The sequence below is a fragment of the Streptomyces sp. NPDC042002 genome (assembly GCF_055588305.1).
The window spans coordinates 405,845-462,971 of record NZ_JBVJCT010000004.1 but is presented as its reverse complement, the minus strand read 5'-3'; the positions used below and the strand labels follow the sequence as shown (position 1 = coordinate 462,971).

Genomic DNA, 57,127 nt, shown 5'->3' with positions numbered 1-57,127 from the left:
CCGCGCCGGCAGGGCACGTTCCGATCCCGCAACACGCTTCGGACAACCGCCCCTTGTGGCGCGTTGCGGGGTCAGGACGCGTCGGTGAACCGCTCACCCTTCTCCGCCTTCTCGACGAGCAGCGCCGGCGGGAGGAAACGGTCCCCGTAGCGCTCGGCGAGTTCCCGCGCGCGGGCCGCGAACGCGGCCGGTCCGGTTCCGGTCGCGCCCTCGTAGCCGTTGATGTACTGGAGGACACCGCCGGTCCAGCCCGGGAAGCCGATCCCGAGGACGGAGCCGATGTTGGCGTCGGCGACCGACGTCAGGACGCCTTCCTCCAGGAGCCGGACGGTGTCCAGCGCCTCGGAGAAGAGCATGCGCTCCTTCATGTCCTCGAACGGGATCTCATGCCCCGTCTTGGTGAAGTGCTCGCGCAGTCCCGGCCACAGCCTCCCGCGCTTGCCGTCCTCGCCGTACTCGTAGAAGCCCGCGCCGCCGCTGCGTCCGGGGCGCCCGAACTCGTCCACCATGCGGTCGATGACGGCCTCGGCGGGGTGGGTCTCCCAGGTGCCGCCCGCCTCCTCGACGGCCTGCTTGGACTCCTTGCGGATCTTGCGCGGCAGGGTGAGGGTCAGCTCGTCCATCAGGGAGAGCACCTTGGCCGGGTAGCCGGCCTGGGCGGCGGCCTGCTCGACGGAGGCCGGCTCGATGCCCTCGCCGACCATCGCGACGCCCTCGTTGATGAAGTGCCCGATGACCCGGGAGGTGAAGAAGCCACGCGAGTCGTTGACGACGATCGGGGTCTTCTTGATCTGCCGTACGAGGTCGAAGGCGCGGGCCAGTGTCCCGTCACCGGTGCGCTCGCCCTTGATGATCTCGACGAGCGGCATCTTGTCGACGGGCGAGAAGAAGTGCAGCCCGATGAAGTCCTCCTGCCGCTCCACGCCCTCCGCGAGCGCGGTGATGGGCAGCGTCGAGGTGTTGGAGCAGAGCAGGGCGTCGGGCTCGACGATGCTCTGGATCTCCTGGAACACCTTGTGCTTGAGCGAGGTGTCCTCGAAGACGGCCTCGATGACGGCGTCGCAGCCCGCGAGGTCGTTCGGGTCGGCGGTGGCCGTGATGCGGGCGAGCAGCTCGTCGGCCTTCGCCTGGGTCGTACGTCCCCGGGAGACGGCCTTGGCGCAGAGCTTCTCGGAGTACGCCTTGCCCTTGGCCGCCGCGTCCGCCGTGACGTCCTTGAGGACGACGTCGATGCCCGCGCGGGCGCACGAGTAGGCGATGCCCGCGCCCATCATCCCGGCGCCGAGGACGGCGACCCTGCGGACCGGGCGCGGCTCGATGCCCTGGGGGCGGTTGGCGCCGGAGTTGACGGCCTGGAGGTCGAAGAAGAACGCCTGGATCATGTTCTTCGACGTCTGGCCCGCGGCCAGCTCGACGAAGTAGCGGGCCTCGATGACCTGGGCCGTCTCGAAGTCGACCTGGGAGCCCTCGACGGCGGCCGCGAGGATGTTGCGCGGGGCCGGGTAGGGCGCCCCGTTGGTCTGCTTGCGCAGGCTGGCCGGGAAGGCGGGCAGGTTGGCCGCGAACTTCGGGTTCGACGGGGTGCCGCCGGGGATGCGGTAGCCGGGCTTGTCCCAGGGCTGCTGCGACTCGGGGTTGGCGTCGATGAAGGCGCGGGCCTTGGCGAGCAGTTCCTCGGGGGTGGCGGCCACCTCGTGGACGAGGCCGTTGTCCCGGGCGCGCGTCGCGTTGTACTGCGTGCCCTGGAGGAGGACCTTCAGCAGGGCGTCGGCGATGCCCAGCAGGCGCACGGTACGGACGACTCCGCCGCCTCCGGGGAGCAGGCCGAGGGTGACCTCGGGGCAGCCGATCTTGGTGCCGGAGGTGTCGAGGGCGACCCGGTGGTGGCAGGCGAGGGCGAGCTCGAAGCCGCCGCCCAGGGCCGCGCCGTTGATCGCGGCGACGACCGGCTTGCCCAGGGTCTCGATGCGGCGCAGGTCGCGCTTGATGGCGAGGCCGCCGTCGAAGAGGTCCTGGGCGGTCTCGGGGGTGACCCGGATGAGGTCGCGCAGGTCGCCGCCCGCGAAGAAGGTCTTCTTGGCGGAGGTGAAGACGACGCCCCGGATCGAGTCCTTCTCGGCTTCCAGGCGGTCGGTGATCGCTGCGAGCGAGGCGCGGAACGCCTGGTTCATGGTGTTCGCGGACTGGTTGGGGTCGTCGAGGACGAGGGTGACGACGCCGGTCTCGTCCTGTTCCCAGCGGATGGTGGTGGGCTCAGTGCTCATCAGGGGATGCTCCGTAGATCCTTGATCCGTTGGGAAGGTCAGACGCGCTCGACGATCGTGGCGATGCCCATGCCGCCGCCCACGCACAGGGTGGCGAGGCCGTACCGCTTGTCCTGGCGCTCCAGCTCGTCGACGAGGGTGCCGAGGATCATCGCGCCGGTGGCGCCGAGGGGGTGGCCGAGCGCGATGGCGCCGCCGTTGACGTTGACCTTGTCCAGTGACAGGCCCATGTCCTTCACGAAGCGCAGGACGACGGCCGCGAAGGCCTCGTTGATCTCGACGAGGTCGATGTCGTCGATGGTCAGGCCGGCCTTGGCGAGCGCCTTGCGCGTCGCGGGCGCGGGCCCGGTGAGCATGATGGTGGGCTCGGAGCCGGAGACGGCCGCGGAGACGATCCGCGCGCGCGGGGTGAGGCCGTAGCGCTCACCGACCTCGCGGGAGCCGATGGCGACGAGCGAGGCGCCGTCGACGATGCCGGAGGAGTTGCCCGCGTGGTGGACGTGGTCGATCTGCTCGACCCAGTGGTACTTCTGCAGCGCCACGGCGTCGAAGCCGCCCAGTTCGCCGATGTCGGCGAACGACGGCTTCAGCCTGGCGAGCGAGTCGGCGGTCGTGCCCGGGCGCAGGAACTCGTCGTGGTCGAGGATCGTGAGACCGCTGCGGTCCCTGACGGGGACGACGGACTTCTCGAAGCGGCCGTCCTTCACGGCCGCGGCGGCACGCTCCTGGGAGAGGGCCGCGTACTCGTCGACGTCGCGGCGCGAGAAGCCCTCGATGGTGGCGATGAGGTCGGCGCCGATGCCCTGCGGCACGAAGTTGGTCGCCAGGTTGGTCATCGGGTCGGCGAACCACGCGCCACCGTCCGAGGCCATCGGCACCCGCGACATCGACTCGACGCCGCCCGCAAGCACCAGGTCCTCCCAGCCCGAACGGATCTTCATCGCGGCCAGGTTGACGGCTTCCAGGCCCGAGGCGCAGAAGCGGTTCTCCTGGACACCGGCCACCGTGTCGGGCAGTCCGGCGGCGATCGCGGAGATGCGGGCGATGTCGGAGCCCTGGTCGCCGACCGGGCCCACGACACCGAGGACGATGTCGTCGATGGCGGCCGGGTCGAGGCCCGGGAAGCGCCGCTGCACCTCGTGGATGAGCCCGACGACCAGGTCGATGGGCTTGGTTCCGTGCAGGGCGCCGTTCTGCTTGCCGCGACCACGCGGGGTGCGGATCGCGTCGTACACGTACGCTTCGGTGCTCACTGGTAAGCCTTTCGGGGAGGGTTAGCCGAGCAGGGAACGGCCGATGATCTCCTTCATGATCTCGGTCGTCCCGCCGTAGATGGTCTGGATGCGTCCGTCGGTGAAGGCCCGTGCGACCCGGTACTCCGTCATATAGCCGTAGCCGCCGTGCAGTTGGAGGCACCGGTCGGCGACCCGCTTCTGTAGTTCGGTGGCCCACCACTTGGCCATGGAGGCGTGCACCGCGTCGAGTTCGCCGTTCGAGTGGTCGACGACGCAGCGGTCGAGGAAGGCGCGGGTGACGGCGCACTCGGTGGCCATCTCGGCTATCTCGAAGCGGATGTGCTGGAGTCGGGCGAGCGGCCGTCCGAAGGCCTCGCGCTCCTTCACGTACTCAGTGGTGATCTCCAGCAGGTGTTCGGCGGCGGCGATCCCGGCGACGGCGATGCCCATGCGCTCCTGCGCCAGGTTCGTCATCAGGTGGATGAACGCGCCGTTCGGCTCGCCGAGCAGGTTCTCCTTGGGCACGCGTACGTCGTTGAAGAACAACTCGGCCGTGTCCTGGGCCTTCTGGCCGATCTTGTCGAGGTTGCGGCCGCGCTCGAAGCCCTCCGTGCCGCGCTCGACGACGAGCAACGACAGCCCGTGCGCGCCTCCTTCGGGGGTCGTCTTCGCGACGACGATCACCAGGTCGGCCAGGATGCCGTTGGAGATGAAGGTCTTGGAGCCGTTGAGCAGGAAGTGGTCGCCCCTGTCCTCTGCGTGCGTGGCGATGCCCTGGAGGTCGGATCCGGCGCCGGGTTCGGTCATCGCGATGGCCGTGATGAGCGAGCCGTCGCAGAAACCGGGCAGCCAGCGCCGCTTCTGCTCCTCGGTGGCGAGGCCCGTCAGATACGGCCCGATGATGTCGTTGTGCAGTCCGAGGGCGAGACCCGCCGCTCCCGCGCGCGTGAACTCCTCGGCGAGTACGGCGCTGTAGCGGAAGTCGGTGGTGCCGCCGCCCCCGTACTCCTCGGGCACGGCGAGTCCGAGGAGGCCCTGCTTGCCGGCCGCCCGCCAGGCGTCGCGCGAGACGATGCCGTCCTTCTCCCACTGCTCGTAGTGGGGCAGCACCTCCTTGGCGAGGAAGGTGCGCACGGTCTCGCGGAACGCGTCGTGCTCGGCGGTGAAGATCTGCCGCTTCATGCGGGAAACGCCTTCCTGGAGGTCATGCGGGGGAACCCTCGTGGAGCGCGGTCCCGGGGCTCGCGAGGGCGCGTACGGGTGCCGGGTCCTCGCCGGGGGCGGGCGGTCGGGTGAGCTCCATCAGCCGCCGTCCTTCGTCAGCCGGGGCACACCCCAGTCGCGGGCCACGTCCGCGGTGTCGGCGCCCGGCCGGGCGGGACCGCCGCGGACCGAGGTGGGGGTGGCCGAGAAGCGCGGCGCGGGGGCCGGCTGGGTGATGCCGCCGTGGTCCACGAAGGTGCCGCGGGCGGCGAGGTGCGGGTGCTCGGGCGCCTCGCGCAGCGACAGGACCGGCGCCACGCACGCGTCCGAGCCCTCGAAGACGGCGGTCCACTCGTCTCTCGTACGGGCCCTGAAGCGGGCGGCGACGCCCTCGCGCAGTTCCTCCCAGCGGGCCGGGTCCCTGCGGGCGGGGCCGAGTTCGGGGATGCCGAGCAGTTCGACGAACTCGTCGTAGAACCGCTGCTCAAGGGGGCCCACCGCCATGTGCCGGCCGTCGGCGGTCTCGTAGGTCCCGTAGTAGGGGCAGCCGCCGTCGAGGAGGTTGGCGCGGCGCCGGTCCTGCCAGCCGCCCGCGGCCATCATGCCGTGGATCATCGTGGAGAGGTGCGCGGTGCCGTCGACGATGGCCGCGTCCACGACCTGTCCGGCGCCGGTCGCGCGCGCGTGGTGGAGCGCGGCGAGGACGCCGACGACGAGATAGAGGGAGCCGCCCGCGTAGTCGCCGAGGAGGTTCGCGGGGACCGCCGGCGGCTCGTCCGGATCGCCGATCATGCCGAGGGTGCCGGTGAGCGCGATGTAGGCGATGTCGTGTCCGGCGCGGTGGGCGAGCGGGCCTTCCTGGCCCCACCCGGTCATCCGGCCGTAGACGAGCCCCGGGTTGCGGGCACGGCAGGCCTCGGGGCCGACACCGAGGCGCTCGGCGACGCCGGGGCGGTAGCCCTCGATCAGGATGTCGGCCCGTTCGGCCAGGTCGAGGACGCGGGCCGCGCCGTCCTCGGACTTGAGGTCGATGATCACGGACCGCTTGTTGCGGTTGGTGGTGTCGTAGGCCGCGCCGACCCCGATCCCGGGGCCACCGGGCCGGTCCACCCGGACGACGTCCGCTCCGAGGTCGGCGAGCAGCATGGCGGCGAACGGGCCGGGGCCGATGCCCGCCAGCTCGACCACGCGCACCCCGGCGAGGGGGCCGTGTCCCGGTGTTCCTGCCACTGTCATCAAGTCCCCAGCACTGTGACACCACTGATGTGACATCAGTGATGTTAAGAACGTGTTCCACTCCGGGCAAGACCTGGCGAGCAAGCGCTTAGTTAAATTCCCGGACGAGAATCAGCACCGCCCCGCTCAGGGATCAGCACCGCCACTCTCCTGGATCAGCGCCTGCCCGGTTCGGCATCAGGACCGGTCCAGCTCCGCGATCAGCTTCTTGGGCGCTATGACGCGATAGCTCTCCTCGACCCAGTCGCACAGCAGCTCCGCCGCGGGAGCCCCTTGCTCCTCCAGGGGTATGCGCACCCAGCCGGCCTTGCCCAGGCCGTATCCGGCGGGCGCGGCGCCGGGTGAGGTGAGCGCGTGGGCGTGGGCCGCCTCGTCCTTGAGCTTCACCGTGATGCCCAGGGGATAGCTGCCGTCGTCGAGGCCGAGGAAGACGAAGACCTTCTTGTTGACCTTCGCGACGGTCTCGCCCCAGGGGAACTCCTCCGTGGCGCCGGGCAGGCCGAGCGCGAACCCACGCACCTTCTGCCACTTTTTCAGCGCGTTTTTCGCCACGGCCACGGCTGCCTCCGGCCTGTTCGTGCGACCTCGTCGTCCGACTGTTCGTACCTCACGCTAGCCTCAGCCACCGACAACGGCGCTTCGCGCACGACGTGGCGGGCGGGCACCGCACGATCGAGCGCAGCCCACAGTGCGGAGGGTGTCATGAGCAGGCTGATCGAGTCGGACCGCGCGTACGACATCGTGCTCTTCGGAGCCACGGGGTTCGTCGGGGAACTCACCGCGGAGTACCTGGCCGCCCATGCGCCCGAAGGACTGCGCTGGGCGATCGCCGGGCGCAGTACCGAGAAGCTGGAGCGGCTGCGGGAGCGGCTCGGCGGCGCACCCGGTGTGCTGCGGGCGGACGTGACGGACCCGGACTCGGTCCGCGAACTCGCCCGCCACGCGCGCGTGCTCGCCACGACGGTGGGCCCGTACATCACCTACGGGGAGGACCTGGTGGCCGCCTGCGCGGATGCCGGGACCGACTACCTGGACCTGACCGGCGAGCCCGAGTTCGTGGACCTGATGTACGTCCGGCACGACGCACGCGCGCGGGAGACGGGCGCGCGGCTCGTGCACGCCTGCGGCTTCGACTCGATCCCGCACGACCTGGGCGCCTACTTCACCGTGCGGCAGCTCCCGGAGGACGTGCCACTGCGGGTGGACGGATTCGTGCGCTCCCAGGCGATGTTCTCGGGCGGCACCTTCGCCTCCGCGCTCAACCAGTTCGCCCGTGGCCGGCACATGCTGGCCGCGGCGCGGGAGCGCAGGCACCACGAGCCGCGCCTGATGGGGCGGCGGGTCACGGCCCCGCTGGGGGCGCCGCGGTTCGCCGCGGAGGTCGGGGCGTGGGCCCTCCCGCTGCCCACGATCGACGCCCAGGTCGTGCAGCGCTCGGCGCGGGCCCTGGCGCGGTACGGGCCGGACTTCCGCTACCGCCACTACGCGGCCGTCGAGCGGTTGCCCATCGCCCTCGGCGGAGTCGCCGGGGTGAGCGCGGTCTTCGCAGCCGCCCAGCTGCCGCCCGCGCGCCGCTGGTTGTCCGGCCGGATCAGGCCGGGCGAGGGGCCGAGCGCCGCACGCCGTGCGAAGAGCTGGTTCTCGGTGCGCTTCGTGGGTGAGGGCGGCGGCCGGCGTGTGTTCACCGAGGTCTCGGGTGGCGACCCCGGCTACGACGAGACCGCGAAGATGCTCGCGGAGTCCGCGCTGTCCCTGGCCCTGGACGAGCTGCCGAAGACGTCCGGTCAGGTCACACCGGCGGTGGCGATGGGCGACGCGCTGCTGGAACGGCTCAGCGCGGCGGGGATCACCTTCCGGGTGGCGGCGGTGCGTTAGCTCCGGCGGGGGCTCCTGTGGGTACGACGCGGGCGTGAGGGGTGGGTGACCCTCACGACGCCCAGACGAGCACCGTGTAGATCATCCCGCCCATCCACGCGAGTCCGGCCGGCACGGCGAGGACCAGTGCGGCCGTCATCGCGCGCTGGGCGGGCGGGACGGGGTCGGCGGCGGACTTCGGGGCACGGTGCGTCGTCATACGGTTCAGCTTGCCGATCATGGCGGCTTCATACATCCGTACGAGTACTCAGAACACGTACTCAGACCGTCCCGGCCGACGCGGGAAAGACATCGGGCGGACCCGCGGGCGAGGGACGTCGGGCGGGCCAACAGTCCGCAGACGTCAGGCAGTTGTCTCCTGGAGGGCCCGTCTGCACAGGGCGTCCGCGCGCCGGGTGGATTCCGGCAGACGGTACTTCGGGGTGAGCGCCAGGGTGTGCGCGCAGGCGTTGTCGAGGTCCACGCGGTGGCCGACGGACACGAACACGGGCTTGATCCCGTGCCGGGTGCGCAGTGCGCGGCCCACCTCGTCGGCGCCCGCGAGCAGCGGTGCGGTGCTGCCGCGCCGGACGCCCGGCTCCTCGTAGGAGAAGGTGAACGGGTTCTTGGCGACCCCGATCGTGGGGAGCCCGGTGAGGACGCCGAGGTGACTGGCGAGGCCGAACCGGCGCGGGTGGGCGAGCCCGTACCCGTCGCAGACGACCAGGCCGGGCGGGCAGGGCAGGGCGTCCAGTGCGGCCAGGACGGTCGGGATCTCGCGGAAGGCGAGCAGGCCGGGAACGTACGGGAAGGAGACCCGGCCGACGGCGGTGGCCTCCGCCACGACGTCGAGCGTCGCCGCGTCGAGGACGACGGCCGCCGCGACCACGACGTCCCGCTCGTCGTCGTAGGCGACGTCGACGCCCGTCACCCGGCCGGTGCCGGGCGGCGGACCGGACTCGTCGAGCACCACCCGCTCGCGCAACTCGTCCTGTACGGCGCGGGCTTGCTCCTCGGTGGCGGGCCAGCCCGCGGGGATCCTCACCATCGTCATGATGGGAACGAGCCTAAGCGAGTGACGGACATCCCTGGTGACGGGGCCGGCGACACAGTCGGCAGGGGCCGGCTCCAGCGGGGCCCGAGCCGGCCGGGCAGCTCAGCTGTCCCGATCACCCACCGGCGACGTGCTGGGCGAGGATGCGCTGGACGGCATCCGGGTCGTCCGGAGTGATCGTGGGACGCACATGGCGTCCCACGTCTATCACGAGCGCCATGTCCTTCCGGGGGCGCCGCGGATCGAGGTTCCACCAGTGGACCAGGTCACCCGACCCCCAGATGCGCCATTTCCGCACCGAGTTCGCGCCGGTCAGGGAAAGCGTGGTGACCCCCCTGATCGAGGTGTAGGGGATCCGCTTCGCCCCCCAGGGGAAGTAGCGGCGGATGGTGAGGCCCTGCTCGTCGCAGCGGATCGCGCCGTCGTCATAGGGAGTCGCGCTCTCGTGGCTCAACTGCATCTCCTGGTGGTCGCCGCGGGCCGATGCCCGCTTCTGTCCGTGCGTCAGTGGATCCGCGCCCTGGTCGCGGACGGATGTGAACGGGTATGGACGGATGTGGACGGATGCTTCACGGGACTTCGGGCGGGAGGATGAAGATTCCGGCGACCTTCTCCTCGGCGTCGAACGCGACCCGGGCCTTCATGTCACCGGCCTCGTAGTTCAGGGGGATGTCGACGACGGTGTGGTCGCCGACGCGCCGGACGAACGGCTCGCCCTGCGCGAATCCCTCGAACGCGCCGACGAGTCCGGCGACCGTGGCCAGGCCGTCGGCCCTGACCTTGCCGGTGAACGCCTCCAGCACCTGCGCGTTGAACGACGGACGGGCGTCGTCCATGCGGTCCTCGAGGACGGCCGTGACGATCGCGAGGGCGCGTTCCGCGGCGTCGGTCATGCGCACTGTCTTGTCCATGGGTTCTCCGGTGCGAGGGTCGATGGGTTTGCCGAACCGCTGGAAGGCGGCCTGACGGGTGACTCCGAGCAGGTCCCCGATCTCCTGCCAGGTGTGACCGGCGTCGCGGGACTGCTGGACGCACAGCTTGAGCACCTGCTCCCCGAGCGCATCGATGTTCTGGGCGCGACTGACCAGGTCGAGGTAGGCCGGCGGGGCCAACGGGCTGCCCATGGAGGCCGCCAGGGCCGACGCCTGCTCGGCGAGCAGGGCACACACGGCCGTGAGGGACGGCGAGGAATCGGTCACCTGTAAAGGTTGCCTTTACAGTGCCAGGCATGTCAAGGATTCCTTTACAGTCTCGCCGTTGGAGCTCGGGCCGCGCCTCGGACGGGGATGCCGGACCCTCACCGAAGGGCACGGCATCCGGCCGACGGGCCAGCGGTACGCTCGCGATCATGTTCGTACTGGAGCTCACCTACACCGCACCGCTCGAAGCCGTCGACGCCGTCCTGGAGGCCCATGTCGGCTGGCTCGACGAGCAGTACGCGGCCGGATCCTTCATCGCCTCTGGGCGCAAGAACCCTCGCGACGGAGGCGTGATCCTGGCCGTCGCGGACGACCGGGCGCGGATCGAGGAGATCGCCGCGGGGGACCCGTTCGTCACGGCGGGCGTGTGCGCGTATCGCGTCACCGAGTTCGTCGCGACGAAGACGGCACCCGGCCTCGACCGGTACCGCGAACCGCTCGGCTGAGCGTCACACCGACCCGCGGCCGAAGACCCGATCCGCGTCTCCCCTGCGCCGAACACCGTCACCCTCCGGGAAAGCGCCGCTGTGGGTGACACCGACCGGGCATCTGAACGCCGAAGGCCGCGATACGGCACGCCTCAGCCCTCCAGCCGCGCGACCCGTCCCTTCTCGCCGGAGGCCCAGCAGCCCAGGTCCGGAGCGCAGTCCACCGTGTCGTACGAGCCGGTGTCGAGGGTGCGCCAGGTGCGGCCGCCGTCGGTCGTCAGGTCGGTGCCGGTGGGGCCGACAGCGAGGGCGGCGGCGCGGCCGCGCGGAAGCCAGGTGACGCCGGAGCGGTAGGCGGGCGGGGGCCGGTCCGCGGTCGTCCAGGTGCGGCCGCCGTCGGGGGTGACCGCCGCGGCCTGCGGTGAGGCCTGGTCGGCACGGTAGTCGCCGCCCACCGCGAGGCCGTGGACGCGGTCGCGGAAGGCGAGGGCGAAGACACCGCGCGCCGGATCCCCTGCGGGTATCGGCGTGTCGGCCGCGGCCCAGGTCAGCCCGCGGTCCGCGGAGTGCAGCACACGCGCGCGTGCGCCCCCTCCCGTGGCCAGCCACACATCGCGGGGCCCCGAACCGGCCAGGCACTGGCCGCTCGCGGCGAAGCCCGCCTCGCCGTCCTGGGCGGCGGGCATCCCGTCGCTGGGCAGCACCTTCCAGGAGCGGCCGGCGTCGCTGGTCGACAGGATGCGGAACTTTCCGTCCACCGGGTCGCTCATCGCCAGGCCGTGCCGCCGGTCGAGGAAGGTGAGGCAGTCGTAGAAGGCCTTGGGGTCGGTGTTGCGGAAGGACTCGGTCCAGGTGGCGCCGCCGTCCTCGGTCCGGTAGACGCGGGACGCCTCGCCCTCGCCGATGGCCAGGACCACCGCACGGCGCGCGTCGAACGCCTCGATGTCGCGGAACTCCAGGTCAGCGGCCCCGGGCGGCGACACGTTCCGCCAGAGCTCGCCGCCGTCGGTGGTGCGCAGCACGGTGCCCTTCGAGCCGGCCACCCACGCGGTGTCCCGGCTGACGGCCGACAGCCCGCGGAAGCGGACGTCCGTACCGCTGTCCTTGAGCGCCCAGTGCGGGGTCCGCGCCTCGTCGTGCGCCGCATCGCGCGCCTGCGCGGGTGCCGCCACCGCGAGTGCCGCGGCGAGCGCGGCCGCCCCCAGTCCCACGCCGATCGTCCGGCTCGTACGTCTCGTCTTCCCCAAGCCCCTCATGGCGGGCGAAGCTAGTCCACTCCCCCGATGGCGTCTATATGGCCTCCCGCGGGAACCTCGGGGGCCGCCCGGGTGTCCTCCTCGGTGTCGGATGAGTGCGGAACGGAAAGAGATCACCACGGTCGGGGAAAGTGGATCTCCCCGGTGCATGACATCGGTGACAGAGGTCACTCGGCTCAGAGGTGCACGCGCCGGGTCATTCTTCCGTCTCTTCAATTGACCGGCTTCATCCGCCCGGAGTCAGTTCAGCCGTCACAAGGGAGCAAGGCGTTGTCCACCGTCATCGAGCAGCCCGTAGAGGCCCGCCTCGTCGCCGCCGCGCCGCGGATGCCGAGCATTCCGGCCACGCTCCACTACGACCGGACCGACCCGTTCGCCGTCCGCATGACCTTCCCCGCCCCCGCCACGCTCGAAGGCGTGGAGGTCTGCTGGACCTTCGCCCGCGAGCTGCTCGTGTCGGGCCTCGACGACTCCGTGGGGTACGGCGACGTGCGGGTGCGGCCGTACGGATACGACCGCACCGTGCTGGAGTTCCACGCCCCCGAGGGCACCGCCGTGGTGCACATCCGCTCGGGCGAGGTGCGGAACTTCCTGCGACAGACCACCGAGTTGGTGCCGGTCGGCCTGGAGCACCTCCAGGTGGACCTGGACCACGATCTGGCGGAGCTCCTGCGGGGCACCTGCTGAAGCGGCGCGGGTACGTTCCACACCGCGGGTACGTTCCACACCTTCCACGCCTTCAGCACCTTCAGCCGACGCGGCCCATCAGGGCGTTGAGTCCCGCGTAGTCGAGCCCGCCGGTCAGGGTCCCGCAGGTCCCCAGGGTCTCGTAGGTCCCCGTGCCCAGCAGCTCCCGCGCGGCACGCCGGACCAGGGAGTGCGCGGCCACCGCGATGCTCGAACCCGCGCTGATCCGGGCCACTCCGAGAGCGGCCAGCTCGCCGACGGACGGCGCTCCCGGGCCCACCAGGATGTTCAAGGGGCCCTCGATACCCTCGACGAGCGCTTTCACGATCACCGGATCGACGGTTCCGGGGACGAAGACGCCGTCGGCTCCCGCGGCGAGGAAGGCGGCAGCCCTCTCCAGGGTCTCGTCCACCCCGCCGGCGCCGCGCAGAAACGTGTCGATGCGGGCATTGACGAACAGCGGCACGTCCGCCGCGTCGGCGGCCGCACGGGCGGCCGCGACGCGCTCCGCCTGCTCGTCCACCGCGCGCAGCGGCCCGGCGCCCTCCGCGTAGAGGGCGTCCTCGATGTTCACGCCCACGGCGCCCGCCGCGAGCACCGCGCGGACGGTGTCCCCCACGCCCTGGGCGTCGGGCGCGTATCCGCTCTCGATGTCCGCGCTGACCGGCACCCCGACCAGGGCGGCGATCCGCGCGACGGCCGCGAGCGCGCCCTCCCTGTCCAGCCGGTCCCCGTCCGCCGTGCCCATGGCCCAGGCCAGCCCGGCGCTGGTCGTCGCCACCGCCGCCGCACCGGCCTCTTCGACGATCCGGGCACTCGCCGCGTCCCAGGCGTTCGGCAGGACGAGGGGTCGGCCGGGCACATGCAGGGCACGGAAGGCGAGGGCGGTCTCGCGAAGCTGCTCGGTGTCGGTCATGAGGAAAACCCAAACACGGGCGGCGCGGCGGGGCTGGCAGAAAACCGACATGTACGTACGCGGCGCACGACCGTCCGGGAACAGACGTTCCCGGACGCGCGCGGCCGTTCGGGAGCCCGCACACCCGCAGACTCACCGACCCCGTCCTGGAACCCGCTCCCCCGGGGACGCGCGACCGTCCGGGGCCGCGTTCCCGGGGGCTGTCCACCGACCGGCGGCCACACACCCGAAGACCCACGCCCGACATGGAACCCACCCTCCCGAATGCGACCACTGCCGGGAGGCCTCACATCCGAAGGCCGACCGCCGACCGGCACATCCCGAGACCCAGGGCCCCCGGCAGCCCGCCTGCCCGAAGACCTCCGCCCCCGGAAACGCGCGTTCCCGGGGGCGTGTCTCGGCCCGTGTCCGTTCAGGTCGCCGTCGTCGCGGCCGTGGCCGATGCCGTCGTGGCGGCCACGATCACCGCCGTACGGACCTCCTGGATGACCTTCCGCAGGGCCGGAGCCGCCGCGCCGCCGCGTTCGGTGAGTTCTTCGATGCGGGCCTTGTGGAGCTTGCGGTCCTTGGACGACGCGAGGGTGCGCAGCTCCGCCGCGGTGGCGAGGGCCACGAGGGCCGCGTCGCGGTCACAGACGTCGGCGACGGGCACCGGTCCCTCCAGCACCTGTCGCGCCTCCGCGCGCAGGGCCTCCACGGCGGGCACCCGGTCCAGCTCGTACTCCACGGAGGGGAAGATCCCGAAGACCCGCTTCTTCTCCGCCCTCAGATATCCCTCGGCGGCGAGCTGGGCGCGTACGGCGTCCAGGGTGACCCTCGCCCACGACGTGACCCAAGGCTTCCACCTGCGGGGCCGGGACTCCGCCACGAGTTCCAGGAGCCCGTCGAGGACGAGGTCCCCCGTCCGGGAGTCGGCGTCCACGGGAGTGACGATGCCGTCGTCGTCGACGAGCAGCCCGCGCTGGGCCAGCTCGGTGAGGGCTCCGGCGCGCACCAGGTGGTGGAGGTGGGTGGACCCGGTGATCTTCCGTTTCTTGGTGTCCCAGGCCAGGAGGTAGAGCCGGGCGGGCAACGAGAGCGGACCGTTCGGCACAAGGTCTCCTTGGTTCGTCTTGGTTCGTCGGGGGCGCGTTAATCCTTTGACAGCCCACGGGGCCGCCCCTACGGTGCATAGCGGTTCTGTTGCCGTCGAATGGAGAAGGACGTTGCTCGTCTGAGGTCTGAGACACCGCGTCACACACAGCCGGATCCGTGATCTGTCCGGCCCGCGTGTGCGCAGCGTGCGACCTCGGTGTTCGAGCCGTCCTTGGGTGCGGGGCCTTCTTCTCGCTCTCCTCCGATGTGGATCGTCGTCGCCTCGCGGTGTCCCGTACGCGTACCCCCGACCGCATCCAGCAACCGCGAGGCACTCATGTCAGCGTCCCCCACCTCCATCACCTGCACCTCCCTGTCCTTCGCCTGGCCGGACGGCACCGAGGTGTTCGACGACCTCCAGATCGCCTTCGGACCCGGCATCACCGGGCTCGTCGGCGCCAACGGGTCAGGGAAATCAACCCTGTTGAAGCTGATCGCCCACGAACTCACCCCTGCCGACGGCACCGTCCGGGTGGCGGGCGAGGTCGGCCATCTGCCGCAGAACGTCACGCTCGACACCGCGCTGCGGGTCGACGAGGCACTCGGTATCTCCGCCGTCCGCGCCGCCCTGCACGCGATCGAGGCGGGCGACGCGGCGGCGGAGCACTTCGATGTCGTCGGCGACGACTGGGACGTCGAGGAGCGGGCCCGCGCGACCCTCGGCGAACTCGGCCTGGGGCACATCGAGTTGGACCGCACGATCGGCGAGGTGTCCGGCGGCGAGTCGGTGCTCCTGCGGCTGGCCGCGCTCCTGCTGCGCCGGCCCGATGTCCTCCTCCTCGACGAACCCACCAACAACCTCGACCTGTACGCGCGACAGCGGCTGTACGCGGCCGTCGAGGCCTGGTCCGGAGTCATGGTCGTGGTCAGCCACGACCGCGAACTGCTGGACCTGGTCGACCAGATCGCCGATCTGCGGTCCGGCGAGGTCACCTGGTACGGCGGGAACTTCTCCGCGTACGAGGAGGCGCTCGCCGGCGAACAGGAGGCGGCGGAGCGCATGGTGCGCGTCGCCGAGTCCGATCTGAAGAAGCAGAAACGCGAACTGGTCGACGCTCAGGTCAAGTTGGCCCGGCGCAAGCGGTACGGGCAGAAGATGTTCGAGCAGAAACGCGAGCCCAAGATCGTCATGGGTGCGCGCAAGCGGGCCGCCCAGGAGTCCGCGGGCAAGCACCGGATCATGCACGAGGAGAAGCTCAGCGAGGCGAAGGAGCGTCTCGACGAGGCGGTGGAGGCCGTACGGGACGACGACGAGATCCGGATCGACCTGCCGTACACGGCCGTACCGCCGGGGCGCACGGTCCTCACACTCGACCGGCTGGAACTGAGGTACGGAGCGCGGGTGGACGGCGTGTTCGATCTGCGCGGACCCGAACGGATCGCGCTGGTCGGGCGCAACGGAGCGGGCAAGACCACGCTCCTCCGCACGATCGCCGGGGAGTTGGACGCCGTGTCCGGTGAGGCCCGCGCCCACGTTCCCCTGCGCTTCCTCCCGCAACGGCTCGACGTTCTCGACGACGCGCTCACCGTCGCCGAGAACGTGGCCCGGTACGCGCCCGCCGCCACCAACAACCGGATCCGGGCACGCCTCGCCCGCTTCCTGTTCAAGGGCGCGAAGGCCGACCAGCGGGCGGCGACGCTGTCCGGCGGCGAACGCTTCCGCGCGGCGCTCGCGGCCCTGATGCTGGCCGACCCCGCGCCTCAGCTCCTGATGCTCGACGAGCCGACGAACAACCTCGACATGGCGAGCGTCCGTCAGCTCACCACGGCCCTGGAGTCGTACGAAGGGGCACTGATCGTCGCCAGCCACGACATGCCGTTCCTGGAGTCGATCGGCATCACGCGACGGCTGCTGCTGGAAGGAGGAGAACTCAAAGAAATCGCCCCGGAAACTGTCGGGTATTCCTCATAGTGCGGAACGCGGGGGCGGCCTAGCGTCGGGGGTGGGTGGTGCCCGGCGTCAGGCCGGGGGCTTTTGCGCGCGCGAACCGCGCTGCATGATGTTGCGCCGACACCCCCTGCCGATTCGGAGACCCACCCGTGCCCAGTCAGAAAGCGCTCGTACGACGGCCCAGCCCCCGCCTCGCCGAGGGGCTGGTCACGCATGTGGAGCGCACGACGGTGGACGTCGACCTCGCGGTCGAGCAGTGGGAGGCGTACGCCGAGGCGCTGCGCACCCACGGCTGGGAGACCGTGGAGGTCGACCCGGCCGAGGACTGCCCGGACTCGGTGTTCGTCGAGGACGCCGTCGTCGTCTTCCGCAATGTCGCCCTGATCGCCCGCCCGGGCGCCGAGTCCCGCCGCGCCGAGACTCCGGGGGTCGAGGAGGCCGTGGCCCGGCTCGGCTGCTCGGTGAACTGGATCTGGGATCCCGGCACCCTCGACGGGGGCGACATCCTGAAGGTGGGCGACACCATCTACGTGGGCCGTGGCGGCCGGACGAACGCGGCCGGCGTCCAACAGCTGCGGGCGGTCTTCGAACCGCTCGGGGCGCGGGTCGTCGCCGTTCCCGTCAGCAAGGTGCTGCACCTGAAGTCGGCGGTCACCGCGCTGCCCGACGGGACGGTGATCGGGCACGAGCCGCTCGTGGACACGCCCTCGCTCTTCCCGCGCTTCCTGGCCGTACCGGAGGAGTCCGGGGCGCACGTGGTACTCCTCGGCGGCGGCAAGCTGCTGATGTCGGCGAGCGCCCCGAAGACCGCGGAACTGCTCGCGGACCTCGGCCACGAACCGGTTCCGGTGGACATCAGCGAGTTCGAGAAGCTCGAAGGCTGTGTGACATGTCTCTCGGTGAGACTTCGGGAGTTGTACGTCTGAACGAGCGATCGCTCCATCCGTCCGGCTCAGGGACCTCGACGTCCCAGACGCCTCCGGCAGGCGCCCGGAAGCGTCGGCTCTCCCGTGGAACGCCGCTGATCAGCGGCCCTTACAGGGTTCTTAACCTACGGTGTCGTAACCTACGGATACGTAGCCTACGATGCCGTAGGTTAGCTTTACCGCTCGTTGTCCCGTCCCTCCCTGGAGCACCCGTGACGATCACTTCTCCTGACCTCGGTAGCCCGGCAGCCGCCTGGACCGACGCTCGTCTGCTGTACGCGCTGGAGGAAGTGGTCGAGACAGAGCTGAACCGTCATCTGAAGGTGGCCAAGGACTGGATGCCGCACGAGTACGTGCCCTTCAGCGACGGCCGCAACTTCCCCGGGATCTTCGAGGACGGCGAGGCCTGGGACAAGGAGCAGTCCAAGGTCACCGAGATCGGCCGCATCGCGCTGGTCGTCAACCTCCTTACCGAAGACAACCTCCCGAGCTACCACCACGAGATCGCCTCCCTCTTCGGCCGGGACGGCGCCTGGGGCACCTGGGTGCACCGCTGGACGGCGGAGGAGGGGCGGCACGGCATCGTGATGCGCGACTACCTGCTCGCCTCGCGCGCGGTGGACCCGGACAAGCTCGAAGCGTTCCGGATGCTCCACATGAGCGAGGGTTTCGAGTCGGACAACCGCCACTCGATGCTGCACTCGGTCGCGTACGTCGCCTTCCAGGAACTGGCGACCCGCATCTCGCACCGCAACACCGGTCACCAGTCGGGCGACCCGGTCTGCGACCGCATGCTGGCGCGCATCGCGACCGACGAGAACCTTCACATGGTCTTCTACCGCAACCTCCTGAAGGCCGCGTTCGAGCTCGCCCCCGACCTGACCATGCAGGCCGTCCGCGATGTCGTCGTCAACTTCCGGATGCCCGGTCACGGCATGCCCGGCTTCGAGCGCATGGCCGCGCAGATGGCCATCGGCGAGGTCTACAACATGCGCATCCACCACGACGACGTGCTCCAGCCGGTGCTGCGCCACCTCAGGGTCCTGGAGATGGACGGCCTCGGCCCCGAGGGCCTCAAGGCCCAGGAGGAGCTCGGCTTCTTCATGGGCGGCCTCGACGCGGAGGCCTCGAAGTTCGACGAGAAGCTCGCCACCCGCAAGGCCCGCATGGCGGCCCGCGCGACCGCGTAGCCCCGCCCGCGAGCGCGGCTCCGACGCCTGCTTCCGGGTCGCCGGCCACCTGGATGTGGACGGACTTCGGGTGCACCCGGACCCACTGGTGGCCCGCGTGACCACGCGGCTCCGCTGGTGACGCGCGGGACTCCGCGCCTGACGCCCGTGAACACGCGCCCCTCACTTCGGCCCCCGGCTCACACCGCCCCGCCTCGCGCGGGGACGTGATCCGGGGGCTCACGCGTGTCCGAGCGCGCGGAGCAGTCCCCTCGGCGTCCGTAGGCGGTGAGTTCGGGCGCATCGGAGCGGGCGAGTCTGCGCAGGCCGTCGGGTCCCGGGCCTTGCCGCGGGCCGCGGCGAACTCGGCCGGCGCGAACAGCGTCCGGAGCACGCGGCCCGGGTCGGCGTCGCGAACCGCGGCAGACGAAAGCGCAGTTGGTGGGGGCGTCCGGGGTCGGCGATACGGTCCGCGATCCACTCGGCGTCGCGTCCGACGGACGCCATGACGACACCGGTCCCCCGCTCGTGGGGTCCGCCCGCGTCGAGTTCCTCCAGCACCGCCCGCAGCTCGCGGATCTCCCGCGCGTACGGGGCGAGTTCGCGCACGCGCCGCGGGTACGGCAGCGGATCGAGGGCGTTGAGCGGGCTTTCGACGATCTGCCGCGGAGTCCGGTCCATGGCGGGACGGTGCCGGTCGGCGCTGGAGCGGCGAACCCGATTTCCCGGTGCGGGCGGTGGCCGCCCGCCGCGTCATGCGGCCACCGGTGACGAGCTCGCGTCAATCCATGGTGCGTCGCAGGCCCAGGCGCTCCTTCTCGGAGAGTCCGCCCCACACGCCGAAGCGTTCGTCGTTGCTCAGCGCGTAGTCGAGGCACGCGGAACGCATCGCGCACATCCCGCAGATGCGTTTCGCCTCGCGCACGGAGCTGCCCGGCTCGGGAAAGAAGAAGTCCGCCCCCGTCTGCGCGCACAACGCCTGCTCCTGCCAGGCGAGGTCGGACGGAGTGATGGTTTCCGAGTACATGGTCAGAGCGTGCCTCGCGGCGAAAAACGTTCGATCAACGCAGGATCAACGCCGTGTTCCAAGGCTCCTGGCGGCCTCGATGATGGCCCCGCGCGAGGGTCCGGGGCACGGCGGCGCGCGGGGAATCTTGAGAACCATGCGAATCGCGGCGGCCACCGAGAGTAACGAGGGCTCGCTCCGGGGCGGCTTGCGCGTCCCGACGGCGATTGTCAGTGGGCGGTGGAAGACTCGGCACCAAAGGCAACGGGACCCCTCAAAGGAGGGCAATCATGCTCACCACCCACTTCGTCAACGGTGCCCCGAACTGGCTGGATGTCGGCACGGCCGACATCGAGGGCGCCACTTCCTTCTACGGAGGCCTCTTCGGCTGGCAGTTCCAGTCGGCAGGCCCGGACGCCGGTGGCTACGGCTTCTTCCAGGTCGACGGGAAGACCGTGGCCGGCGGCATGCAGATCACCGCCGAGCAGGGCCCGCCCTCCTGGAACGTCTACTTCCAGACAGCGGACGCCGAAGCCACGGCCAAGGCGGTCGAGCAGGCCAAGGGCACGGTGCTCATGCCGCCCATGGACGTGATGGGCGAGGGCCACATGGCCATGCTCGCCGACGAGGCGGGCGTGGCCTTCGGCATCTGGCAGCCGGGCCGGACCAAGGGGCTGGGCCTGGCCGGGGACCCGGGCTCACTGTGCTGGGTCGAGCTCTACACCCCGGACATCGCGGCAGCCGCCGCGTTCTACGACTCGGTCTTCGGGTGGAACACTTCGGCGGTTCCGTTCCCCGGCGGCACCTACACCTGTATCAACCCCGAGGGGACCGAGGAGGAGAGCATGTTCGGCGGTGTGATGCCGCTCGCCGACGACCCGGTCGAGGCGAAGTCCGGCGCGTACTGGCTGCCGTACGTCGAGGTCGCCGACACCGACGCCGTGGTCGCCAAGGCCCAGGAGCTCGGCGGCACGGTCCGTATGCCCGCGACGGACATGGAGGGCGTCGGCCGCATGGCCAAGCTCGCCGATCCGTACGGGGCCCGCTTCGCGGTGATCAAGAGCGCACCGCAGCAGAGCTGACGTCCCCGAGCGGCGGGACCCCGGCGCATGAGGTCCCACCGCTCGCCGTCACCCGCACACGTCACCCTCACACCTCACCGTCAGGCGTCACCCTCGCGCCTCGCGCCGCGGTGTCGCCCGCCCGCCATGCCCTGACGCGTCACCCTCAGGTGCAGGCCCTCGCACGTCGACGTCAGCCGGGCCACACCGGCATGCCACCGAGTCCGCGGGGCGAGGGCCCGGTTCCGCCCCGCACGGGCGTCCGCCGGGCAACGGGAGTCGTCCAGCAAGTCGCGGCCCACCGCACGGTCCGCTGCCCGATCTCCGGCTCAACTCGTCCTGTTTCTGGGCACCTTGGACCCGTACCGGGAGTGAGGAGACCTCCGCGGAGGTCCGCCGCAGGCCTACGCGGAAACCCGTCGCACCACGGTCGTCGGCAGGACCACGCCGGAGGGCTCGGACACCGGGCCTTCCGCTGCCGCCCCGCCCTCCAGACCGCGGATCAGCAGCCGGGCCATCAACCGGCCCATTTCCTCTATGTCCTGACGTACCGTCGTCAGCGGCGGATCCGTCTGTTCGGCGATCGGCAGCATGTCGTCGAACCCGATCACGGCGACGTCGTCGGGCACCCGTCGCCCGTGCTCACGCAGCACGCGCAGCACGCCGAGGGCCGACAGGTCGTTCGCCACGAACACCGCGTCCACGTCGGGGCGGCGCTCCAGCAGCTCCCGCATCGCGCGTTCGCCGCCCGCGGGCGTGAAGTCGCCCTGCGCGACGAGCGCCGGATCGGCGTCGGCCATGACATCCCGGAAGCCGTCCAGCCGGTCGACCGCCGACGTCTGGTCGAGGGCGCCGGTGATGTGGGCGATGCGCGTCCGCCCGAGACCCAGGAGGTACCGAACGGCCTGCCGGGCACCGCCCCGGTTGTCGCAGTCGACGTAGACCGCCTCGCGGTCTCCTTCGCCCCAGCCGGGCCGCCCGCCGAACACGGTCGGCACGCCCGCCCCGTGGATCAGGCCGGGCAGCGGGTCGTCGAGGTGCAGCGAGAAGACGAGCGCGCCGTCGACATGGCCTCCGGCGAGATAGCGGGCGACGCGGGCGTGGTCGTCGCGGCCCTCCGTCAGCAACAGCACGAGCTGCGAGTCGTTCGCCGTCAGTTCCTTGCTGATGCCGCGGAGTTGGAGTGCGAAGAACGGGTCCGCGAAGACTCTGGTCTCCGGCTCGGCGATCACGACGGCGATCGCGTCGTGGCGCCGGGTGACGAGGCTGCGGGCGGCCTGGTTCGGCACGTACCCGAGTTCTTCGACGGCCCGGCGCACCCGCTCGACGAGCGGTTCACGGACGCCGTCCCCACCGTTCACGACCCGCGACACCGTGGCCCGGGAGACCCCGGCCCGCGCGGCCACGGCCTCCAGCGTGGGGCGCGACACTGTCTCGGTCACCTCAGGGCACCTCCTCGGCGGATGCGGATCAGGATAGCCGCGCGACCGCTCGCTCCGTGAGAGCGCTCCCCGATGACCGAAAACAGCTCGACCCGATCACGTCGAAGGTCCACGAGCGGGAAGAACCGGCCCTGAGCCATCGGGCGTCGGGCATCCGGTGGCCGGAGGCCCGACCGAAGGTGATACGGCCCGTGTCCGAGGCGAACCACGGGATCCGGACGCGCGGGGAATCGGGGAATCAGCGTGTCCGGTGGACGATCCGGCCGCCGGTGGTCAGCGGCTCGGCGGCTGGGCGTCCTCGTGGGCGTCCTCGTGCTTGGCGCGGCTCGGCTGTACCCGTTTGGGCTCGCCCGGCATCTTCGGGTACTCGGGCGGGTACGGGAGGTCGCCGAGGCCGTGGTCGTGCTCGTCGCGGCTGGCGAGTTCGAGCAGGGCCTCCAGGGAGAAGGCGTGGTCGTCCATGTCGGCGTGCACGTCGCCGAGTTCGGCGAAGCGTCCCGGCATGGTCGCCAGGTCGAAGTCCCGGGGTCTGGCGTCCTCCACCTCGTCCCAGCGCAGCGGCGCGGAGACGGGGGCGTGCGGGCGGGGACGTACGGAGTAGGCGGAGGCGATGGTGCGGTCCCGCGCGGTCTGGTTGTAGTCCACGAAGATCTTCTCGCCTCTCTCCTCCTTCCACCACGTGGTGGTGACCCGATCGGGCATACGGCGTTCGAGCTCGCGCCCGACGGCGATGGCGGCCCGGCGCACCTGGGTGAAGGTCCAGCGCGGCTGGATCGGCACGAAGACGTGCAGCCCGCGGCCCCCGGAGGTCTTGGGCCAGCCCCGCAGGTCGCCGTACTCGTGGAGGACCTCGCGCAGTTCGTGGGCGGCGCGCACGGCGTCGGCGTAGTCCGTGCCGGGCTGCGGGTCGAGGTCGATGCGCAGTTCGTCGGGCCGGTCCACGTCGTCGCGGCGGACCGGCCACGGGTGGAACGTGAGCGTGCCGAACTGCGCGGCCCACAGCACGGCGGCCGGCTCGGTGGGGCACATCTCGTCCGCGCTGCGGCCGCTGGGGAAGGTGATGTGGGCGGTCGGGATCCAGTCGGGCATGTTCTTGGGCGCCCGCTTCTGGAAGAAGGACTCGCCGGTCACTCCGTCGGGATAGCGCTCCAGGGTGGTGGGGCGGTTGCGGAGAGCGCGCAGGATGCCGTCACCGACGGCGAGGTAGTACTGGGCGAGGTCCAGCTTCGTGAAGCCGCGCTCCGGGAAGAAGATCTTGTCCGGGCTGGACAGCCGTACGCTCCTGCCGGCCGCTTCGAGTTCCACCGCATCGCCCATGCGAGCCACGGTAGGCGCAGCACGCAGACCGCGCACACCGGGCGGATGCCCGCGCCGCCGCGCAGAATCGAAGCATGGACCTGCCGGTGATGCCACCCGTGAAACCGATGCTCGCCAAGTCCGTGGCGAAGATCCCGCCGGACATGCACTACGAGGCGAAGTGGGACGGTTTTCGGACCATCGTGTTCCGCGACGGTGATGAGATGGAGATCGGAAGTCGCACCGGCAAGCCGCTGACCAGGTATTTCCCCGAGCTCGTCGAGGCGTTGCGGGAGCGGTTGCCGGAGCGCTGCGTGATGGACGGGGAGATCGTGATCGCCAGGGACGGGCGGCTCGACTTCGACGCGCTCACGGAGCGGATCCACCCGGCGGACTCGCGGGTGCGGATGCTGGCCGAGAAGACGCCCGCCTCGTTCGTGGCCTTCGACCTGCTGGCGCTGGCCGACGAGTCGCTGCTCGACGTTCCGCTGGGCGACCGGCGCGCGCTGCTGGTGACGGCGCTGTCCGGGGTGACCGCGCCGGTGCATGTGGCGCCGGCGACCACGGACCGCGAGGTGGCGCAGCGGTGGTTCGAGCAGTACGAGGGGGCGGGGCTCGACGGGGTCATGGCGAAGCCGCTCACGCTGCCGTATCTGCGGGACGAGCGGGCCATGTACAAGATCAAGCACGAGCGGACGGCGGATGTCGTCGTCGCCGGTTACCGCTTCCACAAGAGCGGCCCGGTCGTCGGGTCGCTGCTGCTCGGCCTTAACGACGACAAGGGCACGCTCCAGCACGTGGGAGTGAGCGCCGCGTTCACGATGAAGCGGCGCGCGGAACTGGTGGAGGAGCTGGAGCCCCTGCGGCTGGAGGACGCGGCCGGGCATCCGTGGGCGGCCTGGGCGCAGGAGTCGGCGCACGAGACGGCGCGGTTGCCGGGCGCGCCCAGCAGATGGTCGGCGAAGAAGGACCTGTCCTGGATCCCGATCAGGCCCGAACGGGTGGCCGAGGTGGCGTACGACCACATGGAGAACGGGGCACGGTTCCGCCACACGGCCCGCTTCCGCCGTTGGCGCCCCGACCGCACCGCCGAGAGCTGCACGTACGGACAACTGGACGAGCCGGTCGGCTACGACCTCGCGGAGATCCTGGGCCCACAGGACTGACACGCCGGGCACGGAACGGCCCCCTCCGCGGTTCCGTTTCGCCCAGCCCGGATCATCCCGCCGAGCCGGTCAACTCAGTCGACGCGCACAACCAGAAACGATCGGGTATGGGCACCGATGAACTGATGAGCGCACAATCGATGGCACGGGACAGGTGGCACGGTGGGCAGGCGAGAGATGGTGCGGATACGGCACGGCGCATGGACGGCGGCGCTGCTGGCCGTCACGGTGACGGGCTCCCTGATGACGGGCTGCACCTCGGGGGGCGGACCGACCGACAACGGCCAGGGCCGGACCCCGAGCCAGAGCCCGAGCGACACCGGGAACGGCCTCTCGAACGTCGGCTCGGTGCTCGCGGTGAAGATCGACAATGTACCCGAGGCCCGCCCCCAGACGGGGCTCGACGCGGCGGACGTGGTGTACGCGGAGCAGGTCGAGGGCGGTCTGAGCCGGCTGATGGCGATCTTCGCGAGCACGCTGCCCAAAGCCGTCGGACCCGTACGCAGCGCCCGCGAGTCGGATCTGGAGGTGCTGAGACAGTTCCACGAGCCGACACTCGCCTTCTCCGGGGCCCAGCGCAGGCTGCTGCCGCTGATCGACGACGCTCCGTTGAATCCCGAGCCGCCGGGGAAGATGTCCGACGCCTGGTACCGGGGCGCGGGCAAGGCCGCGCCGCACAATCTGTATCTGCGCCCGCAGCGGCTCATGGGCTCCGCGCCCGGCGACACCGCGCTGACCACCGGATTCCGTTTCGGTACGGCGCCCGCCGGCGGCACCCCCGAGACCTCCCGCACGGTCCGCTTCCCGTCGGCCCGCTTCACCTTCACCTGGTCCGCCGAGCGCAACCGCTGGCTGGTGGCCATGGACGGCACGCCGACCGTGACGACCGACGGCACTTCGGTGGCACCGGCGACGGTGGTCATCCAGTACGTGAAGGTGCGCAAGTCCAAGTACCACGACGTCCTCGGCAACAACTCGCCGTACACGGAGTCGGTGGGCTCGGGCACGGCGCAAGTGCTGCGCGACGGCCGCTCCTTCGACGCGAACTGGACGCGGCCCGAAGCGTCCGACGGCACGCGGTTCACGACCCCGGACGGCGCGCCGATGAACTTCGCCCAGGGCCAGGTGTGGGTGGTCTTCGCCAAGGCGTGAGCCGGCAGCCGGCAAGCGGGGTCCGGCTCCCAAGGGCCCCGCGTCCGCGCCACGGCCAAGGCGGGCCCCCACCGTCCGGCCCCGCGTCCGCCTCGCGGCCCGGGTGGGCTCACCACCGTCCCGCCCGCGTCGGCCCCCCGGCCCGAGCCGTGCCCCCGCACCCGGGGCCACGGCCGCCTCGCCCCGCCGGGCAGCCCTCAGCGCTGCGCGCCGAGGGGTTCGCCAGGGTTGCGGAGACCCTCGGCGGCGTCCGAGACCCGCTGGATGAGGTCGAGGAAGACGGTCTGCTCGTCGGCGGAGAGGGGGGCCAGGAAGACCTGGTTCATGCGCGCGGTGCGGACGGTCAGTTTGCGGTGGACACGCAGCCCGTCGTCCGTGAGGCGGAGCAAAAAGCGCCGTCCGTCCTGCGGATCGCGCACCTTGTCCAGCAGGGCGCGGCGCCCGAGCCGGCTGATGACCTCGGCGATCGTGGACCGGTCGAGCCCGACCCGCTCCCCCACCGTGCGCTGGTCGAGGCCGGGCTCGGCGACGAGCGCGTTCAGGACCGCGAACTGGGGCGAGGTGATCTCCTCGGAGACCATCGTGTTCCACAGCAGGTAGTGCGCCTGCTGCAGTCGCCGGGCCAGGTGCCCGGGGTGGGTGGAGAGGTCCACCGCGGCCATGTGCGCTCCTCGGGTCCGGTACGCGCTGATGACCGCGCGACACCAGAGTCGTATGCGTCGATGCGCTGAATCCATTGGCGCACTGAATCCGTTTGTGCACCGAATTCGTTTGTGCACTGAACGATACCCCTCTCCCCGGCGACTGTCCCGACCTCCGACGACCCTGGCGGTCTCTCGATTCATCCCCCCATCTGGGGTCTTGACGGACCGAACTCCGGGTGGCAGCGTGTCGAGAACCTCGAAGAATTAATCAGTGCCCTGATTAATTCGGGAGCTGGACACTCGGGAGAGATGAGGCTTCGCGGATGGACAAGGTGGTCGCCACGGCACTGGAGGCGGTGGCCGATGTACCGGACGGCGCGACACTCGCGGTCGGCGGATTCGGCCTCAGCGGTGTACCGAACGTGCTGATCGAGGCCCTCCACACGCGTGGCGTCCAGGGGCTCGGGGTGGTCTCCAACAACTGTGGGGCCATGGACTCCGGGCTCGCGACCCTGCTCGCCGCCGGGCGCATCGCCCGGGTCACCGGCTCGTACATCGGCGCGAACAAGGAGTTCGCCCGGCAGTACCTGGCCGGCGAGCTGGAGGTCGAGATGATCCCGCAGGGCACGCTGGCCGAGCGGCTGCGCGCGGGCGGCGCCGGGATTCCCGCGTTCTACACGCCCGCTGGGGTCGGCACGCAGGTCGCCGAGGGCGGGCTGCCGTGGCGGTACGACGGCCGGGGCGGCGTCACACTCGCCTCCCCGCCGAAGGAGGTGCGCGAGTTCGACGGCACCCCGTACGTCCTGGAGCACGGCATCCGTACGGACTTCGCGCTGGTACGGGCCGCGAAGGGCGACCGGCACGGCAATCTCGTCTTCAACAAGTCCTCCCGGAACTTCAACCCGCTGGCCGCGATGGCCGGCCGGGTGACGATCGCCGAGGTCGAGGAGCTCGTGGAGCCGGGCGGCATCGATCCGGACGCGGTGCATCTGCCGGGCATCTTCGTGCGGCGCGTCGTGGCCCTGACCCGCGAGCAGGCGAACGCCAAGATGATCGAGAAGCGGACGGTCTCGGTGTCCGCGGCGGACGGAACGGTGAGCGAGTAATGGCCTGGAGCAGGGAGGAGATGGCCGCCCGCGCCGCGCGTGAACTCGCGGACGGCCAGTACGTGAACCTCGGCATCGGCCTGCCGACGCTGATCCCCAACCACCTCCCCGCGGGCGTCGAGGTGATCCTGGAGTCGGAGAACGGCATTCTGGGCACCGGCCCCTACCCGGCCGAGGACGAGGTCGACCCCGACCTCATCAACGCCGGCAAGGAGACCGTCACGGTCCTGCCGGGTGCCTCGTACTTCGACTCCGCGCTGTCCTTCGGGATGATCCGCGGCGGGCACATCGACGTCGCCGTGCTCGGCGCGATGCAGGTCTCGGCAGGCGGCGACCTCGCCAACTGGGCCGTCCCCGGCAAGATGATCACCGGAATCGGCGGCGCGATGGACCTCGTCCACGGGGCCCGTACGGTCATCGTCGTGATGACCCACACCGCCAAGGACGGCTCGCCCAAGATCCTTGGGGAGTGCGAACTGCCGCTCACCGGGAAGGCGTGCGTGAACCGGATCATCACCGACCTCGGCGTCCTCGACGTCACCGCCGAGGGCCTGCTCCTGGTGGAGACCGCGCCGGGTGTCACGGCCGAGGAGATCGCGGCGAAGACCGCCGCCGAGGTCCGTGTCGCGGAGGGGGTCAAGTCGTGAGGGACGTCCACATCGTCGATGCCGTCCGGACGCCGGTCGGCGCGTACAACCCCCTCGGCACATCCGGTGCCCGGCTCGCCGGAACCGTCGCCCACCAACTCGCCCGTAAAGGCAGCGGAGTTGGCGTCGCCACCCTCTGTATCGGCGTGGGCCAGGGCCTCGCCCTCGTCCTCGAACGCTAGGAAGTCGGCCATGGCTCTCACTCAGTCGGACATCGACGTCGAGATCAAGGATCTCCAGGACACGTACGACAAGGCGGTCGCCGGCGGCGCGCCCGTGCGGCACCACGCCGCGCGCGACTACGCCCCGTACCGCAGTTCCCGGCTCCGCCACCCGAAACAGCCGCTGGTCGCCGTGAGCGGCGGCGACCCGGACACGGTCGAGCTGTCGGGCCCGGTCTTCGGGGTCACCGACATCACCGAGATCGACAACGACCTCACCCGGCACCACCGGGGCGAACCGATCGGCGAGCGGACGACCGTCTCCGGCCGGCTGCTCGACCGCGACGGCCGTCCGGTGCGCGGCCAGCTCATCGAGATCTGGCAGGCCAACGCCGCGGGACGGTACGCCCATCTGCGCGAGCAGCACCCGGCACCGCTCGACCCCAACTTCACCGGTGTGGGACGCGCCCTGACGGACGATCAGGGCCGGTACACCTTCACCACGATCAAGCCGGGACCGTACCCGTGGGGCAATCACACCAACGCGTGGCGGCCCGCGCACATCCACTTCTCGGTCTTCGGCACGGCGTTCACCCAGCGGCTGGTGACCCAGATGTACTTCCCGGGCGACCCGCTCTTCCGCTACGACCCGATCCTGCGGTCCGTGACGGACGAGGCGGCCCGTGACCGGCTGGTCGCCGCCTACAACCATGATCTCTCGCGGCCCGAGTTCTCCCTGGGCTACGAGTGGGACATCGTCCTCGACGGTCCCTCCGCCACCTGGATCGAGGAAGGCCGTCGATCATGACCGAGCGGTTGCTCCCCACCCCCTCCCACACCATCGGCCCGTTCTACGGCCACGCGCTGCCCTTCCCCGGCGGCGGCGACATCGCGCCCCAGGGCCACCCCGACACGATCACCCTGCACGGGTGCGTCTTCGACGGCGCCGGCGCGCCGGTCCCCGACGCCCTGCTGGACGTCTGGCAGGCCGCGCCCGACGGCTCCCTCACCGGCGCCCCCGGCTCGCTGCGCCGCGACCCCTCGACGGGCGGCTTCCTCGGCCGCAACGGCGTCGACTTCACGGGCTTCGGCCGCGTCGCCACCGACGCCGACGGCCGCTACGCGCTGCGCACCCTGCCACCGGGGAACGCCGGGCCGCCGTACATCAGTGTGTGCGTGTTCGCGCGCGGCCTGACACACCACCTGTTCACCCGCGCCTATCTGGCCGAGGGCCCGGACCCGCTGCTCGACGCGCTGCCGGCCGAGCGGCGCGCCACGCTGATCGCGGCCGAGGGCGCGCCGCGGACGTACCGTTTCGACATCCGTCTTCAGGGCGAAGGCGAAACGGTCTTCCTGGAGTTCCGGTGACAGCCGCCGACCCCGACGCGTCCGGCACCGGACTGCTCGCTCCCGGTACGGCGGGCGCCCCGGCGTCGGCCGCGACGAGCGACACCGCGTATCTGCGGGCCCTGCTCGACGCGGAGGCCGCGCTGACCCGGGCCCAGGCGTCACTGGGGCTGGCGCCTGCCGAGGCCGCGACGGCGGTGACCTTCGCGGCCGACAGCGCGGACTTCGACATCGCGTCGATCGCGCTGCGCGCCCGGGGCGGCGGCAATCCGGTGATCCCCCTGGTCGCGGACCTGACGGCCGCCGTCCCGGCCGAGTTCGGCCCGTACGTCCACCGGGGCGCGACGAGCCAGGACATCCTGGACTCGGCCACGATGCTCGTCGCGGCCCGCACCCTGGACCTGGTCCTGAGCGACCTGGACCGGACCGGGCGGGCGCTGGCCCGGCTGGCGGAGGAGCACCGGGACACCGTGCTGCCGGGACGCACGCTCACCCAGCACGCGGTGCCGACGACCTTCGGACTGAAGGCGGCGGGGTGGCGGTCGCTGGTGCTCGACGCCAGGGACCGGCTGCACGCCGTACGGTCCTCCCTGCCCGCCCAACTCGGCGGCGCGGCCGGCACCTTGGCCGCCTTCACCGCCTTCGGCGCGAACGACACCCGGGCCCTGACCGCCGCGTACGCCCGTGAACTGGGCCTCGCCGAGCCCGGGTTGCCCTGGCACACCCTGCGCACGCCGATCGCCGACCTGGCCGGAGCGCTGGCGTTCACGGCCGGTGCTCTCGGCAAGACGGCCGTCGACGTCCTCACCCTCTCGCGCACCGAGATCGCCGAGCTGGCCGAGGGGGCAGGTGGCGGTTCGTCCGCGATGCCGCACAAGGCGAACCCGGTGCGGGCCACCCTCGTGGCCGCCGCGGCCCGGCGTGCGCCCCTGCTCGCGGCCACCCTGTACGGCGCGATGGCGGCGGAGGACGAACGGCCGGCCGGGGCCTGGCACGCCGAGTGGGAACCCCTGCGCGATCTGCTCCGGCTGGTCGGCGGGGCGGCCCGCGACGCGGCCGAACTGGCCGAAGGACTAAGGGTGAACGCCGAGGCCATGCGTGAACACCTGGGTCTCACCCATGGGTTGATCGTCTCCGAACGGCTGGCCGCTGAACTCGCGCCCGTACTCGGCCGGTCGCGTGCCAGGGAGCTGCTGACGCGAGCCGCCGAGCGGGCCGTCGCCGAGCGGCGGCCCCTCGCGGAGGTGCTCGGCGAGGAGCCCGATCTCAAGGACCTGCCGGGCGTCGACCTCGCCGAGCTCACCGACCCGGCCCACTACACGGGCTCCGCCGGAGTCCTCACCGACCGTGCCCTGGAGCGACGTTGACCGTGCACCTGCTCGACCACCGCACCGAGGGATCCGCCACCGCTCCCCCGCTGCTCCTCGGACCCTCGCTCGGGACCTCGTACGCCCTGTGGGACAAGATCGCGCCCGAACTGTCCGTCACCCACCGGGTGGTGCGCTGGAACCTGCCCGGACACGGCGGCTCACCGGCCGAGTCGATCGGCCCCGGAGCGACCGTCGCCGACCTGGCCGCGCTCGTACTGGAACTGGCCGACTCCCTGGGCATCGAGCGTTTCTCGTACGCCGGGGTCTCGCTGGGCGGCGCGGTGGGCCTGCATCTCGCGGTCCACCAGCCCGAGCGGCTCGCCTCCCTCGCCGTCATCTGTTCCTCGGCCCACTTCAACGGGTCGAAGCCGTGGGAGGAGCGGGCCGAGCTGGTGCGCCGCGAAGGCCTCGGGCCCGTCGCCGCGACCGCCGGCACCCGATGGTTCACCGCCGGTTTCACCGTGCCGGAGCTGGTCGAGGACCACCGCAACGCCGACCCGGAGGCGTACGCCGCCTGTTGTGACGCCCTGGCCGCGTTCGACATCCGGGACCGGCTGGCGTCGGTCACCGTACCGACGCTGCTGATCGCCGGGCGCGAGGACCCCGCCACGCCGCCCGCGCATCTGCGCGAGATCGCGGACGCGGTGCGGGGCGCGGCGCTCGTCGAGATCCCGGGCGCCTCGCACCTGGCGCCCGCGCAGTGCCCGGAGGCCGTGCTGACGGCCCTGCGGGCGCACTTCTCGACGGGAGGCGCGCGACGTGGCATGGAGGTGCGCCGTGAGGTTCTCGGCGACGAGCACGTGGACCGTGCGCAGGCGCGTCAGAGCCCGTTCACGGCCCGGTTCCAGGACTTCATCTCGCGCTACGCCTGGGGCGAGATCTGGACCGATACGACGCTGACGCGCCGCGAGCGCAGCATGATCACGCTGACCGCGCTGGTGGCGCACGGCCACCTCGACGAGCTGGCGATGCATGTCCGCGCGGCGCGACGCAACGGGCTCACCCCGGAGGAGATCGGCGCGGTGCTGCTCCAGACAGCGGTCTACTGCGGTGTCCCGGCCGCCAATTCGGCGTTCGCGGTGGCCCAGCGGGTGCTGACGGAGGAGGACCCGGAGGAAGGACCCCGCTCGGGGGGAAGCTAGCAAACGGAGGGCGCGCCACCCGGCTCGACCACTCCGGCTCGACCCCCACTCGGGGTACCCCTGGCGGAACGGGGCAGGCCACCCAGGCTCCACGACCACGTACGGCCCGGCTCGGCGACCCCGCACGATCCGGCTCGCCCGCTCCCTGCGGCCCGGCGCGCCCGCCCCGTACGGCCCGGATCACCGGCCCCGGACGGCCCGCTCGGTCCGTCCCGGGGTGTGGGCCCCTGGATGCCGGGCCGCGACGCGCGGGGCCGGACTCGGCGCGTCGCGGGGCCGCCCCGGGGCCAGGGGGACCAGCCGCCCGGGGCCCGGCCAGGAGGCTGGGCACCTGACACCTGGCTACAGCCCCGCCAGTGCCGCTTCCGCCTTTGCCACCAGGCCGTCCGCCCCGCTGGTACGTGCCAGGGTCAGGCCCTTGTTCAGTTCCATCACCGAGCGGGACGCGATGCCGTACTCGATGCGGGCAGCCGCGTGTTCGTACTGGCAGGGCGAGGCTTCCAGGTAGGTGACGGCCTGGGCTGCCAGCCGGACCGCGCGCTGGCCGGTTTCGAGGGCGGCGGCGCAGCGGAGCGCTTCGCCGATCGCCGTGTCGGTGCCGAACCGCTCGGCCTGCCGGCGGGCGTCCGTGGCCAGGGCGGCGGCGCGTGACGGGTCCTCGGTGGCGAGCGCCCTGGCGAGGTCGACGGCCCAGGGTGCGAGCACCGTGTTGTGGTGGCCGCGAGCCGCGGCGGCCTTCTCCGCCGCCTCCAGTTCGTTGATGCCCTCCTTGGTGCGGCCGACGGCGAGCAGCAGGCGGCCGCGCACGGAGCGGGTGTCGGGAAGGACGATGGTGGAGGGGTACGGAGGTGCGAACCCGTGGCGTTCGGCGATCTCCGCGGCCTGCTGGACGTGCCCGCGGGCCAGCAGGGTGTCGATCAGTCCGCAGGTCGCCGACCAGTACAGGGGCAGCCCTCGTCCGACCCGCTCGGCGAGGCGCAGTGATTCGCGCTGGTAGTGCTCCGCGTCGGCGAGGCGGCCTCGCCTGCGGTGGGCGAGGCCGAGGTAGGCGTTGGCCAGGGACAGGTGACCGCCGCTCCAGCCCGCCTTCACATAGGCGTGCAGGGCCTCGCTGAACAGGCTCTCGGCCCGGTCGAGCCGGTCCGCGTAGGCGTACGCGCTGCCCAGCATGAGGAGGAGTTCGACGCCCCACTCGGTGTCGGTCCAGGCGAGTCCGGGTGCGAGGCGGCCGTTGACGAGGGCCCGGTCGCAGAGTTCCACGACCTCCTCGGCGTTCTCCCCGCGGGTCATGGCGTCGAAGCCGCGCAGTATGAGGAGTGCGCGCTCGGAGTTGTCGCGCCCGGTACAGGTCGTGACGAGTTCGGCGAGACCGCTGGAGTGTCCGGCGCGCTCCTCGCCCGCGTGGATGCCCTCCCACATGTAGTGCACGGCCTGGAGCCGCATCCGGGCGGGTCCCGGCTCCAGCCGCTCGACCTCGGCGTCGACCGTGCGGACGGCCTCGTCCAACTGGTTGTTGTGGACCAGCGCTTGGGAGAGCCTGAAGACGGCGTCCACTCGCACGGTGTCTTCGAGGCCGGGCCGTTCGAGTGCGGCACGCAGATGGCCGATGGTCGTGGACGGTGCTGTCAGGAGCGTGGCGCAGCCCAGCTCGTAGAGCACCCGCGCGTGCACCTCGGGAAGCGGTGGCTCCCTCAGCGCACGCTCCAGACAGCGCCGGGCCGCGTCCGGGGCGCCGACGGCGAGGTGTTCTCGGGCGGCCTCGCGCATCTGCTCCACGAGTTCGGGATCGTCGTCCGGATGCACTTCGAGGAGGTGGCGGGAGGCCGCGGCCGCACCGCGTCCGGACTCGGTGACGGCCCAGGCCGCCTGACCGTGCATCGCCGTGCGCAGGGCGTCCGGGATCGAGCGGTAGACCGCTGTCGCGATCAGCGGGTGCACGAACTCCAGGTCGCCGTCGGGCCCTTGGCCGTTCGGGGACCCGGCCGCGGTCAGGATGCGGGCCGCGCCCAGAAGTTCGGCGCAGCGGAAGGCCTCCTCGTCGGGCATTCCGGCGAGTTGGGCGGCGAGGTCGAGGGAGATACCGGTGCCGAGAATGGCGGCCGCCCAGGCGAACCGGGTGGCGTCGATGCCGAGTCCTTCGAGACGGGCTACGAGCCCGCGGCCGCGGGCCGAGCGGTTCAGGTCGCGCAGCTCGGCGGCCGAGCCCTCGCTCGGCTCCAGTTCGCTGTCCTGGACCTTGGCGAGCAGTTCGACCGTCTCGTACGGGTTGCCGCCGGTGACCGCCCACACCTCGCGGCAGAAGGGCGCGTCGGCGTGCTCGCCGAGCGTGGCGCGGGTGAGTCCCTCGGTGGCGGCCGGGGTCAGCGCGCTCAGGGTGGAGATCGGACGGGCCGCGGTGGCCACGGCGTCGAGCAGCCGGGCGCTCTCGCCGGTGACTCCGCCGGGCCTGCGGGCGACGACGACGAGGACGGACAGGTCGTCGAGGCGCTCGACGAACGCGGCGAGCCAGCGCAGGGTTTCCTGGTCGGCCCAGTGCGCGTCGTCGATGAGCAGGACGAGCGGCCAGTCCCGCTTCGCGAGCCGCCGCACCGCGGCGACCAGGCCGTCGCAGACGCCCTGCGGGTCGGGCTGACGGTCACCCGGTTCCGTTATGCCGAGGGCGGGCCCTGCGATGTCGTACCAGTCGCCCAGGTATTCGCGTGCCTCCTCCGGAAGCAGCGAGACGAGGGCCGGCTGGAGTAACTGCCGTACGACATTGAAGGGGACGGACGTGACGGTCTCGCCGCCGCGTGCCGACCACACCGCACAGCCCTTGCTCTCCGCGATCCGGCGCGTCTCGGCCAGCAGGGCGGTCTTGCCGAGCCCCGCCTCGCCGCTGAGCACCAGCAGGGTGCCCGAGGTCGCGGAGTCCGCGCCCAGCGCGGTGATCGCCTCTTCGAGGGTGGCGACCTCCTCATCGCGCTCCCACAGGGAAGCCGAGGCGACCGCTCCGGGCCGTACCTCCGTCATCCCGCTACCTCCCCAGGCCGCCCAAACGACGTGACTGCAATGAGCCTAGCCTCCTGGAAGCCCCGGTGGAGGCGGGACCCGGGAGCAGTTGCCGGGACGGGTGACGGCGTTGTCGCGGAGGCGATGCCACTGGGCGCCCAGCAGCCCGGGCGAACATCATGGACAGTCAACTGCGCCGAAAATGAAGGTAATTTTCCGCCTTCGCTCGCGCGGCCGAGCCGGGATCGGCCGACATCCGCGCGCCCCGGCAGGAACCGGCACCAGCGCCCCCGCGCGCGACTGTGACCTGCGCGCCCTCCGGTCCGGCACTCCCACAGACCCCGCTCCTGGACACCGTGGGCGACTTCACCGAGGAACACGAGCCGGCGTCCACGGCTGTCCCGCGACGCGCGTCGCCACCCGCTCCTCACCCCGGAGGGCGGCGGCGGGGCCGGGGCACTCGTGCGACAGACGCGCCCTTGGCACTGACGTTCTTCATCCGTCCGGTGGGGCCGCGAAGGCCGCCCGCACCTTCGCGGCCCCGGCTCTCCGAGCCCGCACGGACGCGCGGGCGCCGAAACGGCTGGCAGCGGGGCCGGCCCGACGTCCCGGGGCGCCCGGGTCCGCCGCCCCGCGTCCGAGGCGGGCCCCCTCGAAAAGCCCCTCGTCAGGTCCGGACACACCCGCGCCAGGGCCAGGCGTATCTGCCGCAGGTCCGGGCACGCTCCGCGAGGTCCGGGCACGCCCGTGTCGGGTCCGGGCACGCCCGGGGCGGGCCCCTGGGCGGGCTTCGGGGGAGCCCTCTCATCCGGCTTTCACCCTGGGCTCATACGGTGGGCCCATGACGCAGGTGACTCCCCCCGGCTGGTATCCCGACCCCGGGCAGACAAGTGACGCTCCCGCCACCGAGCGCTGGTGGGACGGTAGGGCATGGACGGACCAGATCCGACCCGTCGGGTCGGCGGCCGTATGGGGTCCCCCGGCCTACCCGCCGGAGGCCGGACCGTACCCGCCGCACACCCCGGGTGGCCCGCGGCGCGGGGTGCGCACGGGCATAGCGGTCGCGGCGGCGATCGCCGTCCTCGTGGGCATCGGCGGCGGCGTGTACGCGCTGACCGATGACGGCGGAGGCGGCGGCGGCAGCGCGGCTTCCCAGGATCCCGGCGGGCCGAACGGCCGGGGCGGACCGGGCGCGCCCGACGGCGGCCAGGGCGGCTCGGGCGGTCCGAGCGGTGCCCCTGGCGACTCCGGCGGCTCCGGTGGTTTCGGCGGACAGACGCCGGCGCCCGGCGGGTCGGGCCAGCCGCAGACCGAGCCCGGCTACGCCACGGACGTGTTCAACGGCATCAGCATCCCGGTGCCGGACGGCTGGACCGGCCAGAGCGGCGCGAGCGCCGCCGCGGTCTCCACCAAGGACACCTACAAGTGCCCCGGCGACACCTCGCAGAACTGCCAGCGCGGCGGCGCGTACTCGGCTCCGGCGAGCGCGCAGAAGCTGAAGTCCACGACGGCGGAGGCGGCGGCCAAGGAGGACATCTCCAAGAACGCCACCGAGTCGTACGGGACGGGCTACGGCTCGATCACCTCGCACACGGAACTCGCCTCGAAGGCGGTAACGGTGGCCGGCGAGAAGGGCTATCTGGTCCGCTGGAAGGTCGCGACGAGCAAGGGCGACGACGGTTACGTCGAGTCGCTCGTGTTCCCCTCCCCCGCCGCCCCCGCCTCCCTCGTCGTCGTCCGCTTCGGCGTCGACGTCAGCTCCAAGGCGCCCCAGCAGTCGATCATCGACACGATCACCAAGGGCATCAAGGTGGCGGCCGGGACCGGCGGCAACGGGCAGAACGCCTAGGAGCGGCGCCTCCGCACACCCTGCCCCAGCCCCTGGGTGTCCCGGCCCCGCCGGGACACCGGGACGCCCGGGACATGGATCGGCCGGGTGGAGCGCCCCTCCGCTCAAGGGGAACCCCACCCGGCCGGGGGGTGCGCGCCGCCCCCGTCCCCACGGTGCGGCGCGTTACAGGCCGACGTTCGGTCATCCCACGGACGACGGCCTGAGTACTAGGTGAGCCCGAGTGCCGGAAGCACGACCGCCTCCACGAACCGTGTGAGATACGCCGCGTCCGCGTACTGGCCGTCCAGGAGCGGGCGCACCCGCAGGACGCCGAGCATCTGGGCCGGAATGAACTCCAGCGCCGGGTGGCCGGCGGCGACCTCGCCGCGCTCGACGCCACGGCTGACCATCTGCCGCAGCTCGGCGACCTCGGGTTCGACGAGCGCGTCGCGGAGCGCCTGCTGGAGCTCCTTGTCCTGCATCACGGCGTTGCCGAGGCCCTGCAGCAACTGCGTACTGTCCCGGGCGGACCATTCGCCCGCGGCCCTGGCCGCCTCGCGCAGGTCTCCCGCGAGCGAGCCGGTGTCGATCCCCGTGAACCGCGGACAGCGGTTGTTGCGCAGCGCGGCGGCCACGAACTGGGGCTTCGTCTTCCACTGCCGGTAGAGCGTGGACTTGCTGCACCGGGTGCTGGCGGCGACGCCCTCCATGGTGAGCGCCTCGTATCCGCATTCCCGGATCTGTTCGAGCACGGCGTCGTAGAACTCCTGCTCACGCTCGGGCGTGATCTTGGAGCGGCGCGAGGCGACGACCGTCTCCGGTCCGTCCGCGGCCTGCGACGTCATGGCGCTTCTCCTCGCTCGATCCGGCTCGCACCGGTGCGGTCTTGCGCCCAGTGTAATCGATACGCAAGGGTACCGGTACGAATCCGTATCGGTACCCTTGCGTATCGGTACACTGCCGTATCGATGGGTCTCGGACAGGATCCACTCCTCCCCGTACGGAGGCCGAGTGGGTCCTGTCCTGGGCTCACCGCGCACCACTCGACACAAGACCGTCAGCAAGGGGGCCGGGGGATGGATTCCCGAACCGAGCCTGCAGATTCCGCATCCGAGTCGGCATCAGAACCGGAGCCGCCCGACGCGGCCATACCCACGGCCGCGTCACACGACGCGGCCACCGAGGCACAGCCGCGTCCGCGGCCGGAGCCGCACGCGGACCCGGACGCGGCAGCAGGTCCGAACCCGGACGACACCGCGGCGCGCCCGCCGCTCCTGCGGGAGCTGCTGCTCGTCGTCGGGCTCTTCGTCGTCTACAAGGCCGGCCGCCTGCTGGCCACCGGCCGCACCGACGAGGCCTTCGCCAACGCGCGCCGCGTCTGGGGCTGGGAACGGTCCCTGCACCTGCCGGGCGAGGGCGCCGTACAGGCCACGCTGCTGCACAGCGAGACGCTCGTGCACATCGCGAACACCTACTACGCGACCGTCCACTTCCCGGCCACCGTCGCCTTCCTGGTGTGGCTGTACCTGCGGCGCCCCGCGCACTACGTGTGGGCCCGCCGGGTCCTCGCCCTGGTCACCGCCGCGGCCCTGGTCGGGCACCTCGCCTTCCCGCTCGCACCGCCGCGGCTGCTCGCCGAGGCGGGCCTCGTCGACACCGGCCAGGTGTACGGGCCCACGGTGTACGGGGCCCACCCGGCGGCCGACGCCCTGGCGAACCAGTTCGCGGCGATGCCGTCGCTGCACTTCGGCTGGGCGCTGATGGTCGCGATCGGCCTGATCGCGGCGACCCGGTCGCGGCTGCGCGCGCTGTGGCTGCTGCACCCCCTGCTCACCCTCCTGGTGATCGTCGGCACCGCGAACCACTACTGGCTCGACGCGATCGTCGCGACCGCGCTGCTCTGCGTCGCCCTCGCCGTGGTCCGTCCGCCGCACCGGACGGTGACGACCGTGAGGGCCGGCCGGGCGCGCGAGCGCGCCGAGGTCTCCGTGCGGGATCTGCCCGAACTCGTGGGAGCGCGGCGATGAACCCGACGCTCACCGCCGTCGTCCTGTCCCTCTTCTCCGCCGTCGCGTACGCCTCCGCGGCCGTCGCCCAGGAGCGGCTGGCGGCCCGGTCCTCCGGCACGGGCACCCTGCGCCTGCTGGCCCGCGGCGCCTGGTGGTGGTCGGTGACACTGAACGCCGCGGCCGCGCTGCTGCACGTCGCGGCCCTCAAGTACGGAACGCTCACGCTGGTCCAGCCGCTCGGGGCGCTCACCCTCGTGGCCGCCGTGCCGCTGGGCGCGCGGATCGCCGGACGGCGGGTCAGCGCGGTCGAGTGGCGCGGTACGGCGCTCACGCTGCTCGGTCTCGCCGCGCTGCTCGTCACCGCGTCCGGGCCCGCGCCTGACGATGTGCTGAGCCTGCCGCAGGCGCTGGCCGTCGCGGGAACGACCGCCGTGGTCATCGGCGGGCTGTCGCGCGGTGCGCGGCCGGGTCTGCGGCACGCCACGGCCTCCGGGTTCGCCTCGGGCGTGGCGTCGGCGCTCACCCAGACCGTGACGGTGTCCGCGACGGACCGCTCGGACTCGCCGCTGAGCGCCCAGGTCGTCGTGGTGGCGCTGCTCGTGGCGGTCTTCGCGGCGGGCGGACTGCTGCTGTCGCAGACCGCCTACCAGGGCGGACTCGGTGCCCCGCTGGCCGTCGTGACACTCGCCAACCCGCTGGCCGCGGCGGTGATCGGGCTGTCGCTGCTCGGCGAACGCCTCCAGGGCGGCGCGGGGGGCCTGTTGCTCGCGCTCACGGGGGCGTCGATCGCGGGGTGGGGCGTGATGACGCTGTCCCGCTCGGCGCCCGAGCCGGCCGCGGTCCCGATGGACGCTCCCATGGACAACCTCGTGGACGACGACCACCCGGTCGCCGCGGTGCTGGCGCTGGAGCCGGGATCGGCGGCGTACGAACCCTCGTTGACGCCCCGGCAACCCAACTCGGGCCACCTGACGTCACTGTAGGAACAGCCGGTTCGCGTTCGACTGCCGGCGCCGGGAGCAAGCGAGAAGGGCGGTCGCGGAGAGATCCGCGACCGCCCTTCCGCACAACCGCGACCGGTCAGCCCAGTCCGCGGGAATCCTGCTTGAGCGCCGTGTCGACGGTCAGCGCCGTCGCGACGACGAGGCTCAGCAGTGGTTCGGGGAGCTGGAAGTGAATCTGCAGGACGTAGTTGTCCGCGGTGGTGAACATCGTCTTGGCGAGGCCTTCCCAGGTCTTCGTGATCCGGGCCACCTCGTTCTCGGTGTGGTCGACGATCGCGAAGTTCCAGGCACGCCAGTTCTCCGCCTTGATCGCGCCGACCTTCTGGCCGTTGACGTTCATCGCGAAGTTGATCTTGCCGATCATGTTCTGCTGCACGATCTCGCCGACGGGCGAACCGTCCGGACGCGTCACGATCACCCGCGACTTGAATATCTTCGCGGGGCGCGTGAGCAGCAACTGCGGCTGACCGTGCGCGTCACGGATCTCCAGCCGGTGCGTCAGGTACTGGTCGAGGCTGGAGACCAGGCGCAGGATCTTCCTGAGCACACCCTGCCCGACCTCGACGACCGAGCCGACCAGGCTGCCCTGCTGGTCCATGACCTTGTACTCGTTGGTCAGCTCGATCAGCTTGGCCTTCTGGTTCACCACCAGGACCGGCTCGGTGAACAGCGTGCCGCCGCCGACGCCGCTGGGGGCCACCCCGGCCTGCTGCTGCACCTGACGCTGGACGCGCGGGTCGGGCGCCGCGGCCTGCTGAGGGAACGCCTGCTGCGGCGGCTGGGCCTGCTGCGGTACCTGCTGTGCGGCCGGAGCCTGCTGGTCGGTCCACTGCGAGCCGTCCCAGTAACGCTGCGTCTGGGGCTTCCCGTTCGGGTCCGGGTACCAACCTGCAGGAGTGTTCGAATGCGTGGTCACCGGGGCACAGTACCGTGACATGGCCGGAAATCAACCGGCAGTTGGGCATCCATCAGACAGTGATGAGGGCCGGGTCGCTGATACCGGGCCGACCATTCTCGACATGTCCGGCGAATCGCCGCAGGAAGCCCGCATCCGCGGCGGAGACGACGGTCAGGTCGTACCAGCGCTTGCTCGCTCGCAGGTCCACCGTGTACTTCACGGTCGTGCCCGCCCGCACCCGGAAGACCTGAGGCTGTCCGCCGTAGCCGTTCGTGAGCGTGAGCGTCGCCGTGGCGGCGCCCTTGTTGACGAGGGTGAGCTCCACGTCACAGCCGGTGTGGCGGGCGGTGACCTCGGGCCCCGCTGTCCCGCTTGCGCCCTTGAACGTGCGCAGGAAGCCGTTCGGACCGTGCACCGTGAGGTCGTACGAGCCGCCGGAGTAAGCCGAGTTCCAGGTGTCCGAGAGGGTCTTGCCCGCTTCGGTGGTGTACGTCCAGGGGCCGTCGGTGCGATTGCCGGAGGTGACGAGGAAGGCCGCGCCCGCTTTGGCGCCGGAGCCGAAGGTCAGTGTGAACTTGCCGGCCGCGGTGTCCGCCGAACCGTCCACGAGGGGCGCGTACTTGAGGGGGCGGGCCGGACGTGAGCCGCGTTCCTGTCTGGGCAGCGCGGGGTTGGCCGGCGGGGTGGGCACATAGTCGGGGTGGCGGTTGCCGTCCGGCGGCCGGTAACCGTCGGTGTCGGGCAGCGCGACCGGCTCGCTGTCCTTGTGGGCGAAGTCGAAGGCGGCGGTGAGGTCGCCGCTGACGGCGCGCCGCCAGGGCGAGATGTTGGGCTCGCGGACCCCGAACCGGGCTTCCATGAACCGGATGATCGAGGTGTGGTCGAGCGTCTCGGAGCAGACGTAACCGCCCTTGCTCCAGGGCGAGACGACGAGCATCGGCACCCGCTGGCCCAGTCCGTACGGTCCGGCGGCACGGCTCGCGTCACCCGCGTAGAGATCCGGGCCGACGTCGACCGTCGACCTGCCCTGCGCGGCGGACTGCGGCGGGAACGGCGGCACCAGGTGGTCGAAGAAGCCGTCGTTCTCGTCGTACGTGATGAACAGCGCCGTCCTGCTCCACACCTCGGGGTCGGAGGTGAGCGCGTCCAGCACCTGGGAGATGTACCAGGCGCCGTAGTTGGCGGGCCAGTTGGGGTGTTCGGTGAAGGCCTCGGGAGCGGCGATCCAGGAGATCTGCGGCAGCTTCCCGCCCTGCACGTCGGCCCGGAGCTGCTCGAAGAAGCACTCGCCCTTGCGGGCGTCGGTGCCGGTGCGGGCCTTGTCGTAGAGCGGGTCGCCGGGCTTGGCGTCGCGGTACTGGTCGAAGTACAGCAGCGAGTTGTCGCCGTAGTTGCCCCGGTAGGCGTCGGGGATCCAGCCCCAGGAGCCGTTCGCGTCGAGCCCGTCGCCGACGTCCTGGTAGACCTTCCAGGAGACCCCGGCCGCTTCCAGCCGCTCCGGGTACGTCGTCCAGCTGTACCCCGCCTCGTCGTTGCCGAGGACCGGGCCGCCGCCCTTGCCGTCGTTGCCGGTGCAACCCGTCCACATGTAGTAGCGGTTGGGGTCCGTGGAACCGATGAACGAACAGTGGTACGCGTCGCAGATGGTGAACGAGTCGGCCAGCGCGTAGTGGAACGGGATGTCCTCGCGCGTCAGATAGGCCATCGTCGTCGCCGACTTGGCGGGCACCCACTTGTCGTACTTGCCCTTGTTGAACGCGGTGTGCCCGTCGCTCCAGCCGTGCGGGAGGTCCTGGACGAACGCGAGACCGAGGTCGTCCGCCTCCGGGTGGAAGGGGAGCACGTCCTTGGTGCCGTCCGACTGGTACCAGACCGACTTGGTGCCCGTCGTGGTGGCCGGACGCGGGTCGCCGAAGCCACGGACACCGCGCATCGAGCCGAAGTAGTGGTCGAACGAACGGTTCTCCTGCATCAGGACGACGATGTGCTCGACATCCTCGATCGAGCCGGAGCGGCGGTGCGCGGGCAGGGCCGCCGCACGCTGGATGCTGCCGGACAGCGTGGTGAACGCCGCTGTACCACCGGCGAGTTGGAGGAATCGACGCCGATTCGCTTGAGGCATGAGTGGGTGACCTCTTGTCCTGACGGGCCATATGGCCGGAGGTTGATGGAACGTGCGCGAAGGGAGTGTTCCAAGCGCACCAAACGTCAGGAAAGGGCCCTGTATCGCTTACGTGAAACTCGGCGGTACGCGAAGCGAACGGTTCCGAACACGGCACCGGGACAAGGGCCGAGGCGCCCTGGCCCGCCCGCCGGCGGACCCGCTTCACCGCCGCCACAGCCATGGCTGTGGCGGCGAGCACCAGGTCAGCAGCCGCTGCCCGTGGGGGTGAAGTCCATGCGGGCGTGCCGGTCCGTGCCGATGGCCGCGTCGTAGGTCGTTCTGCTGACCCGGTACCAGACGTCGTCCCGCGCCGCGTCGCCGTCGAGGTTGTCCAGGCTGACGCACCAGTGTTCCGGCCGCACGACACGCGTGTAGGTCTCGGTTCCGCCGCGGACCCGCTTGCAGCTCCTGGACTGCTCGGTGGAGTACCAGGTGCGGGTGCGCCGCTTGGTGCCCGATCCCGTGCTGGTCGTGTGTCTGACCCGCCGCGTGGCCGAGGTGCACTTCCTGGTCATGTGCGGCCGCGTGGCCCGGGTGGTCTTGGCGGCGAGGTGGCGGACCTCGTCCCGGAGGCCGAAGACGCTCGCGTCCGTCGTGGTGGCGGTGTCCGGCTGGGACTCCCCGGCAGCGCCCCCGCCGTCCCGGCCGGCACCGGCCGAGTAGTCCGTGCCCTCGTCGTGGACGTCACCCCCGCGGCTGCACGCGCCGAGTCCGCCTATCAGAACTGCCGTCACCGCGGCCGTCACAAGTCGCTTGAACATGTCTTCCTTTACGATCAACGGCCCGCAGCGTAACGGATCACCGGCTGAATCCGAGTCGGGCGTTGCCGCAGCTGTCGCCTGCCTGCCTCACGGCACGCCGGCTTCCGGGGCCGCGTGGACGCCGCCCCCGACGCTTGTCGCGTCCGAAGTATCCGAAGCATGTGCCGGGAGGCGCCGTACGGCCGGGACACAGAGAAGAGCGAGGGCGGCGGGGACCCCGATGACGGTCATCGCGTACAGCGTGGGTCGCACGCCGAGGGACTCGGACACCGGACCGGCGAGCGCAAGACCCAGCGGCATGAGTCCTGCCGACAGCAGATAGTCGTACGAGCTCACGCGGGACAGGGCGGATTCGGGTATGTGCGTCTGCAGCGCGGTTTCCCAGATGACGAAGAAGAGGGAGACGGCGACGCCAGTAACCGCTTCGAGAGTCGCTATCAGAGCAAGGTTCGCGCCGGACCCGATGATGAGCGCCTGGCACGATCCCACGGCGAGCGCCGCGGCGGCCAGCGCCATGGGACGTCTGACCTTGAGCCGGTAGGCGCAGACATCTCCGGCGATGGAGCCGATACCGAAGCCCACGGTCACGACCGACCAACTCGCCGCACCACCCCACTCGTTCTCGGCCAGGACAGGCCCCAGCACGAACACCGACGGCAGCACGACGACGTGGTAGACCGCAATGGCGGCCATACCGGACCACACCCACGTCCGACCGCGCACCTGCGCCCAGCCGGCGCGCAGTTCCCCGAGGAACCTTCCTCCGGGGGCGAGCCGCATCGCCTCGGGTGCCACGCTGCGGGGTCTCAGCCGGGCCAGGACCGCGGCACTCACCGCGAAGGTCAGGGCGTCCGCCGCCAAGGCTCCGCCAGGACCGGCCACCGCGACCACCACCCCGGCCAGGGCCGGACCGACGACCAGCCCGGACGACTGGACGAACCCGCGCAGGGCGTTCGCCTCCCGCAACCGGTCGGCCCCGACAACCAGAGGCATCAGTCCTGTGGCCGCCGGCATGAAGAACGCGTCCGCCGTGCCGAACACGATCATCAGCAGAACAAGATGCGGGACCTCGGCGACGCCGGTCAACAACAGGACCGCGGCGAGCCCCTGCGCAACGAACCGCACCAGGTCCGAGACCAGCATGATGCGGTGCCGCTGGAAACGGTCCGCCCACACCCCGCCCACCAGGGCGAACAACAGCATGGGCAAGAGCCCCGCCGCCGCCAGCAGCCCCACGTCGGAAGCGGAGCCGCCCACCGAGAGCACGGCGAAAGGCACGGCCACGAACGACATACGGTCGCCCACCACCGACAGGGACTGCCCGACGAACAGGCGGGCGAACTGCGGCTCGTCACGCAGCACGCCAGGAACCAAGGACTTCACTCGGTGACCGATCAGGAACAGAGGAACGGGACTTCAGCGCCCGATGGTAAGCAGCGCCGCCCCCGGCGGTCACCTGGATTCCCAGGCCAGAGCCCGTTCCGGCGGCTCACCGTGGACCATGGCACCTGTGCGCTTCGCCCCGACCTCGTACGGTCAGCCGCAGGACAGCAGGCCTGCCTTCTGCTTGGCGTCGAGGACGCGATGGACGCTTTGTTCCACTTGCCCGCGGAAGCTCGCGCTCTGCGTCATCCGAGTCCGTACCGCGCTGGTCATGGCCGGGAGCAGGTTCGGTTCGACGGTCAGGACCAAGTCACCCCCGGCCGAAAGGAACTTGACCGCCCGGTCGCCCGGGGACACGTTCTTGACCGCCACCGCGTTCCCGAGGTCGTCCGATACGACCACGCCCTTGAAGCCCAGATCCTTGCGGAGCAGTGTCTGGATCACCGTCGGGGAGAACGCGGCCCGGTTCTTCGGGTCGATCTTGCTGTAGGTGGCGGAGGAGATCATGACGAACGGCGCCCCGGCCTCGACGCCGGACTTGAACGTGGTGACGCTCGAGCTTTTGCTCGTCGTCACGGTGTCCACGACGTTGGCCGTGGTGTCGGTGTTACCGACGACGTTGCCGAGTCCGGGGAAGTGCTTGAGCGTGGCCAGCACCCCGGACTGGGCGGAGCCCGCGAGGAACGCGTCACTGTGGGGAGCCACCGTCGCGGCGGTATGACCGAACTCGCGGTCGTACCGACCGATCGGAGCGTTGGCCTTGCCCAGGCTCGCCGGTACGACGTCCGCGACGGGCGCGAGGTTCAGGTTCACGCCGGCCGACTTGAGCTCCTTGGCCCACACAGCGGCTTCAGTGCGTAGTTTTCCCGTCGTCCAGGTTCCCTGTGTCAGGGCACTCGGGATGGTCGAGAACCCGGGGCCGGACAGCACCTGCACCTGTCCGCCCTCCTGGTCGGTCGAGACCAGGAGGCCCACACGGTGTCCCGCCGCGCTGTCCGCCTTCGCCTGAAGACCGTCGACCAGGGTCTTCGTCGACTTCGTCCCGGCCTTGCTCCGCCCGGCCAGGAACACCGAGCCGACGTGGTACTGGCGCATGAGCTGGATCCGCTTGCTGTCCGGAGCGGACGGCGTGACCGATCCCATGAAGAGCTGGCCGACCTGCTGGGGGACCGTCATCGCCCTCAAGGTCCTGTCGGCGCACGTAGCCACCGCGAACCTGGTGTTCGCGGCGGACGTGTCGATCGTGGCGGCCTGCGAGACCTCCACGCCTCCCACTCCGGCTGCCGCCAACGCCAGTGCCAGCGAACACGCGAGCCAGACAGGACGGTTGACGGTGGAGCGGTGGGCGGGCGACGGGTGCGATGCCATGAAAACACTCCGAGTGTGCCTGCTACGGGCCGCTCGTATTTTGAGCGGGCAGTAAGTTCCCGAGTTCATTTTACCCGCACACATATCCGCTGGACCGGAGCGCGTACCGACGGGTTCTCGGGGCCCGCGCCGCCTCCCACCCCGCCCACCAGGCCTTGCTGGATCCTCCGGCCGGCGTGGCTCGACCTCGCCGTTCCGGGGCCGCACGCGCCGCTACGACGTCTCGCGGCGAATCAGGACGGGGGTCGCCAGCTCGCCGGTCACCACGGATTCGGTGTGCGCGGGCCTGTCCAGCATGGAGCGGATCGCGGTGCACACACGGTCCGCTATCTCCAGAGGATTGAGCGCGAGCGAGGAGAGTGCCGGTCGCAGGTATGTGGCCATCGGCAGGTTGTCGGCGCCCACCAGGGCGACGTCGTCGGGCATCACCGCGCCCAGGTCGTCCAGCGCGCGATGCAGCAGCGCCCCGTACTCGTCGTTGTAGGTGAACACCGCGGTCGGGCCGCCCGGGCGCCGTACGGCTGCGGCTGCCGCGGTCGCGGAATCGTGGGTCGCCTCCATGATGATTTCCTCACTCCGCGCACCAGCCGCGTGGACCGCGTTCCTCAGTCCTTCGGCACGGTCGTGGCCCAGGCCCCGCAGCGGGCCGGAGGGGACGATCGCCGCGATGTGCCGGTGCCCGACAGCCAGCAGGTGCGCGGCCGCTTCGGCACCGACCCGCTCCTGGTCGAACACCAGGGCGTCGGCCCAGGGCACGGGCCGCTCAGAGATCATCAGGACCTCGGTTCCGGCGCGGCGCAGCAGGGCGACGGAGGACTTGGTGCACCGGTCGGCCGCCACCAGGACCGCCGCCGGGCGCAGCTCCGCCCACGTGCGTGCCGCCGCGGTGCCGGTGGCCGTACGGTCCCCGTGGACGAGCAGGGTCAGACCGCTCTCGCGGAGCTTTTCGGAGAGATGTTCGATCATGGTGTCGATCGCGGGGTTGAGCGGGATCCGGGGCAGCGGCATCAGTACCAGCCGGCTGGTCCCCGCCCGCAGCTGGCGCGCCGAGACGTCGGGCGCGTAGCCGAGCTCACGCACGGCGGCCAGGACCCGTTCGCGGGTGGCCTCGGCGATGCGCGCGGTGGGGACGTCGTTGACGACGAGCGAGACCGTGGAACGCGACACGCGCGCGAGTCGCGCGACGTCCGCGCTGGTCGGCGCCCGTCCGGCGGCTGAGTTCACGGCGTCTCCTGCGGATCTGTGGTTCGCTCCCGAATCCTAGCGGGGTCTTCACAAACATGGTGACACGTGTGACCATCGCTCCGGGCAAGTGGTCACACGTGTCACCACTTGCTCGGAGCTGTACGAGCCGAGCACGGACCATGCCAGGACGCCAGACGCCCTCCGCAGGTAATGACAACGAGGTCACCATGATCACTTCGAGTTCCGAGCGCCCTGCCGTCTCCGGTAGCGCGCCCTTGGACGAGTCCGGTGCCAGACCCGGACGCACGCCCGGCGAGCGCCGCCTGCTGGGCGGCCTCATGGCCAACAGCATCACCCTGTTCGCCGTCTACGGTGCGGTGCCGACCGTGCTGCTCGCGGATCTGGTCGGCGAGATCGACCCCGGTGGCAAGGCCACCGCCCTGGGAGTCATCAGCGCGATCTCGGCGGTCGGCTCCGCGCTGGCCAACCCCATCGCCGGGGCCCTGTCCGACCGCACCCGCAGCCGCTTCGGACGGCGCGCGCCGTGGATGGTGGGCGGCGCGCTGCTCGGCGGCCTGTCACTGATCGCGATCGGGTCCGGCAACAGCCTGGTGTGGATCGCCGTCGCCTGGACCCTCGCGCAGATGTGCCTCAACGTCCTGCAGGCACCGCTGACCGCGGTCGTCCCCGATCGCACTCCCGTACACCGGCGCGGATTCTTCTCCTCGGCGGCGGGACTGGCGCAGATGCTCGGCGGAGGGCTCGGCACCGCGTTGGCCGCCGGCTTCGCCGACGCACTGGGGCTGGGCTTCACCGTCTTCGGCCTGCTGGTCATCGCCGGCACCGCCGTGTTCGTCCTGCTCAACCGGGAACCTTCCACGGTCGGCGCCCGGGTGGCCCCGTTCCACCTGAAGACGTTCCTGGCCGGGTTCTGGGTCAGCCCGCGGCGTCACCCGGACTTCGCGTGGGCCTTCCTCGGCCGCTTCCTGATGGTCCTGGGCTACTTCAGCGTCGCGTCCTACCAGCTGTACATCCTGGAGGACTACATAGGCCTGAGCCACAGCAGCGCCAACCACCTGGTTCCGCTGCTCAGCCTCGCCATGCTGCCCGGCATGATCCTCATGATCGTGGTGATGGGCCCGCTGTCGGACCGCCTCGGCCGCCGCAAGCCGTTCGTCGTGGCCGCCTCCCTGGGGATGGCCCTCGCGCTCGCCGTACCGCTGGTCGTCCACTCCGAAGGCGCCATGTTCGCCTACTCGGTGCTCGTGGGTCTCTCCTTCGGCACCTACATGGCCGTGGACACCGCCCTGATGACCCAGGTCCTGCCCAATCCGGAGGACGCCGCGAAGGACATGGGCGTCCTCAACATCGCCAACGCCGGCCCCCAGGCCCTGGCCCCGGCCCTGGCCGCCGTCGCCGTCACCCTGCTCGGCGGCTACCGCTCGCTGTTCGCCGTCGCGATCGTCCTGATCCTGGCCGCGGCGCTGAGCGTGAAGCCGATCCGCTCGGTCCGCTGACCCGACGCGCCGAACCGGAACGGGAGCGGACCCGGGTGCCCACGTGACCTCCTCCGTTCGCCGGGGACCCGCCGTCCGCCGGACCGGACACCCGCGGGCGGCGGGTCCCCGGCGCGGGACTCGCGTACCGCATGAAAGGTGTCAAGTGACCGACACCACCGCCACCACCACACGCTGACCGACCGATCCAGACAGGGAAAGAAGACCATGAGCACGAACAGGCCCTGGAACAGCGACGCATCCCCCGAGCGGCGTGCGGACGCCCTGCTCTCTCAGATGACTCTCGACGAGAAGGCGATGCAGCTGTCCGCGACGATCCCGATCCCGCTGCTCGGCGTCGACGGCCTGATCGAGTCGCAGGCGGCCAAGCTGCTGGGGTCCGGCATCGGACACGTCTCGGCCATCGGGCTGTTCGGGCACAAGTCGCCCGGGGCGATCGCCCGCGCCGTCAACTCGATTCAGCGTTTCCTGGTCGAACGCACCCGTCTGGGCATCCCGGCCATCTTCCACAACGAGGCCCTCAACGGGGTCCTGGCGCCGGACTTCACGGTCTTCCCCACCGCGATCGGTCTCGCCGCCACCTGGGATCCCGAAGCGGTCGAGGAGATGGCGGACCTGACGCGCCGGCAGATGCGCGGCGTCGGGCTGCTGCAGGCGCTGTCACCGGTGATGGATGTCGCCCGCGACGCCCGCTGGGGTCGCGTCCACGAGACCTACGGCGAGGACCCCTACCTGGTCTCGGCGCTGAGCGTGGCGTTCACGAAGGGTCTGCAGGGAACCGATCTGCGCGACGGTGTCATCGCCACGGCGAAGCACTTCCTGGGCTACGCGATGACCGAAGGCGGACAGAACATGGCCGCGACCCAGGCCACCGCCCGGGAACTGCGCGAAGTGCACGCACGGCCGTTCGCCGCGGCGATCGAGCTCGCGGGCCTCGGCTCGATCATGAACTCCTACTCCGAGGTCGACGGAATCCCGGTCGGCGCGTCCAAGGAGATCCTCACCGGGCTGCTTCGCGACGAACTGGGCTTCGAGGGCACCGTCGTCTCGGACTACCAGACCGTCGGAATGCTGCATACGCGGCAGAACGTCGCGCGGGACAACGCCGAGGCCGGTGCGCTGGCCCTGACAGCCGGACTGGACGTCGAACTGCCCGCGGTGGTGGGCTACGGCTCCAACCTGGCCGACCAGGTGCGCTCCGGGGCGGTCGCCGAGGAGGTCCTCGACGCCGCGGTACGGCGCGTGCTGCGCGACAAGTTCGCACTCGGACTGTTCGACCGTCCTTACGTCGACGAGGACCCGATCGTCCTGACGGAGACCGCCCACCAGGGCGTCGACCTCGCAGACCGCCTCGCCGGCGAATCGCTGACCCTGCTGAAGAACGACGGACCGGTCCTGCCGCTGTCCACCCGGACGCGGCGGATCGCGATCGTCGGCCCGCACGCCGACGAAGTCGGATTCGCCTTCCCGGGCTACACCTACCCGGTCGCGCTCACGATGCTCGGGGCCATGATGGGCGGCGGCGACGGCGCCATGGCGGGTCTCGACGCCCTCGGCGGCGAAATGCCGCCCGAGGCCATCGCCGCCGCCGGTGCCGAGTTCGGTCCGGCACTGGCGGTGGGCCCCGAGGACTACATCCGTCAGCGGTACAACGCCATCAGCCTCGCGGACGCGATCCGGGAGCTGGTGCCCGACGCCGAGGTCACGGTCGTGCCCGGCTGTGGCGTGCTCGACTCGGAGCCGCACGACATCGACGCCGCGGTCGCGGCCGCCGCGAACGCCGACGTCGTGATCGCCGCGATCGGCGGCCGTGGCGGCTGGTTCTTCGGCGCGACCACGGAGGGCGAGGGCTCCGACTCGGCCGACATCGAACTGCCCCGTACGCAGCGCGCGTTGCTCGACGCCGTCGCGGCGACGGGCACTCCCGTCGTCGGCGTTCTCTCCACCGGGCGGCCGATGGCCCTCGCCGAGTCCCTCCCGTCGCTGTCCGCCCTGGTGCACGCGTACTACGGCGGCCAGCAGGGAACGCGTGCGGTCGCGAAGGCGCTGTTCGGCATCACGAACCCCGGCGGCAAGCTCCCCTACAGCATGCCCCGGCACACCGGCCAGGTCCCCCTCTACGCGGGCCAGCACAACGGCAGCGGCTACCGCCGCACCGACTCCGACATGCACAAGGGCTACCGCGACCTGCCCGCCACACCGCTGTTCGCCTTCGGTCACGGTCTCAGCTACACGTCGTTCGCCTACAGCGGCCTGACCCTGAGCGGCACCACCGTCGAGAGCGACGGCTCCGTCGAGATCAGCGTCGCCGTCGAGAACACCGGGACCGTCAGCGGCGACGAAGTGGTACAGCTGTACGTCAGCGACACGGCGACCGGCCTCGCGCGACCGGCACAGGAGCTCGTCGGATTCCGCCGGATCACGCTCGCACCCGGGGAGGTCCGGACGGTGACCTTCTCGGTGCGGATGGACCAGCTCGGCTACCTCGGACTCGACCGCACCGGCTTCATCATCGAGCCGGGACCCATCGACGTACTGGTCGGGTCCGCTTCCGACGACATCCGTGCACGAGAGGGCTTCGAGGTCGTCGGTCCGACGGTCCGGCTCGGTCGGGCGCGCTCGTTCCTGTCGGAATCGAAGGTCGGCTGATTCGCGCGACGAACCGCTCCCGACGCCGCTCGCCCTCCCCTGTGACGTCGTGAGCAGGTGAGCCCGGCGAAGACCTTCGCGCCCCACGGTGGTCACCACCACCTACGGTCCTGTGCGAAGGTCTTCGTCACTCACATCGCCCGCGTTCCTCAACTGACCTCTGAACGAGCCGAGTCCTCCAGGACGGCAGCCCTGGAGGCCTTCAACGGCACCGGTCAGAGGTCGGTCCGGACACCACCCGAACCTCCAGCAGCGGCTCTCTCACCCGTCCGGCTCGGGGCGGGCGAACCCGCGATGCCCCTCGCCCGGGCCGGCAGAGGAGCGGCGACACCAAGGGGCATGGCACCAGCGGGAATCTGGCGAACAGGCGGCGTGACGAACGTCATTGACAAGCCGAATCCGCGAAGGTTGTCATGAACATATGCTGCGATGCCTTGGGACCTGCCGCACTCACCGAGCCGACGACTCCGCCCTCGGCGCCGGTCGTAGCCCGTCACCGGACGCGGCATGCGCGAAGACCGCCGGTGCCACCCCCAGGGCAAAGGGCGGGCGACTGCCATGGAAGTACGGTCCTTGACCGGGCGCCGCGAGCTGCTCGGCACCGCCCGGGCCGAGTTGACGGCCCGTCACGGAGTGCTCTTCCACGGCCCGCCGGGGATCGGCAAGTCCTCGCTCGTGGCCGCCCTCATGACGTCCCTGGCCGCGCATGACCGGCCCGCCGGCACGGTGCTGTACTGCTCGCCCGTGCAGGAGGACGCCCGGCTCCCGTTCGTCGGCCTCATCGACCTGTTCGCGCGGGTGCCGGAGAGCTGCCTGGAGACCCTGGCGCCCGCGCCGCGGGCGGCACTGAGGGCCGCTCTGCTGCGCGGCCGGGAACCGGCCGACGACCGGAGCCGTCTCGCGGTGCGCGTCGCCGTCCTCGAAGTGCTGCGCGCCCTGGCGGCCACCGGCCCCGTTCTGCTGGTCGTCGACGGCCTCCAGTGGCTCGACGAGCCCAGCGCCGAGGTGCTCGCCTTCGCCGCACGCCGTGTCGAGGACCTCGACGTACGGGTGGTGGCCACCGAGCGGGTGGCCGACGGCGAGCAGCCCGAACGGCTGCGCTGCTGCCCACCGGGCACCGTCGGACTCCCCGTGCCCCCGCTGGCGGACAGCGAGGTGGCCCACCTCGTGCGCACCGGTTTCGGCACCGATCCGCCACCGGCGGTTCTACGGGCCATCCAGGACACCGCTGCCGGGAACCCGTGGTACGCACTGGAGTTGGGGCGGGAGGCGCTGCGCGACGGAACGCCCGTCGGCTCCGGTCCGGCGCTGCCCGTACCCCGAAGGCTGCGTACCCTGCTGCTGGACCAGGTGCGCACGCTGCCGGAGACAGCACGGCACGCCCTCCTCGTCACGAGCGCCGCCGCCCGCCCCAGCCTCACTCTGCTGCGCGCCGCCGGGTTCCACGACCCCGCCGCGGACCTCGCGGAGGCCGAGGGAACGGGCGTCGCGACGGTCGACGTCGGCGGGACCGTACGTTTCCGGCATCCGATGCTCCGGGCCGCCGTCTATGCCGACGCCCCCGAGCACAGCCGCCGGCAGGCACACGCCCTGCTGGCCCGTGCGGTCACCGAGCCCGTGGAGCAGGCCCGCCATCTCGCCCTCGCCCACCCGCACGAGGACGAGACCATCGCCCGCACGCTGATGTCCGCGGCCGCGTACGCACGCCGTCACGGCGCACCCCACACCGCCTTCGAACTGGCCGGGTTCGCCGCCCGGCGCACTCCGGGCGACCGCCCCGTGGATCGCGCCGAACGACTGCTGGCCGCGGCCGGGTACGCGTGCGACGCCGGACAACTGGAGGAGGCGGGGCAGGTGGCCGAGACCGTCCTCGCCGAGCCGGGTTCGCCGCGGCAGCGGGTGCGGGCCCGGCTGATCCTGCTGCGCAATGCCGGGCAGGCGCTGGAGGGTGCCCATGAGCTGATCGAGGAGGGCCTGCGGGACGCCGCCGGCGACCCCGAGGCGGAGGCATGGCTGCACCACTGGGCTGCGCTACGGGGCTTGCTGTGCGGGGAGTTGGAGGAGGCGGCCCGGTACGCCCGGCGCGCTGCCCGGCAGGCGGCCCGGGCAGGAGACACGGACACCCGGATCGGGGCACTCGCCACCCTCGCCCGGGTGCGGTCCCTGGCCGGGGAACCGCTCGCCGCCGACGCCGCGCTCGAGGAGGCGCTCGCCCTGGCCGGCGGCGCCGACGCCGGCCCGGAGAGCTGGGGACTGATCCGGATGCGGGCGATCCTCGCCCTGGACTCCGACAAGGTGACCGAGGCCCGGACGCAGGTCGCCGGACTCCTGGCGGAGATCGGTGAGTTCGCCGGGGTCGAGGAGGTCATGGCGACGTTGGTGGCGCTGACCCGTATCCAGGTGCGCTCGGGGCACTGCCGTGAGGCGCTGCGCACCGCCGCCCGCTGCTCGCGCGCCCTGGCCGAGACGGGCGTACAGGCGGCTCCGGCGCTGTACGCGGCGGCGCTCGCCGCCACCGTGGGCGGCACCGCCGGCGAGGCCCGGCACCTCGCCGAACAGGCGGTACGGGCTTCGGAGGCGGACGGCGACCGGTTGTTCCTGCTGCGCTCGCTGGCGGTGCTCGGGCAGGCCGAGCTGCTCGTCGGCGACCCGCATGGGGCGGCCGCCGCGGTCGAGGCGCTGCAACGCGTCAAGAGACTCGGCGAGACCATGTCCGCCGCCGACCCGCCGTTGCTGCACTGGTACGGCGACCTGGCCGAAGCCCTGGTCGTCCTGGGCGAGACGGACGCGGCCGGCGCCGTGATCCGCGAGGCCCGCACATGTGTGTCCGACGATGCGCCCGGGAGCGTACTGGCGGCTCTCGAAAGGGCGGAGGGACTGCGCGAGGCGGGGCTCGGCCGGGCGAAGGAGGGGGCGGTACGGCTGCGTGCCGCCGTGGAGCGCCTGCGTCGGCTTCCGTTGCCCGTGGAGCTGGTGCGCACGCTGATCGCGCTCGGCGCTGCCGAACGTCGCGCGCGCCGCAGGAACGCGGCGCGAACGGCCCTCGGCGAGGCGCTGGAGACCGCGACACTCATCGGCGCCGCTCCGCTCGCGGCGCGGGCCAGGGACGAGCTGTCGCGGCTGGAATCCGGGGACCGGAGAGGTGAGGCAGGCGCGGGCGGGCCCGAACTCACCCCCACGGAGGCCAGGATCGCCGGACTGGTCGGCGGCGGGGCCACCAACCGGGAAGTCGCCGCTGAGCTGTTCATCAGCGTCAAGACGGTGGAAGGCGCCCTGTCCCGGGTCTACCGCAAGTTCGGGGTCCGCTCGCGCACCGCGCTCGCGCATGCGATGGCGGTCGCCGTCATCGCGTCGGGGGCGGCGGTGGATTCCGGAGAGGACGACCAAGTGAAGCCCCAGGAGCAGACGGTGACGGCGAGTCAGGTCGGCCGCATGCGGATTCCCCGTACGTTCGACACACGCCGTTGACGTGACATCGGCAGTTAACACGTGAAGCAAGGGTTCCCCCGCTTATGCGGGTGGGGCTGATGTTCCTACGTTGAAGCAGTTCCGCTTCCGGGACACCACCCCCACTCTCCGGAGAACCTCAGTGATGTCACGTCTGAAACTGGTCGGCCTGGTCGCCGTACCGGCCCTGCTCGCCGCCGCCGTCCCCGCCGCCTACGCCGTCGGCACTCCCCAGCCGCACGCGAGCACGGCCGTGAACGGGGATGTCCTGAAGGGTCTGAACAAGAACGCGACCCGCACCGGCAACGTCGCCGCGGGGAAGCGGATATCGGTGGCGATCAGCCTGACCCCCAGAGACGCCAAGGCACTTGACACCTTCGTGGCGAAGGTCAGCAACCCGCGGTCGAGTTCCTACGGCCACTACCTGACGAAGCATCAGTTCGCCGCGCGCTTCGGCCGGACCGATGCCGAGGTCAAGCACCTCAAGGAGTACCTGCGTTCGCAGGGGGTCACCGTCACCGCCGTCCACTCGGGGAACCTGCTGGTCGACGCCAGCGGCACCGCCGCCCAGTTGGAGAAGGCCTTCGGCACCAAGCTGTCGACCTGGAAGGACGCCTCGTCGGGGCGCTCGTTCTACGCCAACGACACCGCGCCGACGCTGCCGACCGCCATCGCCTCCCTCGTCAGCGACGTGGCCGGACTCAACAACCGCGTCCAGCTGCACCACCAGGCGACCTCCACCGTGACCCCCCACAACGGACCGGGCGGCGGCTACACCCCGGCCCAGCTCAAGGGCGGCTACAACGTCTCCGGTACGTACACCGGCAGCGGCCAGAAGACCGCGCTGATCGAGTTCGACGGCTTCCAGCAGTCCAACATCACCAAGTACGACACCAACTACAGCCTGGGCTCCCCCACCCCGGTGGTGCAGAAGGTGGACGGCGGCTCGGGCGCGCTCGGCGACGGCCAGGTCGAGGTCGAGCTGGACATCGAGGTCCTGCACGCGATCGCGCCCAAGGCGAACGTCACGGTCTTCGAGGGCCCCAACTCCGACGCCGGCGAGGTCGACACCTACCAGGCCATCGTCGACAGCGGCATCCCCACCACCTCGATCAGCTGGGGCGCCGCCGAGAGCGCGCGCACCACCTCCAACATCAACGCCGTGGACGCCGTCTTCAAGGCGGGCGCCGCCCAGGGCCTCGGCTTCTACGCGGCCTCCGGTGACAGCGGCTCCGACGACGCCGGCGACGGCGGCACCTCCGTCGACTACCCGGCCAGCGACCCGTACGTCACCGGCGTCGGCGGCACCAAGCTGACCGTCACCTCGTCCAACGTCTGGAGCAAGGAGGTGGCCTGGTCCGGAGGCGGCGGCGGAAAGTCCTCCGTCTTCAAGATCCCGAGCTGGCAGACCGCGGTGCAGAAGACCGCCGGCGGCGGCTTCCGCCAGGTGCCGGACGTCTCGGCCCACGCCAACCCCAGCCCCGGCGTCTCGATCTACTCGCAGGGCTCCTGGGCCTCGGTCGGTGGCACCAGCGCCGCCGCGCCCGAATGGGCGGCGTTCGCCGCGCTGTACAACCAGCAGGCCGCGGCGGCCGGCAAGGCCAACCTCGGCTTCGCCAACCCCGCCCTCTACACGGCGAGCGGCACCGGCTTCCACGACATCACCAGCGGCAGCAACGGCGCCTACTCCGCCGCCACCGGCTGGGACTTCACCAGCGGATGGGGCTCGTACAACGCCGCGACCCTGGCGAGCAAGCTGCTCGGCTGACCCCCAGCGACGACTGAAGACCAACCGATGAGGCGCGGGGGGGGGGGGCCCCCCGCCCCCCCCTCCGGGGTGTCTGGGGGGACCAGGGCCGTTTTTCTGCTCTTTTCAGGACCGGGGGTTCCCGGAGGCGCCGGAAAAACTCCCCAAAAGGGCACTCCCGATC

At 71.4% G+C, this 57,127-nt stretch carries 47 protein-coding genes and 1 pseudogene; 23 read left to right on the top strand and 25 right to left on the bottom strand.

The window, feature by feature from the left end; all coding sequences use genetic code 11:
* Positions 1-71: 71 nt before the first annotated feature.
* The 5 genes from ACZ6KY_RS09720 to ACZ6KY_RS09700 all read right to left on the bottom strand — a co-directional run bounded on the left by ACZ6KY_RS09720 (position 72) and on the right by ACZ6KY_RS09700 (position 6,496).
* Positions 72-2,264 carry a 3-hydroxyacyl-CoA dehydrogenase NAD-binding domain-containing protein gene (locus tag ACZ6KY_RS09720; RefSeq protein WP_469309760.1) on the bottom strand — a complete coding sequence of 731 codons (2,193 nt, stop codon included), beginning with the start codon at positions 2,262-2,264 and terminating at the stop codon, positions 72-74.
* 38 nt (positions 2,265-2,302) lie between these two features.
* Complete coding sequence (locus ACZ6KY_RS09715; protein WP_469309759.1) at positions 2,303-3,517, bottom strand: acetyl-CoA C-acetyltransferase; 1,215 nt, start codon at positions 3,515-3,517, stop codon at positions 2,303-2,305.
* A 21-nt stretch (positions 3,518-3,538) separates the two neighbouring features.
* Positions 3,539-4,681 (bottom strand): acyl-CoA dehydrogenase family protein, encoded by a 1,143-nt coding sequence (locus ACZ6KY_RS09710; protein WP_469309758.1) that lies wholly within the window; start codon positions 4,679-4,681, stop codon positions 3,539-3,541.
* A 120-nt stretch (positions 4,682-4,801) separates the two neighbouring features.
* Positions 4,802-5,938, bottom strand: coding sequence for a CaiB/BaiF CoA transferase family protein (locus ACZ6KY_RS09705; protein WP_469309757.1), 1,137 nt, complete (start codon positions 5,936-5,938; stop codon positions 4,802-4,804).
* A 177-nt stretch (positions 5,939-6,115) separates the two neighbouring features.
* Positions 6,116-6,496, bottom strand: coding sequence for an MmcQ/YjbR family DNA-binding protein (locus ACZ6KY_RS09700; RefSeq protein ID WP_469309756.1), 381 nt, complete (start codon positions 6,494-6,496; stop codon positions 6,116-6,118).
* A gap of 144 nt (positions 6,497-6,640) precedes the next feature.
* Here ACZ6KY_RS09700 and ACZ6KY_RS09695 point away from each other — a divergent pair, with 144 nt between their 5' ends.
* A complete protein-coding gene (locus tag ACZ6KY_RS09695) occupies positions 6,641-7,813 on the top strand; it encodes a saccharopine dehydrogenase family protein (RefSeq protein ID WP_469309755.1) in 1,173 nt (390 codons plus the stop codon).
* 52 nt (positions 7,814-7,865) lie between these two features.
* On the opposite strand, the gene mmpA is transcribed toward ACZ6KY_RS09695, so the two are convergent.
* The 4 genes from mmpA to ACZ6KY_RS09675 form a co-directional block, all read right to left on the bottom strand.
* Entirely contained in the window at positions 7,866-8,033 is a 168-nt protein-coding gene (mmpA, locus tag ACZ6KY_RS09690) for a morphogenic membrane protein MmpA (RefSeq protein ID WP_469309754.1), read from the bottom strand.
* Positions 8,034-8,156: 123 nt separating this feature from the next.
* Entirely contained in the window at positions 8,157-8,846 is a 690-nt protein-coding gene (locus tag ACZ6KY_RS09685; RefSeq protein WP_469309753.1) for an endonuclease V, read from the bottom strand.
* A 115-nt stretch (positions 8,847-8,961) separates the two neighbouring features.
* Positions 8,962-9,300 (bottom strand): PH domain-containing protein, encoded by a 339-nt coding sequence (locus ACZ6KY_RS09680; RefSeq protein ID WP_469309752.1) that lies wholly within the window; start codon positions 9,298-9,300, stop codon positions 8,962-8,964.
* A gap of 115 nt (positions 9,301-9,415) precedes the next feature.
* Entirely contained in the window at positions 9,416-10,045 is a 630-nt protein-coding gene (locus tag ACZ6KY_RS09675; protein ID WP_469309751.1) for a DUF3887 domain-containing protein, read from the bottom strand.
* A 149-nt stretch (positions 10,046-10,194) separates the two neighbouring features.
* On the opposite strand from ACZ6KY_RS09675, the gene ACZ6KY_RS09670 reads away from it, so the two are divergent.
* Positions 10,195-10,491, top strand: a complete 297-nt coding sequence (locus ACZ6KY_RS09670) for a YciI family protein (protein WP_469309750.1) — start codon at positions 10,195-10,197, stop codon at positions 10,489-10,491.
* Positions 10,492-10,625: 134 nt separating this feature from the next.
* Here ACZ6KY_RS09670 and ACZ6KY_RS09665 read toward each other — a convergent pair whose 3' ends face one another.
* Positions 10,626-11,729, bottom strand: a complete 1,104-nt coding sequence (locus ACZ6KY_RS09665; RefSeq protein WP_469309749.1) for a WD40/YVTN/BNR-like repeat-containing protein — start codon at positions 11,727-11,729, stop codon at positions 10,626-10,628.
* A gap of 270 nt (positions 11,730-11,999) precedes the next feature.
* Between ACZ6KY_RS09665 and ssgD the strand changes: the two genes are divergently transcribed.
* Positions 12,000-12,416, top strand: coding sequence for a spore wall synthesis regulator SsgD (gene ssgD / locus ACZ6KY_RS09660; protein WP_469309748.1), 417 nt, complete (start codon positions 12,000-12,002; stop codon positions 12,414-12,416).
* Between the two features lie 61 nt (positions 12,417-12,477).
* Here ssgD and ACZ6KY_RS09655 read toward each other — a convergent pair whose 3' ends face one another.
* Complete coding sequence (locus ACZ6KY_RS09655) at positions 12,478-13,332, bottom strand: isocitrate lyase/PEP mutase family protein (RefSeq protein ID WP_469309747.1); 855 nt, start codon at positions 13,330-13,332, stop codon at positions 12,478-12,480.
* Between the two features lie 412 nt (positions 13,333-13,744).
* A complete protein-coding gene (locus ACZ6KY_RS09650) occupies positions 13,745-14,425 on the bottom strand; it encodes a GOLPH3/VPS74 family protein (protein WP_469309746.1) in 681 nt (226 codons plus the stop codon).
* A 318-nt stretch (positions 14,426-14,743) separates the two neighbouring features.
* Between ACZ6KY_RS09650 and ACZ6KY_RS09645 the strand changes: the two genes are divergently transcribed.
* From ACZ6KY_RS09645 to ACZ6KY_RS09635, 3 genes are all read left to right on the top strand, one after another.
* Positions 14,744-16,378, top strand: a complete 1,635-nt coding sequence (locus tag ACZ6KY_RS09645; protein WP_469309745.1) for an ABC-F family ATP-binding cassette domain-containing protein — start codon at positions 14,744-14,746, stop codon at positions 16,376-16,378.
* A 128-nt stretch (positions 16,379-16,506) separates the two neighbouring features.
* On the top strand, positions 16,507-17,283 hold the full coding sequence (gene ddaH / locus ACZ6KY_RS09640; RefSeq protein ID WP_469309744.1) for a dimethylargininase: 777 nt from the start codon (positions 16,507-16,509) through the stop codon (positions 17,281-17,283).
* A 212-nt stretch (positions 17,284-17,495) separates the two neighbouring features.
* Positions 17,496-18,473, top strand: coding sequence for an acyl-ACP desaturase (locus ACZ6KY_RS09635; protein WP_469309743.1), 978 nt, complete (start codon positions 17,496-17,498; stop codon positions 18,471-18,473).
* Between the two features lie 219 nt (positions 18,474-18,692).
* On the opposite strand, the gene ACZ6KY_RS09630 is transcribed toward ACZ6KY_RS09635, so the two are convergent.
* Positions 18,693-19,133, bottom strand: coding sequence for a hypothetical protein (locus tag ACZ6KY_RS09630; protein ID WP_469309742.1), 441 nt, complete (start codon positions 19,131-19,133; stop codon positions 18,693-18,695).
* Between the two features lie 100 nt (positions 19,134-19,233).
* On the bottom strand, positions 19,234-19,479 hold the full coding sequence (locus ACZ6KY_RS09625) for a WhiB family transcriptional regulator (RefSeq protein WP_469309741.1): 246 nt from the start codon (positions 19,477-19,479) through the stop codon (positions 19,234-19,236).
* Between the two features lie 269 nt (positions 19,480-19,748).
* Between ACZ6KY_RS09625 and ACZ6KY_RS09620 the strand changes: the two genes are divergently transcribed.
* Entirely contained in the window at positions 19,749-20,540 is a 792-nt protein-coding gene (locus tag ACZ6KY_RS09620) for a VOC family protein (protein WP_469309740.1), read from the top strand.
* Positions 20,541-20,923: 383 nt separating this feature from the next.
* Here the strand turns inward: ACZ6KY_RS09620 and ACZ6KY_RS09615 are convergent, their stop codons facing one another.
* Positions 20,924-21,961 carry a LacI family DNA-binding transcriptional regulator gene (locus tag ACZ6KY_RS09615; RefSeq protein ID WP_469309739.1) on the bottom strand — a complete coding sequence of 346 codons (1,038 nt, stop codon included), beginning with the start codon at positions 21,959-21,961 and terminating at the stop codon, positions 20,924-20,926.
* Positions 21,962-22,234: 273 nt separating this feature from the next.
* Positions 22,235-23,278 (bottom strand): non-homologous end-joining DNA ligase, encoded by a 1,044-nt coding sequence (gene ligD / locus ACZ6KY_RS09610; RefSeq protein WP_469309738.1) that lies wholly within the window; start codon positions 23,276-23,278, stop codon positions 22,235-22,237.
* Positions 23,279-23,352: 74 nt separating this feature from the next.
* On the opposite strand from ligD, the gene ACZ6KY_RS09605 reads away from it, so the two are divergent.
* Complete coding sequence (locus tag ACZ6KY_RS09605) at positions 23,353-24,423, top strand: ATP-dependent DNA ligase (RefSeq protein ID WP_469309737.1); 1,071 nt, start codon at positions 23,353-23,355, stop codon at positions 24,421-24,423.
* 177 nt (positions 24,424-24,600) lie between these two features.
* Positions 24,601-25,575 carry a DUF3048 domain-containing protein gene (locus ACZ6KY_RS09600; RefSeq protein WP_469309826.1) on the top strand — a complete coding sequence of 325 codons (975 nt, stop codon included), beginning with the start codon at positions 24,601-24,603 and terminating at the stop codon, positions 25,573-25,575.
* Between the two features lie 197 nt (positions 25,576-25,772).
* Here the strand turns inward: ACZ6KY_RS09600 and ACZ6KY_RS09595 are convergent, their stop codons facing one another.
* Positions 25,773-26,237, bottom strand: coding sequence for a MarR family winged helix-turn-helix transcriptional regulator (locus ACZ6KY_RS09595; RefSeq protein ID WP_469309736.1), 465 nt, complete (start codon positions 26,235-26,237; stop codon positions 25,773-25,775).
* A 305-nt stretch (positions 26,238-26,542) separates the two neighbouring features.
* Between ACZ6KY_RS09595 and ACZ6KY_RS09590 the strand changes: the two genes are divergently transcribed.
* The 7 genes and pseudogenes from ACZ6KY_RS09590 (at position 26,543) to pcaDC (ending at position 31,992) form a co-directional block, all read left to right on the top strand.
* Positions 26,543-27,325 carry a CoA transferase subunit A gene (locus tag ACZ6KY_RS09590; protein WP_469309735.1) on the top strand — a complete coding sequence of 261 codons (783 nt, stop codon included), beginning with the start codon at positions 26,543-26,545 and terminating at the stop codon, positions 27,323-27,325.
* Entirely contained in the window at positions 27,325-27,972 is a 648-nt protein-coding gene (locus ACZ6KY_RS09585) for a CoA transferase subunit B (RefSeq protein WP_469309734.1), read from the top strand. The genes ACZ6KY_RS09590 and ACZ6KY_RS09585 overlap by 1 nt, the downstream gene beginning before the upstream one ends.
* A gap of 47 nt (positions 27,973-28,019) precedes the next feature.
* Positions 28,020-28,154, top strand: a pseudogene (locus ACZ6KY_RS09580) (3-oxoadipyl-CoA thiolase); the annotation flags it as partial.
* Positions 28,155-28,164: 10 nt separating this feature from the next.
* Positions 28,165-28,941, top strand: a complete 777-nt coding sequence (pcaH, locus tag ACZ6KY_RS09575) for a protocatechuate 3,4-dioxygenase subunit beta (RefSeq protein ID WP_469309733.1) — start codon at positions 28,165-28,167, stop codon at positions 28,939-28,941.
* Entirely contained in the window at positions 28,938-29,501 is a 564-nt protein-coding gene (gene pcaG, locus ACZ6KY_RS09570) for a protocatechuate 3,4-dioxygenase subunit alpha (protein WP_469309732.1), read from the top strand. Before pcaH ends, pcaG begins: the two co-directional genes overlap by 4 nt.
* Entirely contained in the window at positions 29,498-30,847 is a 1,350-nt protein-coding gene (pcaB, locus tag ACZ6KY_RS09565) for a 3-carboxy-cis,cis-muconate cycloisomerase (protein WP_469309731.1), read from the top strand. The genes pcaG and pcaB overlap by 4 nt, the downstream gene beginning before the upstream one ends.
* Positions 30,844-31,992: a bifunctional 3-oxoadipate enol-lactonase/4-carboxymuconolactone decarboxylase PcaDC gene (gene pcaDC, locus ACZ6KY_RS09560; protein ID WP_469309730.1), complete on the top strand. Its 1,149-nt coding sequence runs from the start codon at positions 30,844-30,846 to the stop codon at positions 31,990-31,992. Before pcaB ends, pcaDC begins: the two co-directional genes overlap by 4 nt.
* A 342-nt stretch (positions 31,993-32,334) precedes the next feature.
* Here the strand turns inward: pcaDC and ACZ6KY_RS09555 are convergent, their stop codons facing one another.
* Positions 32,335-35,001, bottom strand: a complete 2,667-nt coding sequence (locus ACZ6KY_RS09555) for an ATP-binding protein (RefSeq protein ID WP_469309729.1) — start codon at positions 34,999-35,001, stop codon at positions 32,335-32,337.
* 820 nt (positions 35,002-35,821) lie between these two features.
* Here ACZ6KY_RS09555 and ACZ6KY_RS09550 point away from each other — a divergent pair.
* The gene (locus tag ACZ6KY_RS09550) at positions 35,822-36,829 is read left to right on the top strand and encodes a DUF2510 domain-containing protein (protein WP_469309728.1); all 1,008 of its coding nucleotides are present in this window, start codon (positions 35,822-35,824) and stop codon (positions 36,827-36,829) included.
* Positions 36,830-37,038: 209 nt separating this feature from the next.
* On the opposite strand, the gene ACZ6KY_RS09545 is transcribed toward ACZ6KY_RS09550, so the two are convergent.
* Positions 37,039-37,656 carry a TetR/AcrR family transcriptional regulator gene (locus ACZ6KY_RS09545; RefSeq protein ID WP_469309727.1) on the bottom strand — a complete coding sequence of 206 codons (618 nt, stop codon included), beginning with the start codon at positions 37,654-37,656 and terminating at the stop codon, positions 37,039-37,041.
* Positions 37,657-37,887: 231 nt separating this feature from the next.
* On the opposite strand from ACZ6KY_RS09545, the gene ACZ6KY_RS09540 reads away from it, so the two are divergent.
* Positions 37,888-38,838: a phosphatase PAP2 family protein gene (locus ACZ6KY_RS09540; protein WP_469309726.1), complete on the top strand. Its 951-nt coding sequence runs from the start codon at positions 37,888-37,890 to the stop codon at positions 38,836-38,838.
* Positions 38,835-39,803, top strand: coding sequence for a DMT family protein (locus tag ACZ6KY_RS09535; protein WP_469309725.1), 969 nt, complete (start codon positions 38,835-38,837; stop codon positions 39,801-39,803). The genes ACZ6KY_RS09540 and ACZ6KY_RS09535 overlap by 4 nt, the downstream gene beginning before the upstream one ends.
* Positions 39,804-39,900: 97 nt before the next feature.
* Here ACZ6KY_RS09535 and ACZ6KY_RS09530 read toward each other — a convergent pair whose 3' ends face one another.
* The 6 genes from ACZ6KY_RS09530 to ACZ6KY_RS09505 form a co-directional block, all read right to left on the bottom strand.
* Positions 39,901-40,740, bottom strand: coding sequence for an LURP-one-related family protein (locus ACZ6KY_RS09530; protein WP_469309724.1), 840 nt, complete (start codon positions 40,738-40,740; stop codon positions 39,901-39,903).
* 52 nt (positions 40,741-40,792) lie between these two features.
* Complete coding sequence (locus ACZ6KY_RS09525) at positions 40,793-42,844, bottom strand: phosphocholine-specific phospholipase C (RefSeq protein WP_469309723.1); 2,052 nt, start codon at positions 42,842-42,844, stop codon at positions 40,793-40,795.
* 245 nt (positions 42,845-43,089) lie between these two features.
* The gene (locus tag ACZ6KY_RS09520) at positions 43,090-43,647 is read right to left on the bottom strand and encodes a hypothetical protein (protein ID WP_469309722.1); all 558 of its coding nucleotides are present in this window, start codon (positions 43,645-43,647) and stop codon (positions 43,090-43,092) included.
* Positions 43,648-43,734: 87 nt separating this feature from the next.
* Entirely contained in the window at positions 43,735-45,009 is a 1,275-nt protein-coding gene (locus ACZ6KY_RS09515; RefSeq protein ID WP_469309721.1) for an MFS transporter, read from the bottom strand.
* 174 nt (positions 45,010-45,183) lie between these two features.
* Entirely contained in the window at positions 45,184-46,398 is a 1,215-nt protein-coding gene (locus ACZ6KY_RS09510) for a glycoside hydrolase family 3 N-terminal domain-containing protein (RefSeq protein ID WP_469309720.1), read from the bottom strand.
* Between the two features lie 213 nt (positions 46,399-46,611).
* Complete coding sequence (locus ACZ6KY_RS09505) at positions 46,612-47,622, bottom strand: LacI family DNA-binding transcriptional regulator (protein ID WP_469309719.1); 1,011 nt, start codon at positions 47,620-47,622, stop codon at positions 46,612-46,614.
* 188 nt (positions 47,623-47,810) lie between these two features.
* On the opposite strand from ACZ6KY_RS09505, the gene ACZ6KY_RS09500 reads away from it, so the two are divergent.
* The 4 genes from ACZ6KY_RS09500 to ACZ6KY_RS09485 all read left to right on the top strand — a co-directional run bounded on the left by ACZ6KY_RS09500 (position 47,811) and on the right by ACZ6KY_RS09485 (position 56,964).
* Positions 47,811-49,100 (top strand): MFS transporter, encoded by a 1,290-nt coding sequence (locus ACZ6KY_RS09500; RefSeq protein WP_469309718.1) that lies wholly within the window; start codon positions 47,811-47,813, stop codon positions 49,098-49,100.
* A gap of 207 nt (positions 49,101-49,307) precedes the next feature.
* Entirely contained in the window at positions 49,308-51,749 is a 2,442-nt protein-coding gene (locus ACZ6KY_RS09495) for a beta-glucosidase (protein ID WP_469309717.1), read from the top strand.
* Between the two features lie 573 nt (positions 51,750-52,322).
* The gene (locus tag ACZ6KY_RS09490) at positions 52,323-55,217 is read left to right on the top strand and encodes a helix-turn-helix transcriptional regulator (RefSeq protein ID WP_469309716.1); all 2,895 of its coding nucleotides are present in this window, start codon (positions 52,323-52,325) and stop codon (positions 55,215-55,217) included.
* A gap of 124 nt (positions 55,218-55,341) precedes the next feature.
* Positions 55,342-56,964 carry a S53 family peptidase gene (locus ACZ6KY_RS09485; protein ID WP_469309715.1) on the top strand — a complete coding sequence of 541 codons (1,623 nt, stop codon included), beginning with the start codon at positions 55,342-55,344 and terminating at the stop codon, positions 56,962-56,964.
* Positions 56,965-57,127 lie beyond the last annotated feature (163 nt).

Bases quoted from the DNA above. Each gene is read 5' to 3' on its own strand.
- ACZ6KY_RS09720 (WP_469309760.1), bottom strand. From the start codon at position 2,264: ATGAGCACTGAGCCCACCACCATCCGCTGGGAACAGGACGAGACCGGC.
- ACZ6KY_RS09710 (WP_469309758.1), bottom strand. From the start codon at position 4,681: ATGAAGCGGCAGATCTTCACCGCCGAGCACGACGCGTTCCGCGAGACC.
- ACZ6KY_RS09705 (WP_469309757.1), bottom strand. From the start codon at position 5,938: ATGACAGTGGCAGGAACACCGGGACACGGCCCCCTCGCCGGGGTGCGC.
- ACZ6KY_RS09695 (WP_469309755.1), top strand. From the start codon at position 6,641: ATGAGCAGGCTGATCGAGTCGGACCGCGCGTACGACATCGTGCTCTTC.
- mmpA (WP_469309754.1), bottom strand. From the start codon at position 8,033: ATGATCGGCAAGCTGAACCGTATGACGACGCACCGTGCCCCGAAGTCC.
- ACZ6KY_RS09685 (WP_469309753.1), bottom strand. From the start codon at position 8,846: ATGACGATGGTGAGGATCCCCGCGGGCTGGCCCGCCACCGAGGAGCAA.
- ACZ6KY_RS09670 (WP_469309750.1), top strand. From the start codon at position 10,195: ATGTTCGTACTGGAGCTCACCTACACCGCACCGCTCGAAGCCGTCGAC.
- ACZ6KY_RS09665 (WP_469309749.1), bottom strand. From the start codon at position 11,729: ATGAGGGGCTTGGGGAAGACGAGACGTACGAGCCGGACGATCGGCGTG.
- ACZ6KY_RS09655 (WP_469309747.1), bottom strand. From the start codon at position 13,332: ATGACCGACACCGAGCAGCTTCGCGAGACCGCCCTCGCCTTCCGTGCC.
- ACZ6KY_RS09645 (WP_469309745.1), top strand. From the start codon at position 14,744: ATGTCAGCGTCCCCCACCTCCATCACCTGCACCTCCCTGTCCTTCGCC.
- ACZ6KY_RS09630 (WP_469309742.1), bottom strand. From the start codon at position 19,133: ATGGACCGGACTCCGCGGCAGATCGTCGAAAGCCCGCTCAACGCCCTC.
- ACZ6KY_RS09625 (WP_469309741.1), bottom strand. From the start codon at position 19,479: ATGTACTCGGAAACCATCACTCCGTCCGACCTCGCCTGGCAGGAGCAG.
- ACZ6KY_RS09620 (WP_469309740.1), top strand. From the start codon at position 19,749: ATGCTCACCACCCACTTCGTCAACGGTGCCCCGAACTGGCTGGATGTC.
- ligD (WP_469309738.1), bottom strand. From the start codon at position 23,278: ATGGGCGATGCGGTGGAACTCGAAGCGGCCGGCAGGAGCGTACGGCTG.
- ACZ6KY_RS09605 (WP_469309737.1), top strand. From the start codon at position 23,353: ATGGACCTGCCGGTGATGCCACCCGTGAAACCGATGCTCGCCAAGTCC.
- ACZ6KY_RS09600 (WP_469309826.1), top strand. From the start codon at position 24,601: ATGGTGCGGATACGGCACGGCGCATGGACGGCGGCGCTGCTGGCCGTC.
- ACZ6KY_RS09595 (WP_469309736.1), bottom strand. From the start codon at position 26,237: ATGGCCGCGGTGGACCTCTCCACCCACCCCGGGCACCTGGCCCGGCGA.
- ACZ6KY_RS09590 (WP_469309735.1), top strand. From the start codon at position 26,543: ATGGACAAGGTGGTCGCCACGGCACTGGAGGCGGTGGCCGATGTACCG.
- ACZ6KY_RS09585 (WP_469309734.1), top strand. From the start codon at position 27,325: ATGGCCTGGAGCAGGGAGGAGATGGCCGCCCGCGCCGCGCGTGAACTC.
- pcaH (WP_469309733.1), top strand. From the start codon at position 28,165: ATGGCTCTCACTCAGTCGGACATCGACGTCGAGATCAAGGATCTCCAG.
- pcaG (WP_469309732.1), top strand. From the start codon at position 28,938: ATGACCGAGCGGTTGCTCCCCACCCCCTCCCACACCATCGGCCCGTTC.
- ACZ6KY_RS09555 (WP_469309729.1), bottom strand. From the start codon at position 35,001: ATGACGGAGGTACGGCCCGGAGCGGTCGCCTCGGCTTCCCTGTGGGAG.
- ACZ6KY_RS09550 (WP_469309728.1), top strand. From the start codon at position 35,822: ATGACGCAGGTGACTCCCCCCGGCTGGTATCCCGACCCCGGGCAGACA.
- ACZ6KY_RS09545 (WP_469309727.1), bottom strand. From the start codon at position 37,656: ATGACGTCGCAGGCCGCGGACGGACCGGAGACGGTCGTCGCCTCGCGC.
- ACZ6KY_RS09540 (WP_469309726.1), top strand. From the start codon at position 37,888: ATGGATTCCCGAACCGAGCCTGCAGATTCCGCATCCGAGTCGGCATCA.
- ACZ6KY_RS09535 (WP_469309725.1), top strand. From the start codon at position 38,835: ATGAACCCGACGCTCACCGCCGTCGTCCTGTCCCTCTTCTCCGCCGTC.
- ACZ6KY_RS09525 (WP_469309723.1), bottom strand. From the start codon at position 42,844: ATGCCTCAAGCGAATCGGCGTCGATTCCTCCAACTCGCCGGTGGTACA.
- ACZ6KY_RS09520 (WP_469309722.1), bottom strand. From the start codon at position 43,647: ATGTTCAAGCGACTTGTGACGGCCGCGGTGACGGCAGTTCTGATAGGC.
- ACZ6KY_RS09510 (WP_469309720.1), bottom strand. From the start codon at position 46,398: ATGGCATCGCACCCGTCGCCCGCCCACCGCTCCACCGTCAACCGTCCT.
- ACZ6KY_RS09500 (WP_469309718.1), top strand. From the start codon at position 47,811: ATGATCACTTCGAGTTCCGAGCGCCCTGCCGTCTCCGGTAGCGCGCCC.
- ACZ6KY_RS09495 (WP_469309717.1), top strand. From the start codon at position 49,308: ATGAGCACGAACAGGCCCTGGAACAGCGACGCATCCCCCGAGCGGCGT.
- ACZ6KY_RS09485 (WP_469309715.1), top strand. From the start codon at position 55,342: ATGTCACGTCTGAAACTGGTCGGCCTGGTCGCCGTACCGGCCCTGCTC.